Genomic DNA, 57,671 nt, shown 5'->3' with positions numbered 1-57,671 from the left:
TGTGTCATTCCGGTTATGTGCGCCGCACTGAAGATGCGCAGGATCGCCGGGCCAAGTGCCTGAGCCTGACCGACACCGGTCGTGAATTGGTGCAAGCCGTTGAAGTCGAGCTGGTGCGGTTGCGTCATGAGGTGCTGGAAGGCATCGACCAGAGTGATCTCGAGGCTGCGCTGCGGGTGCTGCGGGCGTTCGAAGGCGCCAACCATCCGTCGGTGATTCAGTCTTGAACGGTTTTTTTACCGGCGTTCCCTCGGCGCGAGACTGGTTTTATGGCGTGCGCACGTTTGCCGCGTCGATGATCGCGTTGTACATCGCCATGCTCATGCAGATGCCGCGTCCTTATTGGGCGATGGCCACGGTGTATATCGTCTCCAGCCCGTTTGTCGGGCCGACCAGTTCCAAGGCGTTGTACCGCGCCATCGGCACCTTCATGGGCGCGGCGGCGGCGGTGTTTTTTGTGCCGATGTTTGTGCAGAGCCCGTACGTGCTGGTGGTGATTATTGCGCTGTGGACCGGGACGCTGCTGTTTCTGTCCCTGCACCTGCGCACCGCCAACAGTTACGCGCTGATGCTCGCCGGTTACACCTTGCCGCTGATCGCTTTGCCGGTGCTGGATAACCCGTTGGCGGTGTGGGACATCGCCGAGGCGCGGACCGAAGAAATCTTCCTCGGCATCGCCGTCGCCGCCGTGGTGGGCGCGATGTTCTGGCCGCGACGGCTGGCGCCGGTGTTCAACGATTCGGTGAACAAATGGTTCGCCGATGCCTCGACCTACAGCCAACGGTTCCTCAGCCGCAACGTGCAACCGGAGGAAGTCAGCGCCTTGCGCTCGGCGATGGTTGCCACGTTCAACAGCCTCGAACTGATGATCGGCCAGTTGCCGCACGAAGGCGCGCGGCCGCAAACCGTGCGCAACACCAAGGAACTGCGCGGGCGGATGATCCATTTATTGCCGGTGATCGATGCCCTCGACGACGCGCTGTATGCGTTGGAGCGGCGCACCCCGGAGCTGGTCGACAAGTTCGCGCCGCTGCTGGCCGCGACCTCCGAATGGCTAGAGCACAAGGACGCCGATCTCGCTCGCTGGCAGGCCTTGAAAAATCAGATCGAAGCGCTGCAGCCGAGCGCCGAAGCGTTGGATGATCGCAAGCAATTGCTGTTCTCCAATGCGCTGTATCGCCTCGGCGAATGGGTCGATTTGTGGCAAGACTGCCGCAGCCTGCAATTCGCCATTCAGTGTGAAAGCCAGGACAGTTGGCGCGCGGTGTATCGGCACTGGCGACTCGGTCGCCTGACACCGTTTCTGGATCGTGGGCTGATGTTCTACTCGGCGATGTCCACGGTCAGCGCGATCATTGTCGCCTCGGTTCTGTGGATTCTGCTCGGCTGGACCGACGGCGGCAGCGCGGTGATTCTGGCGGCGGTGGCGTGCAGTTTTTTCGCCTCGATGGACGACCCGGCGCCGCAGATTTTTCGCTTCTTTTTCTGGACCGCAATGTCGGTGTTGTTCGCCAGTCTTTACCTGTTTTTGGTGCTGCCGAACCTGCACGATTTTCCGATGCTGGTGCTGGCGTTTTCCGTGCCATTTATCTGCATCGGCACGCTCACGGTCAAACCGCAGTTTTACCTCGGCATGCTGCTGACGCTGGTCAACACCTCGTCGTTCATCAGCATTCAGGGCGCCTACGACGCGGACTTCCTCAGCTTTGCCAACTCCAACCTGGCCGGGCCGATCGGTTTGTTGTTCGCGTTTGTCTGGACGCTGATCGCGCGGCCATTCGGCGCGGAACTGGCGGCCAAGCGCCTGACGCGTTTCAGCTGGCGCGACATCGTCAGCCTGACCGAACCGGCGACGTTGTCCGAACATCGCAAGTTGGGCGTGCAGATGCTCGACCGCTTGATGCAGCACTTGCCGCGTCTGGGCCTGATCGGCCAGGACACCGGTGTCGCGCTGCGTGAAGTGCGGGTGGCGCTGAACCTGCTCGACCTGCTCGCTTACACGCCACGCGTGGTCGGCGCGCCGCAGGTGTTGCTGCACCAAGTGGTGGCCGAGGTTGGCGGGTACTTCAAGGCGTGCCTCAAGGCTGGCGAGCGTTTGCCGGCGCCGAGTCCGCTGCTGATGACCCTTGATCGCACCCGCCGCGCGTTGAATACCGAATGCGATGAAGGCGCGCGCCTGCATTTGCTGCACGCCTTGAGCGGGCTGCGTCTGGCGCTGCTGCCAGGGGTTGAATTCGTCGGCTCCAGCGCACTCGAAGAACCGCTTCCGCATGGCATCGATGGAGCGCCTTTATGATCGGTGATCTGGATATCAGCGGGGTGTTCCTGCCCACGCTGCTGGTGCTGATGGGCATTACGTATGTGATTTACCTGCTGGTGCACGGGTTGCTCACGCGCCTGCACTTTTACCGTCTGGTCTGGCACCGGGCATTGTTCAACGTGGCTCTCTACGCTTTGCTGCTCGGCGCCGTGGACTCACTCAGTCGATACCTGATGACATGAAAAAACCTTTTTTGACCCTTGGCCGCGTGGTGTTGACGCTGCTGATCGTGACCTTCGCCGTTGTCGTGGTCTGGCGCATGGTGATGTATTACATGTTCGCGCCGTGGACCCGTGACGGGCACATTCGCGCCGACATCGTGCAGATCGCCCCGGACGTTTCCGGGCTGATCCAGCAGGTGCAAGTGCGCGACAACCAACTGGTGCAACGCGGCCAAGTGCTGTTCAGCATCGACCAGGATCGTTTCAAACTGGCCCTGCGCCAAGCGAAAGCGGCAGTCGCCGACCGTCAGGAAACCCTGGCCCAGGCGCAACGCGAAGCCAAGCGTAACCGTGGCCTCGGCAATCTGGTGCCGGGCGAGCAACTGGAAGAAAGCCAGTCGCGCGTTGCCCGCGCCGAAGTTGCGCTGATGGAAGCGCAAGTGGCGGTGGACAGCGCTCAGCTCAACCTCGATCGCTCGACCATTCGCAGCCCGGTCGACGGCTACATCAACGACCGGGCGCCGCGCGCGCAGGAATTCGTCACCGCCGGGCGGCCAGTGTTGTCGGTGGTCGACAGCAATTCCTTCCACATCGATGGCTATTTCGAAGAGACCAAACTCGACGGTATTCACGTCGGCATGGGCGTCGATATTCGCGTGATCGGCGACCGCGCGCGCCTGCGCGGCCACGTCGAAAGCATCGTCGCCGGCATCGAGGACCGCGACCGCAGCAGCGGCAGCAACCTGTTGCCGAACGTCAACCCGGCGTTCAGTTGGGTGCGGCTGGCGCAGCGGATTCCGGTGCGCATCGCTTTCGACGAAGTGCCGGCGGACTTCCGCATGATCGCCGGGCGCACTGCGACCGTTTCGATCATTGACGACACCACCGAGGAGCCGGCGAAATGAGCAAAGCCTCGGCTTTGGCGGTGGCCGGTTTAGGCCTGTTGCTGTCGGCGTGCCAGGTGGTCGGCCCGGATTACCAGTTACCCGACGACGCTGCCGTTCATCGTGAAGACCTGCAAGGCAACCTCGCGGCCAACGACAACGACGTGGTGTCGGCGCCAGTGCCGGGCGATTGGTGGCGCTTGTATCAGGACCCGCGCCTGGATCAACTGGTCCAGCAAGCCATGGCATCCAACACCGATTTACGCGTCGCAGCGGCCAACCTGTCACGGGCGCGGGCGCAGGTTGACGAGGCGCAAGCGGCGGGCGGCTGGAGCGGCGGCGTCAAGCTCGGCGCGCAGCGATTGCAGGAATCCGGTGAGGCGTTTTTGCTGGCCGACAAAGTGCCGGTGGCCAACGTTGGTGACATTGGCATTACCACTTCTTATCAGTTCGATTTGTTCGGCACTTTGCAGCGCGGGATCGAAGCGGCTCAGGCCAATGCCGATGCCACGCAAGCGGCGGCGGACACGGCGCGCGTCACCTTGGTCGCCGACGTGGTTCGGGCCTACACGCAAGTCTGCGCGGCCAACGAAGAACGCGAAATCGCCCAGCATTCCCTCGACCTGCAAGCGCAAAGCACCACTCTGACCCAACGCCTGCGCGACGCCGGGCGTGGCGATGAAACCCAGGTCACGCGCTCGCAAACCCAATTCAAATCGTTGCGCGCCGACATGCCGCGTTATGAAGCGCTGCGTCAGGCGGGCCTGTTCCGTCTGTCGATGTTGCTGGCCAAACCGCTGAATCAACTGCCGGCCGGCACTGACAGCTGCGCCGAGCTGCCGAAGATTGCGCAATTGTTGCCGGTCGGTGACGGCGCAACCTTGCTCAAGCGCCGCCCGGATGTGCGACAAGCGGAACGTCGCTTGGCCGCCGCGACCGCCGGCATCGGCATCGCCACTGGCGAGTTGTACCCGGACATCAGCATCGGCGCGTCCGTCGGCACCGTTGGTCTGCTGGAAAACCTCGGCAAACCTGCGGCCAATCGCTGGGGTTTCGGCCCGTTGCTGAACTGGACCGTGCCGTCCAACGGCTCGCGCGCGCGAATCCGCCAAGCCGAAGCTTCAACCCAGGGCGCGCTGGCGCACTTTGACGGCGTGGTGCTCAACGCGATTCGTGAAACGCAAACCGGGCTCGCGCAGTACACCGCGCTGCTGCAACGCCGCGATGCGCTGGCCGACGCCGAGCAATCCGCGCAACTGGCGGCGGACCAGACACACCGCTTCTTCCAGGCTGGCCGCGCGTCATTCCTCGCCGACCTGCAAGCGACCCGCACCTACACCGACGTCACCGCGCAACTGGCCGCCGCCAACACCCAGGTTGCGATGAGCCAGATCGATTTGTTCCTCGCCCTCGGCGGCGGTTGGGAAAGCGGACGAACGCAAGCGTCACAACCCGGCAAACCCTGAGGCCGTTGCTATGCTTTGACTTGATGAGATCGCGCGACGATTTCATCAAGCAAGGCTCGCGTTGGTCATGGGGACTCTAATAATGAAAAACCCTTATGCTCCCGGCTTCTGGTGCGCTATTGCGGCGTTGGTGCTGCTGTCGGCCACCTATTTCTACGGCATCATGCTCGCCCATCAGATCGACAAGGCGCTGGTGTTCCTCGACAGCGCAGCGGCGCTGATTGCGGTGATGTCCATCGTCGTGGTTGCCTGGTCCTCGGTGCAGGGCGCACGCATCAAGAAACGACACCTCGAACAAGGCAAGACCCGCGTGCTGATCTGGGACACCAAGGTTGCGCTGCGCCGGGTCGAAACGGTGTTCGACCGCTATTTCTGGGGCAGTTACTGGCAGCCGGGGCGCACGTTCCAGGAAGTCATGGGCGAACTCACCGGCACGCCGCTGGAAAAAAGCCTCGAAGCCTTGAAAACCCAATGCCTGGCGCTCGACAAGCAAGTCACCGAAGAAGGCTGGCACTGGCTGAACAATGCCCGTGAGCTCTGCGATGTCGCCAACGCCATGGCCCGCGAGCGCTATCAACTGGACTTCTGCGACCCGCGCGCGGAAGTCATGGGCGGGGCGGTGATCAATCGCGATTTCGAAGTGCTGGTCTATACGTGGACGGCGCGGCTGAAGAGCTTTGATCATCAGCTGGATGAGATTGAAGTGCAGTATTCCTGATTCTGTGTTCGCAGGTCTGACGCCTTCGCGGGCAAGCCTCGCTCCTACAGGGGATCGCATTCTCCTTGTAGGAGCGAGGCTTGCCCGCGAAGGCGTTTTCATGAGCGCCGAAACTCTCAACCCCGGTACAGGGTCCATAGACACTCTTTCACCTTTAAACATTGGGCCTTCGCGCCGCGCAAATGCTAATCTCCACCGCACTTTCAGCACAGTCGCGACCACAACCCGACATGGGTTCAGGGAAGACGACCACATTTCAACAACGGACATTGATCGGGTAATTCATGAATAAATCAGCAGGCGTGCTTCTTGGAATTGTCGTCGCCATCGGTGCCATCAGCGCCGGCGGGGCGTGGTACACCGGCACTAAACTGGAAGGCGTTCTGACTTCCTCCGTGGCGGACGCCAACAAGGAGCTGCAAACCGCGCTGGTAGGCTCCAACGGCAACGCGTCGCTGGAACTGGTGTCCGTGGAACGTGGCGTATTCAGCAGCACCGCGCATTACCGCCTCAAGGGCGAAGGCGAAATGTTCGGCCCGGCGCCGGTCGAATTGCTCTTCGTCGATCGCGTCGAACACGGCCCGCTGCCGTTCTCGCGCCTGGTTTCGCTGAAATGGCTGCCGGTGATGGCGACCAACCACTTCGAACTGGAAAAAACCCCGACCACCGAAAAATGGTTTGCGGCCGCCAACGGCCAGTCGCCGGTCAAAGGCGTGGTCAATATCGGTTACGACAAGTCCACCAACGGCAATTTCGAATTGCTGCCGCTGGAAGTGGCCCTGGATGACAAGTCGAGCCTGAAGTTTTCCGGCCTGAACATGGACGTCGATGCCAGCGCCGAGGCCAAGAAGGTCAAGGCCAACGGCTACATGGACAGCCTGAAGCTGACCACCGTGTCGGAAGATCAGGCACCGGTGCTGGTCGAGCTGAACGGCCTGACCCTGGCGAGCAATCTGGCCAAGAGCACCTACGGTTATTACACCGGCGAAAACACCATCGAGCTGACCAGCAGCAAAACCACGTTCGGCGCCAAGCAATCGGTGGTCGGCGTGAACAAGTTCGAGATGAAAAACCAGACTGAAGAATCCGGCACCAGCGCTTCCGGGCGTGCCGATTACAAGGTTGGCGAAATCACGTTCAACGGCAAAACCGTCGGTTCCGCGCAAATGGCCATGAGCCTGAAGAACCTTGATATCCCGGCGACCATGTCGTTGATGGAAATCTACCAGGACAAATTGCAGCCATACGAAAAGGCTGCCGCTGAAGCCGCTGCCGCCGGTCTGCCGGCGCCAGAGCTGAACCTGACTCCGGCCGAAGAAGCCCAGGTCAAGGCTGGCCTGGAAAAACTTCTGGCCGGTGGCCCGCAGTTCGCGCTGGAAAATCTGTCGTTCAAAAGCGAAAACGGCGAGAGCCGCGCCAACCTGGTGGTCGACCTGACCAAACCAGCCTCGATGGACCTGCCGCCAGATCAACTGGTGCGCCAGTTGCTCGCGCTGCTGGACCTCAACGTGCAGGTGTCCAAGCCAATGCTGGTTGACCTGCTGAGCCTGCAGGCCCAAGCGGATGGCCAGACCGACGCCAAGCTGATCGTCGATCAGGCCACTGCCACCAGCGACATGTTCAGCAGCATGGCGGTGGGCACGCAACTGGCGACGATTGACGGCACCAACGTGGTGACCAAACTGCATTACGCGAACAATCAGGTAGATTTCAACGGCCAGAAAATGACCGTTGAGCAGTTCGTCAGCTTCGTCATGAGCAAACTCGGCGGCGCTGGGCAAATCCAGTAAACCCAAGGGTTTCAACGCAAACGCCCGGCCTGAAGTGCCGGGCGTTTTGCTGTCCGGGGTTTGAGAATCCGCTGATCACGAGGAGCCGAATGTCACGAATCTGAACAAATATTGTGTTCTGAATAGCTGACCGCTTTCGCATGCAAGACTGCGCCCCGATACGCTGGCTGGGTCCTCCCGACCCAGCTTTCCATCACGAATGGGCAAAGGGGCATTGCGACCCGGCTGGCCATGTAAGGATGCTGACGAATGCCGCGTTTTGCAGGTCCCTTTATTCATCGTGGCTTACGCCCGTTGTTGCGCGTTGCGCTGTGCAGCCAATTGCTCTGGCCTGCGCTGGCGTTCGCCGACACGCCTTACGATCAGTCGGTGCGCGATGCGCGCGCGGGCAATTACGCGCCCGCGCTGACGCTGCTGCGTCAGGTGCCGCCGAGCCAGGCGACCGCCGGCCAGGTCAGCGATCACTTGCAGATCGCCAGTTGGGCCGGGCTCGACGCCGAAGTGGTGCAGGTCTATGAAACCCAGGGGCGCAACCTTGCGCTGCCGGTTCAGGCGTTGACCGCGACCGCGCGCGCGTATCGCAACCTCAAGCGCTGGGACGCCGCGACCGACGTCTACAACAAGGCGTTGGCGCTGGAACCGCAGAACACCGACCTGCAACTTGGCTTGGCCCTGACCCAGGCTGATGCCGGCAAACCCGACGCCTCGGTCACTCGCGCCAAAGCCCTGGTGGCAGCGAAACCGGACGACGCCACCCGACGCATGGCGTTGGCGTATGCCTTGACCCGCGCCGGCAATAATTACGACGCGCTGTTCGAATACGATCAGGCGTTCATCCGCGCCGGCAGCAAACCTGAAGTCGCCCGTGAATACCTCACCGCGCTGCAACGTGCGCGCCTGCCGGAACCGGCGCTGCGTCTAGCCAAGCAACGGCCGGGGCTGATCGATCCGGTGCAGACGCGTCGCCTCGAAGGTGATCTGGCCGCCGAGCGCGTGCGTCTGGCCGAACTGGCGACGCGCAACGAAAAAGACCGTTACGTGATCGCTGATCGCGCGCTCGCCGATTACGACAAATTGCTCGCCACGTGGAGCCCGGACCCAAGCGCCCGCGAGGACGTCACGCGCTGGCGCATCGACCGCATGGGCGCGCTCAAGGCCCGCGCGCGCAGCGCTGAAGTCATCAGCGAATATCAAAAACTGCAGGCCGAAGGCGTGAAGATTCCGACTTACGCCTTGCGTTGGGTGGCTTCGTCCTACCTCGACCAGCGTCAGCCGGAAATCGCCACCGACCTCTATCGCCAAGTGCTGGTAGCGCCGGATGCCGACGTCGGCAATCGCCTCGAAGACAGCACCGCGCTGTATTACGCGTTGCTCGAAAGCGACAACGCTGACGAGGCACGCAGCGTCGCCGAGAACCTGGCGAAATCGCAGAAACCGCGCGTCGAACTCAAGGGTTTGCCGGCCGGTAACCCCAACGATGAATGGATGGACGCGCAGCAACTCGCCGCGCAAGCCGGGACCTACGGCGCCGACCTGCCGACCGGTGAGCAGCGCTTGCAGACCTTGGTCGATCAGGCGCCGGGCAATACCGGTTTGCGTCTGGCGCAGGCTGACTTATCGCTGGCGCGCGGGTTGCCGCGCCGCGCCGAACTGCAGCTCAAGGAAACCGAGAGCATGGTGCCGCGCGACGTTGGCCTCGAAGTGGCGCAGGCGCACACCGCAATGGAATTGCAGGAATGGCGGCAGATGGACGTGCTCACCGACGACGTTGCCGCGCGTTACCCGGACAACCGTCAGGTCCAGCGTTTGCAGCGTCAGCGTGAAGTGCATGACATGGCCGAACTGCGCGTGCAGAGCTACGGCGGCAAGAGTTATGGCGGCAGCGACAGCAACGCCGGCGCGGTCACCGGGAGCAAGGATTTCGGGATCGAAAGCGTGCTGTACAGCCCGCCGATCGACGAAGACTGGCGCGTGTTCGCCGGTGCCGGTTACGCCACTGGCGATTTCCAGGAAGGCACCGGGCGCGATCGCACGCAACGCCTCGGCGTCGAGCGACGCACCCGCGACATGACCCTCGAAGCGGAAGTGTCCAATCACAATTACGGCTACGGCAACAAACAGGGCGCGCGCCTGGCGATTGCCCGCGACATCAACGATCACTGGCAGTACGGCGGCAGCCTCGCGTACCTCTCGGCCGACACACCGTTGCGCGCGCTCAACAGCGACATCAGCGCCAACGGTGGCAGCGCGTTCCTGCGCTGGCGCGCCAATGAAAGCCGCGAATGGCGACTCGCCGTCAGCCCTTCGCATTTCAGCGATGGCAACAACCGCGTTGAAGCCTTGCTGACCGGACGCGAAGGCGTCTACACCACGCCGAAGATGCAAGTCGACGTCGGCCTCGAAGTCGGCACCAGCCACAACTCGGCGTCCGAAGACGTGCCGTACTTCAACCCGAAATCGGACTTCAGCGTGCTGCCGACGGTCAACGTCAACCACGTGCTGTATCGCCGTTACGAAACCTCCTGGAGCCAGCAGTTCCAGGCCGGTGCGGGCACTTACAGCCAACGCGATCACGGCACCGCCGGCGTCGGCCTGGTGGGCTACGGCCAGCGCTACAGCTGGAATGACGTATTCGAGGTGGGCGGTCTGGTGACGGTCATCAACCGGCCTTATGACGGCGATCGCGAAACCGATCTGCGCCTGCTCGTCGACTTCACTTTCCGCTTCTAGAAGAGTTTGAAAATGCCTTTTATCTCGCGTTTCATCCTTTTGCTGGGAGCGTTGCTGATCAGCGCCTGCGCCCAGCAAGCCCCGGCGTTCACGCCGCCCTCCGAACGCCCGGTGCCGGTCAACGAAAAGCCGTGGCCGAAAAACCACGTGCTCGGCATCGCCTACCACGACGTCGAAGACCGTGACCCCGATCAAGCGGTGGTCGCGGTGCGCACCGAGCGAATGATCGAGCAACTGGCGTGGCTGCGCGAAAACAACTACAAACCGGTCACCGTCGACCAGATCATGGCCGCGCGCAACGGTGGCCCGGAACTGCCGCCGAAAGCCATCCTGTTGAGTTTCGACGACGGTTATTCGAGTTTCTACACCCGCGTCATGCCGGTGCTGCGCGCCTATAACTGGCACGCGTTGCTGGCGCCGGTCGGGTCCTGGATCGACACGCCGCTGAACCAACCGGTAGATTTCGCCGGCACCCCGCGCCAGCGCTCGGACTTCCTCACCTGGGATCAGGTGCGCGAGATCTCCCAATCCGGTCTGGTGGAAATCGCCGCGCACACCGACGCCAGCCACAAAGGCGTGTTGGCCAACCCGCAAGGCAACTTGCAACCGGCCGCTGCGACCCGTGGCTACGATCCGGCGAAAGGTCGCTACGAAAGCGAAGCCGAGTTCCAGGCGCGGATGCGTGCCGACGTCGCTGCCATCACCGAGAAAATCCGCAAGGTCACCGGTTACAAACCGCGTGTCTGGGTCTGGCCGTACGGCGCGGCGGACGGCAGCACGCTGCAAGTGGTCAACGAGCAAGGCTACCAAATGGCCCTGACGCTCGACGACGGTCTCGATTCCCTCGACAACCTGATGAGCGGCCCACGTTTTCTGGTGGCCTCGGACCCGGACAGCGAACGCTTCGCCAACAGCGTCGTCGGTGTGCAATCGACGTCGCCGATGCGCGTGGTGCACGTCGACCTGGATAACGTCTACGACCCGGACCCGGCGCAACAGGAAGTCAACCTCGGCAAACTGATCCAGCGCATGTCCGACATGGGCGCCAACACCGTGTTCCTGCAAGCCTTCGCCGACCCGAAGGGCGATGGCCTGGTGCACGCGTTGTACTTCCCCAACCGCCACTTGCCGGTGCGCGCCGACATCTTTGATCGGGTCGCCTGGCAGTTGCGCACTCGCGCTCACGTCAAAGTCTATGCGTGGATGCCGGTGCTGAGTTTCGGCCTCGATGCGAAGCTGCCGCGCGTGACCCGCTGGGACCCGAAAACCGGCGCCACTTCGGTCGACCCGGACCAGTACAAACGCCTGTCGCCGTACGACCCGAACGTGCGCCGGATTATCGGTGAAATCTACGAAGACGTGGCCCGCCTGACGTCGGTCGACGGCATTCTTTACCACGACGATGCGGTGATGTCGGACTTCGAAGACGCCGGCCCCGACGCGCTCAAGGTCTACGCCGCCAACGGCTTGCCGGGCTCGATTGCCGAGCTGCGCGATGACCCTGCGACGCTGCAACGCTGGACGCGTTTCAAGAGCCGTTACCTGATCGATTTCACTAACGAACTGACGGCCAAGGTCCGTGCCATTCGCGGCCCGCAGGTGCAAACCGCGCGCAATATCTTTGCCGAACCGATGCTCAATCCCGAGAGCGAAGCGTGGTTCGCGCAGAACCTCGACGACTTCCTCGGCACCTACGACTGGACGGCGCCGATGGCCATGCCGCTGATGGAAAAACAGACCTACGCGCAATCCGGGCCTTGGCTCGAAGCGCTGGTGGCGACGGTCAAGGCACGTCCCGGAGCGCTCGATCGCACGGTGTTCGAGTTGCAGGCCAAAGACTGGACCAAACAAACCGATTCCGACATCAAAGGCGCGCAACTCGCCGACTGGATGGGCCGCCTCAAGCGTCAGGGCGCCGTCAGTTTTGGTTACTACCCGGACAATTTCCTCGAGAACCAGCCGGACCTGAAAGCCGTGCGGCCCGCGCTCTCCAACAAGTGGAATCCATAACATGCTGGACAGACTGCTGGCCCTGCTGGTACTGGCGATCGTCCTCGGGATACCCCTGGGGCTGATCTTCCTGGTCACCGGCCAATTCCTGATGGACTTCGTGTTCTTTTATCCACTGTTCATGTCGGCGCTGTGGATCGCCGGTGGCCTGTATTTCTGGCTGCACTGGGAGCGTCACTGGCCATGGAAGGACGACACGCTGCCGCCGCCATTGGCCGGCGAGCCGCTGATCTCGATCCTGATCCCTTGCTACAACGAAGGTGACAACGCCGCCGACACCATCCACGCGGCGCTGGCCCAGCATTACCCGAACATCGAAGTGATCGCGATCAACGACGGTTCCAAGGACAACACCGCCGCCGTGCTCGACGCCTTGGCCGAACAAGACCCGCGTTTGCGCGTGCTGCACCTTGCGGAAAACCAGGGCAAAGCCGTGGCCCTGCGCATGGGTGCCATCGCCGCGCGCAGCGAATACCTGGTGTGCATCGACGGTGACGCGCTGCTGGCGCCGAACACCGCGGCGTATCTGGTCGCGCCAATGCTCGACAACGCGCGCCTCGGCGCCGTGACCGGCAACCCGCGCATTCGTACGCGTTCAACCTTGATCGGGCGGGTGCAGGTCGGCGAATTCTCCTCGATCATCGGTTTGATCAAGCGCACGCAACGGGTGTTCGGGCGGATCTTTACCGTGTCCGGGGTGATCGTCGCGTTCCGCCGTTCGGCGCTGCACCGTGTCGGTTACTGGAGCACCGACATGATCACCGAAGACATCGACATCAGCTGGAAGCTGCAACTGGACCACTGGAGCATCTTTTACGAGCCGCGCGCGTTGTGCTGGATTCTGATGCCGGAAACCCTCGGCGGCCTGTGGAAGCAGCGTCTGCGCTGGGCTCAGGGCGGCGCCGAAGTGTTGTTCAAGAACATCCGGGGCATCTGGCAATACCGCCACCGTTACCTGTGGCCGCTGCTGTTCGAATACTGCCTGTCCACCGGTTGGGCCTTCACGTTTCTGCTGTCGGTGGTGTTCTGGGTGGTCGGCAAATACGTCGAAATGCCGGAAGCCATCGCCGTGCATAACCTGTTGCCGCCAGCCTTCACCGGGTTGCTGCTGGCGCTGGTGTGCCTGATGCAATTTGCGGTGAGCATCCTGATCGACCGGCGTTATGAGAAAGGCCTGGGCAAGACGATGTTCTGGGTCATCTGGTATCCGCTGGTCTTCTGGTTCGTCAGCCTGCTGACGACGCTGGTGAGTTTCCCCAAGGTGCTGTTTGGTCAGCATCAAAAACGTGCGCGCTGGGTCAGTCCGGACCGGGGCATCAAACCGCTGGTTGATGAGGAAGAAGAGGTCATCAAATGAAAATCATCAGAACCCGACAGCGCCCGATCCTGCTGGTTATCGACGCATTGTTCACCGTGCTCGCGTGGGTCGGCCTGCTGTATATGCTGATCCGCGGATTGTGGCCGTTGATTGATACTCGCGGCGGCGCCTTGATCGAGCCGTCGGCGTTTGACGCGCTGGGCACCTTGCAGATTTATTTGTGGGTGGCGGTGGTCAACGCGCTGATCCTGGTGACCTGGGCGCGTTATCAGCATCGCAAAAGCAGGAGTTACGCCCAGCGCCGACTCGCCGCGCCGGTGGTCGATGACCACGGTTTGAGCAAGAGCTTCAAGATCACCGGCGATGGTCTGGCGCAATTGCGCGCACCGGGTTCGATGACGATTCACAACAATCAGGACGGCGACGTCAGCCATGTGGTCCCGCATTATTTGCCGCTGAATGCGCCGCTGCAGCGACCGTTGGTGATTCGATTGCCGGCCGAAGATGACGTGAGCGGGCGCCGCTGATTCATCGTTAGCGCGATCCGCTGTTGTGGGAGCAAGGCTTGTGTGGGAACAAGGCTTGCCCGCGATGGCGTCCGTGAGATCGCCATCGCCGGCAAGCCGTGCTCCCACAGGGTCAAAGTCGAGATCAACATCAAGGCCCGCGCGATCCGCTGTTGTGGGAGCAAGGCTTGCCCGCGAAGGCACCCGTGAGATCGCCATCGCCGGCAAGCCGTGCTCCCACAGGATCAAAGTCGAGATCAACATCAAGGCCCGCGCGATCCGCTGTTGTGGGAGCAAGGCTTGCCCGCGATGGCACCCGAGAGATCGCTATCGCGGGCAAGCCGTGCTCCCACAGGATCAAAGTCGAGGTCAACATCAGTGCCCGCGCGATCCGCTGTTGTGGGAGCAAGGCTTGCCCGCGAAGGCGCCCGTGAGATCGCTATCGCGGGCAAGCCGTGCTCCCACAGGATCAAAGTCGAGGTCAACATCAGTGCCCGCGCGATCCGCTGTTGTGGGAGCAAGGCTTGCCCGCGAAGGCGCCCGTGAGATCGCCATCGCGGGCAAGCCGTGCTCCCACAGGGTCAAGGCAAGTCGCGCAGCAGCGTCCAGGCCTCGTCCATCGGCAACGGCTGTTTCATCCGCTCCGCCAGCATCGCCATCGCGCGATCCTCTTCGCACGCCACTGCCGCCACCACCACGCCGTGCTTGCCAAACAGCCCGATAAACGGCGGATGGCAGGGATCACCCTTGAACTCGACTTCGTCCCAACTTTCGGCATGCCCGAGGTAGTGGTAATTCTTGCCGAAATGCCAGGTCCAGAAAAAAGGCACATCCAGATAATGCTCATCGCCGCCGAGCATGTTCGCCGCAGCGATCCGCGCCTGTTGCTGGGCCAATCGCCAATGCTCGATGCGCTGCGGCTGGCCGTTGAGCGGGAACGTCGCGATGTCGCCGACCGCCCACAAATCCTCGCTGACGCGCATGCCACCGTCGACTTTCAGTGATTGGTCCTGCTCTTTCGGCAAATCGGCAAACACCTGCGTCGCCGGGCTGACGCCTATCCCGACCAGCACCAGATCCGCCGGCAGACGCTGGCCATTATCGAGCAGCACCGCTTCAACCTTGTCCGTTCCGGCAATCGAGGCCGCCTCGCCATCGGTGTGAAACACCACGCCGTTGGCCACGTGGCGGGCGCGAATTGCCTTGCCGACGGTGTCGCCGAATTGCTTGGCGAACGGGATCGCGTGACGCGCCAGCACCGTCACTTCCAGCCCGTATTGGCGCAGGGCGCCCGCCGATTCCATGGCGATAAAACTGTCGCCAATCACCACCGCGCGCTGCCCGGGTTTGGCTGATTGGACAATCCGCTGCGCCTGATCTTTCGAGCGCAACAAGAACACCTGCGGCAGGTCGGCGCCGGGCACGTCCAGCGGTTTCGGAATGCCGCCAGTGGCGAGCAACGCGGCGTCGTAGTTCAGGGTTTGCCCATCCACCAAATGCACGGTTTTGTTCTGCGCGTCGAGGCTGGCGACTTCGCCGCGAACACGCTCGATGCGTTGTTCAAGATAGAAATCCTCTTCGCGCAACGGCGGGACCTGGTCGGGCGGCATTTCCCCGGCAAGCACAAACTTGCTCAACACCGTGCGGTCGTAACCGGCGTCAGGCTCGCGGTCGATCAGCTGAATCCGCCCGCCGAAGCCTTTCTCGCGCAAGGCACACGCCGCTGCAGTGCCGGCGGCGCCCGCGCCAATGATCACGAATACTCGCTCATCGTCGGCCGGCGGCGTGTGCGCGTCGATCAGCGGCTGATCGTCGACCCAGACCTCGTCCTCGCGAATTTCCAGTGGATAACGCTTGAGGCTGTCCAGCGCCGGCGGTTCGCACAACGCGCCGTCCTCGATACGAAAAGCCGCTTTGTGCCACGGACAAATCAGCCGGCCGTTACACAGCGCACCTTCGGCCAGCGGCGCCCCGGCGTGCGGGCATTCACCCTGGAAGGCGCGCAATTGCTCGCCGACCTGCAGCAGGACAATTTTGGTCTCGCCAATGCGCACTTCCAAGCCGCGGTTTTCCGGCACATCAGCGAAACGGGCGACGCGGTGCAGGGTCATGAGCGTGCTCCAGGCAGATGCTTCTTCCAACAGGTGTGTCTTTATGGAGTTTGCGGTGTATCCCGAGGTTCAGCCCAATTGCCACTGCCACCGCGCGAACGGTCCGGCTATAGTTCGCGAGCCGACGACGGCCCAACCCGCACAAGGTGCTCCGGTATGACCCGATTGACCTCTCTGAACCCTTGGCTGGCGGCCGTTGCAGTCGCCCTCTGCGTGCAAATGCCGGTGCAGGCCCAGGAACGTTTCACCCTGAATATCCCCGGCGTCACCGACGACCGTTTGTTCACTTCGGCTGCCGCCAGCGACGCTTCCGGTTGCGGCGGACATAACCAGTCGCCCGCGCTGAACTGGAACGCCGGCCCTGCCGGTACGCTGAGTTACGCGATCGTCATGCACGACCCGGACGGCGGCAAAGGTCAGGGCGTCGACCATTGGGTGCATTACGGCATCAAGCCGACCACGCATCAGATCCCGGCCGGGGTTGGCGCCAAATCCGCGCTCGAAGGCGTCGGCGGCACCAACAGCAAAGGCTCGACCCACTACGTCGGCCCTTGCCCACCGGTCGGCGACAGCGCGCACCATTACATCATTCAGTTGTACGCGCTGGACCTCGCCCCAGAGGCGTTGCCCGCCGGTTTGACGCGCACGCAGTTACTGGAAAAAATCAAAGGTCATGTACTGAAAAACAGCAGCGTGGTGCGCCGTTATCACCGCTGATCGCAGGTGTTGAGCCCGCGCGTTTCGTCCGAAACGCGCGGTTGCGATTGGCGTCATTCCCTGAAATCGAGCACTATCGTGCCACTTTCTGATCGGCCGACGGCACGACGAGTGCCGAGGCAGCGCCGTCCTTGCTTGACGACCCACCATGTTCACCGCTAATTACGCTTTTTGACCGACCGGCATCAGTTCGAGCCCGAGTGTCGGCAGGGATGGCCGAGTGCAGGCGTTTACCAAGAGGCATCACCTCGCTGGGCAAACGCAGTACCCAACGCACCAGGATTGAAGCGATTGAGCATGAACCCAACTAAAGATTCGACTTTTGCCTACCAGGCCGTCTACCGCTACCTCGTCGAACTGATCGAAGCTGCAAACCCCGAGGGCGAGCAAAAACTGCCGTCGCTGCGTCAGTTGGCGCAGCGCTTGAACGTGTCCGTGTCGACCACCAAATACGCCTATTCATTGCTCGAAGATCAGGGCCGAATCTACGCCCGGCCCAAACTCGGTTATTACACCAAGGCAATGCCCGCCGCGCTGCTCAACGAAGGTTCGCCGAACCTGCTCGACAATGTGTTCGCCAATGCCCGGCAGCCGGGCATGCTCGCCCTCAGCAGCGATGCGCCAGCGATGTTGCTGTCGCTGGAAAACCCGTTGCTGATGACCGAACGCGAATTGGCGCGCCAATACCCGCGCTCGCATGCACCGCTTTACCAGCCTTTTGGCGAGACTGAATTGCGCAGCGTTCTGGCCGATCGTTACACGCGCTCAACCCGCTGTTATTGGCGCGCCGAGCACGTGTACATCGGCTCGGACCTGCGTAGCGTGCTGGAATTGTCCCTCGAAGCGCTGAACCTGATCGGCACCGTGGCACTGGTGGAATCGCCGTGTTCGTGGGCGATTTTGCGGCAACTGCACGCGGCGAAAATCCGCGTGATCGAAGTGCCGCTGGGCGACGACGGACGCTTCGATCTGGCGCACGTCCAGGCGTTATTGCAGCGTGAGCCGATCAGCCTCGCGGTGTTGTCGTCGACGGTCAATATTCCGCACGGCAGCCTGATGCCGGCGGAGGACAAACAGACCATTTGCCGCTGGTTGGCGGAACGGCGCATCTGGCTGTTCGAGAATGACAGCTACGGCGAATTCAGCTTCGAGCCCAGCGCCACGCGCTATCGCGACTTCGCCGACCCGGAGCGTTTGCTGGTGTTTTCCACGTTCGACAAGATCATCGGTTCGGAAGCGCCTTACGGCTATGTGCTGAGCCGTTTTCAAGGACCGGAGCTGCACCGCTTGTTCCTCGACCGCGCTTTTCGTCTGTCGCCGATTCGGCAAAAGGCGATTGCCAAGCTATTCACCACGCGCCGTATCGACCAGCACACGCAGATGCTGCGCAGCATGTTGATCGACCGCATGCAGCGAATGAAAGCGCTGTTGCACGAGCACACCGAAGGCCAATTGCGCGTGGTGGCGCCACAGGGCGGCGCGGCGTTCTGGATCGAGTCCACGCGCCCGGTGAACATGCGCCGCGTCTTCGAGCGCCTGTTGGCCAAACGCATCGTCATCGCGCCCGGCGAGATCTTCAGTCAGCAAGGCGCGTGGCAGCATCATTTGCGCCTGAGCTACACCATCGACTGGAGCAAGGACATCGTCCACGCCCTGAAGATGCTCACCCAGGCTATTCAGGATGAAAGTTGAGCCCGGCGCTCAGTTGACGCCGTAACAGTGCTTGGGCTCGGGGAACGTGCCGTCGCGCACCTGGGCCGCGAACTCTTCGCACGCCTGGCTGATCAGCGCGCCGACATCGGCGTATTGCTTGACGAAGCGCGGCACGTGATCGCCGCCGAGCCCGAGCATGTCTTCGGTCACCAGCACTTGGCCGTCGCACGCCAGCGAAGCGCCGATGCCAATGGTGGGCATCGGCGAAAATTCCGTCACTTTGCGCGCCACCCCTTCGGCCACGCCTTCGAGCAGTAAGCTGAATGCGCCGGCCTGCAGGTGCGCGCGGGCGTCGGCCTCGATGGCCCGGGCCGTGGCGTCGTTCATGCCTTGGGCCTTGAAACCGCCCATGGCGTTGACGTATTGCGGCATCAGGCCGATATGCGCCATCACCGGGATGCCGCGCTGGACCAGAAACTCGACGGTCTCGGCGAGGACCGCGCCGCCCTCAAGTTTGATCGCATCGCAACCGGTACGCGCCAGCACTTGCGCGCAGTTGCGGTAGGCCTGCTGCGGCGACTCCTGATAACTGCCGAACGGCATGTCGGCAATCACGCAGGCCTGGCGCGTGCTGCTGACCACGGCGCGGGTATGCGCGATGATTTCGTCCAGGCTCATGTCGAGTGTCGACGACCGGCCGTAGCCGACCATCGCGGTTGAATCGCCGACCAGTATGAAGTCGACAAAGGGGTCCATCAGTTTCGCGATAGAGCTGGTATACGCGGTCAGGGAAACGATTTTCTGTTGCCCCTTCATAGCGACCAATTGGGGAACGGTCAGTCGTTTGGTTCGGGTATGCAGGCTCATGGCGCTCTTCCTTGTTACGCCCCGTTGGCGGGGCTGTGTGCAGTTGCAACCGAGGTTTCCACCAGTGGTTTCCGCCGACGATTGCAACCAACGATTACAACCAATCCTTTTCCCAGTCACGCCAGGCGTGATAGTCGGCGTCGATGCGGGCGCTCTGCGGGTGCAGCAGAAACACCGCGCCCGGTGAGCTGTTGAGGTCGATGGTCGGCGCAATCCTTGCCCCTTCCGCGCAGCGAAAACGCACGTTATGAAAACTCGGCAACGCTTCGAGGCGACGGCGCACGTGGCCCTGCGCAAACAAGCCAGGCTGGTGCGCAATCAGGTTCAGACCGCGCGCGTGTTGCAGCAATCGGTAGCGTTTGGGCCAGTCGGCCAGGCGCGCCGGGTCGAGATAACTGAGGCAGGTCAGCGCCACCTGATCGTTGCCGGTGGCCGCGTGCAGCGCCGGTGGGCAGGCCAGCCCGGACAGGCGCGCGCCGGTTTCGAGCAGGCGCGGGCCGTTGGCGGTGAGGATCAGCTCGGTGTGCGCCGGGCCGTGGACGATCCCCAGCGCATCGAGCACGCCTTGCACGTATTCAATCAGCTCGGGCAACTCGCGCGCCTCTGCCGGCAGCAGGTCTTCGCGGTCGTAGATTTTGCGGCCGTCGGCGGTGAAGGTCTTGGAGCACTTCCAGACGTCGGTGATCCAGTGCTGGCCGCCGTGGCTGACGCTGTTGATCACGTATTCGGCGCCGGTCAGGTATTCCTGCAACAGCACCGATTCGTTGTTGAGCATCATCAGGTTGGTCGCGCCGAGGATCGACTCGATGGCGTTCTGCAACTGGAGCGCATCGTGGCAAATGAACACGTTGTCGGAGCCGGCGCTGTCCAGTGGTTTGGCCACCACGCTGGCGCCGCCCCGTGCCTTGAACCACGCCAGCGCCCGTGCCATCGAGTGCGTGCGCAGTTGCGCGGCGACCGGCAGGCCAGCCTCGGCGACGCGTTCGGCCATCAACGACTTGTCGCGGCGCGCGGCGGAGGTGGCGGGGTCGTTGCCCGGCAAACCCAGGCGCGCGGCGAGCAAATCCGCCAGTTCGACGCCGAATTCACTGCCGGTCAACACCGCCGCCGGGTGCTGCGCGGCGAGTTTTCGCAGCAACGGTTCGAGGCCTTCTTCGGCGACGCTGTAATCCTCGGCAAACAGGTTTTTCGGGCAACTGGCGGCGAACGCGGCGGGCATGTCCGCGCGCGAGCGCACGTGCAACAAACGGCGCTGCCCGGCGAGCGAGTGAGCGAGCAGGGCGCCGGTCGAATAGGCGTCCACCAGAATCAACGGTGCGTCGCTGTTATCAATGCAAGGGTTGGTCATAACGGTTCACCGTGTAATGCAACATCTGAAACAGTTCGGAGGAGCTTATGCCCGGGCCATTCGCCGACCAACCGCTGGCGCGCGGCAGCGGCAGGCCGCCGATATTGCCCCAGCGCAACGCCCCTTTTTCGTCGATGCGCGTGGTGGCGCGGCCAGGGTTGTCGGGGTGCAGGCAGTAGGGAATGTCCAGCAAGCCACGGGCGAACGCCTGGATCAGCGCGACGCCGATGTCGGCGTGCAGGTTGAGCACGGTTTCGATCAGGCGCCGGGCTTCGAAGACGATTTCCTCGTAATACATGGCGCTCGCCGGATCAATCGGCGTGAGCTCACCGGCGGCGACGTCGGCGGTCATGCGCAAGGCATCGAGGTTGTCGTCAACCGAAGGAATTTGCCGTGATTCGGCGACGGTCTTGACGATCAGCCGCTCGCAACCGGCGGCGCGGGTCAGGCGCGCACTGTCGCAAATCAGCCGACGAGCGCCGTGCGCCGTGGTCGGGAATACGCCCATGTAGGAATACACCACGACATGCCAGTGAGCGCCGGCGAGATACTCCCCAGCCAATTCGCGCAACGCTTGCAGCGCGCCGAAATCCTGGGCCATCGAGGTGCCTTGGGCGTAGCTCAGCGACACCCCGCGCACGCCGTGCTGACGGAAAAACAGCGCTTCGAGCAAGGTCATGGCGATCAGCATCGACGGCGGGCACAACTGCCCCAACAGGCAGCCGCCGAAACTCTCGATATGCGGGTGCTCGGTGGCGGCGGCCAGCACCTGGCAACTCTGCGCCCAGGCACTGACCGCCTCGGCCAGCGGCAAACGGCTGTAAGGCATGCAATACGACACCGGCCCGCCTTCCGTTGCGTCCAGACCCAACGCCGCCAAGCGCTGAAAGACGTTCCGCGGTTTGGCCGTACCGTGGCGGATCTGAATCGGAAACTGCGCGCCGTACACGCCATCAAGCATGCCGCGCACGGCTTCGATCGGGTGGCTGATGATCGGAAAGCCGTTCATCGGGCTCGAACTGTTGAGGCATTGCAGCGCGCTTTGGTAGTCGCCGACGCGCGTGTAGCTGTCGAGGGTGATGGTGCCGATGGCCGCGCAGGGCAGGGCGGCAACCCGCTCCAGCCCTGCGCGCATTTGCGTCAGCGCGCCGAAACCCATGCGCGGTTGCACCACCAGTTCGTCGCGGGCGCGGGCGCGCTCGATGAATTGTTGAAAATGGCCGCCCTGGAAAGCACTCATGCCTTCAGCGTCCCGAAACCAGTTCGACCACAGTTTCGCCGGTCGCCGGGTCATAACGGCTGATGCGGCCCTTGTGCGGATCACCGGCGCGAACCCGTGCGATCAACGTCGCGTCGCTGTCGAAATCGATGCGCTGGTGCGCGTACAAACTGCGCAACGCCGGCAACGGCAGGCCGCTGACTTGAGTCAGCCACTGGCTCAGCGCCGCGTCCTCGCGCTCACCGCCGAGCAACTGATGCAAGGCGTCGAGTTCAGGCAAACGCTGCGGGTGGCAGAGCCCGAGGAAACTTGAGAGCTCGCGACCGCTGTCAACGAATGGTGCGAATTGCATGCACACCAGTTGTGCTTCATCGAGCCCGAAGGCCTGCTCGGCAAAAGTCGTCGCGAGCGTGCGCCGTGCCTGCATGCCCTCGGCATCGGCGTACGCGGCCATCGCCAAGTCGATCAGGCGCTGCGGCATTTCTTTCTTGCGCATCAGCGCTTGCGCCAGTTCCAGGTATTCAGCGATGCCCTGGTTGTAGCTGCGACCCTGCACGTATTGCGCCTTGAGGCCGCGAAAGTGCGCCATCAACATCGGGTTGGCGCAGTCCGATTCGGTGAAGCTGAACGCCAGTTCTTCGAAGCGGAAATCGAGGAATTCGGTGATCAGTTCCCAATGATCCTCAACCTTGTAGCTGACCAGATCGTAGATGCTGATAAACGCCGGATCCGCCTGGTCATCACCGCAAGCCACACGGCGCTCGTCACGCTGGTAGTCAAAACCTTCGCCGAATAGTTCGACGAAATACACCTGCGCCACGCCATCCAGCGCTTGCAGCAAACCGCGAAAACCCTGACGCCGGCATTCATCGACGTTCAGCCCCAAACGCTGGGCCAAACGCATGATCCAGGTGAAATAGTGCTTTTGTTCCTTGCGCGAATCGCCCGTGACCACCGCGTTGACGCCGCCCTGCCACCACGCGGCCCGGCCGTAGAAATCCGCCACCGCGAGGTTGCAGCTGTTGCAGAAGGTCGGCCGGCCATCGCCAGCGGTGCGGTGGCCGTTCATCAAAACGTCGAAGCGGTTCATGGTCTGGACGTCGTCCGGGAACGGCAAATGCCGCTCGAACGGGCGGATCTGCCGGTGATCGACCACGAGCATTTCCACCCGTGGATCGTCGAACAGATGCAGCGCGCGGTAGACCCGGTCAATGTTGGCCATCACCGCATCCGGCACGCCGGCATGGCGCATGTTGGCGATGCGCAACTGGAACGTGCGGCCATGCAGCACCGACAAATGCAATTGCGCGGCGCGGAGCATGGCGACGGTGTAGGAACTGTCTTTGCCGCCGCCGTAAGCGACCATCAATTTGTAGCGGGTCAGCCCGTCGAGGCCACCGGCGGCGTCGGTCAGCCGCTCACCCAGCGTGGCGACTGCGCGGCGTTCATCGGCGCAGAAATAGCGATTGAGCTGACCGAGCAACGACTCGTCGTTGAAGGGCTGCGGCGTGGTGGAGTTCATAGCGTTTCGGCCTGGAATTGGAAGGTCTGGGTGGCGTGGCGGATATCGTTTTCAGTGGCAACTTCGCTGCCGCCGACAAAAATGAAGCGGCCGCTGTGCAGCGCGTCATAGCTGCCGCCGGCCTCAAGAATCTGCCCCGGCTCGGGCAACAATTCGCGCCAGAGGTTGGGTAACTCGGCGCGCAATGAATCGGCGCGCAGCACCCGGCACGGCAAGCGCGCCGGTTTCGGAATCACCAGCCAGCCGCCGCTCGGGTCGTGGCTGACAGCCGGCAACGGCACTTGCTCGCCGGCCAGACGTCGCAGCCAGTGCTCGTACAAGTTGACGCCGAAGACTTTGTTGATCAGGTGAGGCACTTCGCTGCCACCGACCCGCGCGCCGATTTCGAGGAACACCAGCGAGTCGTCCGGCTCGACGAATATCTCCAGATGAAACGCGGTGCAGCGCAGGTTCAGCGCTTGCAGGATCTGTTTGCTGAACGCTTCGATGCGCGTGCGCAGCGCCGATTTCTGCACAATCACCGAGCCCAGCGGCTGGGCCTTGGCGAAGTCCAGGCAGCTGTTGATGTAACGCGAAACCACCTGGAACGGCACGCTGCCGTCGACGTCGGCAAAACCGTCGATGTGATACGTCTGGCCGTGCATGAAACCTTCGATTTCATAGCGCGACAGCTCGATGTTATTCAACAGATTGCGCAGCGCCGGCTCGTCCTCAACCTTCTCGACGCCCATGCTGGCGGCGCCGTCCACGGGTTTGACGATCAGCGGAAAACCGATCTCGCGAGCGAAGTGCAGAGCCTGCTCGACGGACTGGCAACGGGCAAAGGGCGGCACGCGCAGGCCTTTGGCCTGGAGGATTTCCTTCATGCGCGCCTTGTCGCGGTACACCGCCACTTCGTCCGGGCCGTGCCCCGGAATGTTCAGGGTCTGGCGCACGCGGGCGGCGATTTCCAGGGTGAATTCCGACAGCGCGATCAGTTGATCGACCGGGCCGACCCGCGCGATGACTTCTTCCACCGCCGCGAGCAATTGCTCGTATTGATTGACGTCGCCGACCTGCACTTGATGGGCAATTTGCTGCGCCGGGGCAAGCACGCCTTCGGCACCCGGCGCATCGACCACGTAGCTGATCTGGTGCTGCTGATGGTCGAAGAAATCTTCGTAGCGCGTCAGTTCATTGTCCCAGCGGCGCTCGTCACGAAAGCGCGGCCAGCGGTTGACGATAACGATGTGCATCGTAGTGATCCTTTGAATGAGAGAAACAGGCGTGGCCGGGCTCAGCCCCAGGACGGCACGCTGTTGGCAGGCGCGTGTTCGGCGTCGTGCTGGCTGTGCAACGTGCCCAGGTAAGCGCTGAACGCTTGAATGGCATCGGCGCCGACGAATACTTGCTGGTAACCGGCGTCGATCAGGGGTTGCCGGACCGCGAGGGTTTCGTCCTCGGAGGTGGTCAATTTGCCGCCGATCACGCAGGGCAGGTGCGGGTGCAATCGGCGCACCTGGCGGATCAGTTCCAGCCCCTGGGAATAGCCGTGGCCATTGACGCTGCTGACCACCAGCAATTGCGTGCGCCGCTGTTGCAGCGCGGCCAGCACGGCGTCTACCGGCGTGCAACTGCCGAGGTTTTTCACGCTGAAACCGTGTTCGGCCAGCCACAGTTGCAGGTACACCAGGTTCCACATGTGCGAGTCGGATTCGACGGTGGCGATCAGGCAGTGCGGCAAGGTTTTCATTGGGAAGCCTCCATGGCGAGTGACGGACCATCCAGGGCAAGACGAAAACGCCGAGTGGTAAGAATGAACAGCAGCGTGCCGGGCACCGTCAGCACCAGCGCGAGCACCAGAATCAGCACTTGCACGCCGTAGACGTGGCCGACAGTGGCGGTGAGCAGGCCGCCGAGCGGGTACGAAAGCAGGTTGACCAGATAGAACGGGCCCATGACTTTGCCCAAATGCGCAGTGCCGATTGCCTTGATTCGCTGCGTGCGGTTGAACACGTTGAACAATGCGCAACCGCCCATCGCCAGGAGAAAACTCAAGGCATACAGCAGCACGCCACCGGCCACGCCCATGCAGATCAAACCCAGGCACAACAGGGCAAAACCCAGTGCGCCGAGGCGATAGATCGACATCCGCGCCAGCAGCCTTGGTACCAGCACAAAATTCAGCAGACCTAGGGCGCCAGCGCCGGCATTCATCAGCCCGAACACGCCGTCGGCAGCGCTGAAAACACCGCTGATGACAAACGCGTTGGCGCTGAGCACCGCGGCAAACGCGAGGTTGATGGTGAAGTTGAGCGCGGCCAGGGAAACCACCGGTGGGTTGCCGAGCAGCAGGCGCCAGCCGAGGGCCAGATCCTTGAAAATGCTGGTCGGGTGGTTGGCGGTTCGCGCGGTCGGCAAGCCTTTCCAGAACATCGATGCGGCGAACAACGCCACCGCCGCCAGACCGAGCAACCAGCGTTTGTCGGCGTACATGGCCAACCCGGCGGCCAGCGCGGGACCGAGTGCCATGGCCAGCAGCTCCATGTTTTGCACCAGCGACTGGCAGTGCGCCAGACGCTGCGGTCCGGCGATCAGCGGCACGCTTTTCTCAACCGCCATGCGCACCGGCGCCATCAGCACCGACAGGACAATGCCATTGCCGATCAGCGCCCAGACCATCCATTGCGGCTGATACCAGCAAACCCCCAACGTCAGCGCCAGGCTCAAGGCGCGCGCGGTGTTGGCGCTGCGAAACAGCAGGCGACCGCCGAAGCGATCAGCCAGCAGCCCGGCAAACGGATAAGCGATCAGCGCCGGCAGCCACTCCAGCGCAAACGCGACGCCGGAGTAGCGCACGTTGCCGGTCAGTTGATAGATCATCAGCGGCACGGCGAACAGCACCGTTTGCTCGGCCAGCAGCGCGCACAGCAGCCCGGCGCCGAACCAGCGGACGGCGCTGTGTCGTGCGTCGAGGCCGGTTTCACGCATGATCGCGATCCCACACGGTTTCCAGTTCGCGCAGGTAAGGCAGCACGTACGTGCAGAAGCGGCGCATCTCGTCGCGGGTCGGCCAACCGGAGAAAATGAATTCGCTGACGCCGACTTTTTTGTACTCGAACAGGTATTCGGCGACTTCCTGATAGCTGCCGACCACGCACAACGCCGGACCGCCACGGTACGCCACAGCGCCGGACCAGAGCATCGGCGACAGCCAGTCGTGTTCAGCCTTGTCGGCCAGGCGGAACGAAGTTTTCACCGCTTCCGAGTCGCAACGCCCGACGAATTGGCGAACCCATTCGCGGTGCTGTTCGTCCGGGTTTTCCATCATGCTTTCGACGGCGGCCAAGGCTTCGGCGCGGGTTTCGCGGGCGAGCACGTGCATGCGAATCCCCACTGAGCAGCCCGATTCCAGCACGGTGCGGCTGGCCTCGGCGATGCCTTGCGGGGTGTCGCCATACCGCAGCCAGCAATCGCTGTGTTTCATCGCAATTTGTTGGGCGATGTCGGACGCGCCGCTGAGGTAGATGCGCGGGCGCTCGGCGTCCTTGAAAGGCAAGCCGAGCTGGGCTTTTTCGATGCGGTAATGCTTGCCGTGGTAGGTCAGCGGTGATTCACCGCTCCAGAACCGATGCAGGATGTCGAGGAATTCGCCGGTGCGCTCGTAGCGCCCGTCGTGCGCCACGAAGTCGCCGTAATACGCCTGTTCGTCCGGTGAAATCCCGGCCACCAGATTCAGTGAAATGCGCTTGTCGGACATCCACGACACGGTGTTGACGATTTGCGTGAACAGGGTCGGCGGCACCAGGCCGGGACGGTACGCGAGGATGAACTTGACCCGTTCGGTCTCGCGAACCAGCGCGCCGATCATCGGCAGCGGATCGGGCATGTGGTAGCTGATCCCCATCAGCAACGAGTCGATTCCCAGCTCGTCGGCCTCTTGGGCAAAATCGACGATGCCGGCAAAATCGAGCGCGCCGGTGTCGTATTTTTCCGAAGCCTTTTGCTGGCCGCTGTCGAGCGGCGAACACCAGTGAATACGCAGTGCAGGCATTGTGTTTCTCCATGGCAACGCCAGCCGCCGCGACCAGCGGGGCAGGCGTTGCGAGACAGGTCCTTGGTCAGAACAGGAAGCTGGTGCCAACGGTGCGATCGAACAGCGCGACGTCGCGGATGCGTCGCTTGCCGCAGATGAACTTGAGCAGGCGTTCGATCCCCAGACCGCCGCCGGCGCTCGGGTGCAGCAAGCCGCGCCGCGCGACTTCCAGGTAATTGGCGAACGGTTGCAGGTCCATCGACAGCTCGTTCATGCGGTAGACGATCTGCTCGTATTCGAACTCGCGCTCCGCACCGGACAGCGCCTCGCCGTAGCCATCCGGGTAAATCAGGTCATAGTTGTTGTACGCGCCGCGCTTGCCCGGGGTTTCCCGGTCATAGAATTCGCGACGGTAGTTGGTGACGAAAAACGGCGTTTGCGCGCTGGCCGACATGATCTTTTCGAAGTCGTCGCCGTGTTCGGCGCGCAACTCGTCGGAGCTGTAGATCGGGAACGCGCTGGTGAAGTGCGGCAGTTGGCGGTTGAGCTGCGCGAGCTCGGCGGCGCAATGCTGATTGACCTCGCTGAACACGTGCTTGATCAGGCCTTCGATCAGCGCCATGACCTGATGCATGTCGCCGTCGCGAATCTCGAAATCGAACTGCGAGAACTCCAGCAAGTGGTTCTCGGAGTCCTTGATTTCGGCCTTTTCCAGGCGAATGTTCGGCGCGACGATGAAGATCTTGTCGTGGCCCTTGGCGGTCAGTGCCAACTGTTTATGGAAGATCATGCTCGCGGTCAGTTTCAGGCGCCGCTCTTCGTACTGGATCTCGGCGGGATACACCGCGTGGTTCAGCGGATCAGTGATCGGCGACATCAGAATCGGCATCAGCTGTTTGAAGTCACGATCCAGCAAATAATGCTGCAAAGCCTGTAGGACGCGGCCCCGGATGATGGCGATGGATTCTGTATCAGGATGATCAAAATCGGCGAAGTTACGTGCTATTTCTTCCATGATTGGCCAAATATTCAGGGAGTTGGGAGGCCCTGATTATTGTTTAAACCGAGGAAAACTCAATGTACAGATTCCAGCTAAAAAGCAACACAGAGGCACAGGCCGGTTGTCCGCACAGGCTTTTGTGTAGACCATATCGCGCTGCTGAAATTGATCCGACGACGCACCCGTGAACCGGCTTGAGCGATTGCTGAAATTGCCGGGCGTCGTCCTCTATAGACTGTTCAGAGTTTGCCCATGACTGCCCTTACTGATTCGCGAGCCCATCAGTTTTCCAAGGCTGACTACAAGACCCTAGGGCTTGCGGCCCTCGGCGGCGCGCTGGAAATCTACGACTTCATCATTTTCGTGTTTTTTGCGCTGACCCTCAGCCAACTGTTTTTCCCGCCGGAAATGCCCGAATGGCTGCGCTTGCTGCAAAGCTTCGGCATCTTCGTCACCGGTTACCTGGCGCGTCCGCTGGGCGGCATCCTGATGGCGCACTTCGCCGATCAGTTGGGCCGCAAACGCGTGTTCAGCCTGAGCATTCTGATGATGGCGCTGCCGTGCCTGTTGATCGGCATCATGCCGACCTACGAACAGATCGGTTATTTCGCACCGTTGCTGCTGCTGTTGCTGCGGGTGCTGCAAGGCGCGGCGGTCGGCGGCGAAGTGCCGAGCGCGTGGGTGTTCGTCGCCGAGCACGCGCCTGCCGGCCACCGTGGTTATGCGCTGGGGTTTTTGCAGGCCGGGCTGACGTTTGGTTATCTGCTCGGCGCGTTGACCGCGACCCTGTTGGCGCAAGTGTTCACCGCCGCCGAGATCCTCGATTACGCCTGGCGCCTGCCGTTTCTGCTGGGCGGCGTGTTTGGCGTGATCGGCGTCTGGTTGCGCCGCTGGCTCAGTGAAACACCGGTGTTCATGGCCCTGCAGGCTCGTCGCGAGGCGGACGCCGAGTTGCCGTTGCGCACGGTGTTGCGCGAGCACCGGCACATGCTGCTGCCGGCGATGATCCTCACTTGCGTGCTGACGTCTGCGGTGGTGGTGCTGGTGGTGATCACCCCGACGGTCATGCAAAAAAGCTTCGGCATGAGCCCCAGCCATACCTTCGCGCTGAGCAGCCTGGGCATCGTTTTCCTCAACATCGGCTGCGTGCTGGCCGGGCTGATCGTCGACCGTATCGGCGCCTGGCGCACGGTCATGCTCTACAGCGTGCTGTTGCCGATCGGCATCGCCCTGCTTTATGCCTGCCTGATCAGCGGCGGTGCGTGGCTGGGCCTGGCGTATGCGCTGGCCGGCTTGAGCTGCGGGGTGGTCGGCGCGGTGCCGTCGGTGATGGTCAGCCTGTTTCCGGCGCACATCCGCGTGTCGGGCATTTCCTTTACCTACAATATTGCCTACGCGCTGTGGGCGAGCACCACGCCGTTGCTGTTGATCGCGCTGATGCCGTGGAGCCCGTGGGTGTGCGTGGCGTATTGCATGGTGATGGGCGCGGTCGGCGTCGCGTGCGCCGGGTTCTTTGGCGGACGGCAATCTGCCGATAACGGCCAGGCGTTGCTGGCGGAGCGCTAAGGCAAGTACGTCGCAGAAGCGCAAAAAAAGTTTGGCAAGGATGGCTATTCGATGAGCGATTTACAGGATTTGTCCGCCGCGCAACTGTTGGCGATGTATGCCAGCCGCACGTTGTCGCCGCTGGAATATTTCGACCACTTGCTGGCGCACATTGAGCGTTGGGAGCCGAGTATCGCGGCGCTTTATGCGTTTGATCCGCAGCGCGTACTTGAGCAGGCGCGCGCATCCAGCGAGCGCTGGAGCAAAGGCGCGCCAAACGGAGCGCTGGACGGCGTGCCGGTGACACTCAAGGAATTGATCGCCACCGCTGGCGATTGCATTCCTCAGGGCAGCGCCGCCACCGCGCTGGTCGCGGCAACCGCAGATGCGCCGCCCGCCGCGCGCTTGCGTGAGGCCGGGGCGATTATCCTCGGCAAAACCACAGTGCCGGACTTCGGCATGCTGTCGTCAGGGCTTTCGAGTTTTCACGGGATTACCCGCAATCCTTGGGATCTTGAGCAAAACCCCGGCGGTTCGAGTGCCGGTGCAGCCGCCGCCGCAGCCGCCGGTTACGGTCCGCTGCACGTCGGCACGGACATCGGCGGTTCGGTCCGACTGCCGGCAGGCTGGTGCGGTTTGGTCGGATTCAAACCGAGCCTTGGGCGAATCCCCATCGACCCGTATTACACCGGCCGCTGCGCCGGGCCGATGACCCGCACCGTCGAAGATTGCGCGTTGATGATGCGTTATCTGGCGCAGGCCGATTCGCGCGACGCCACCAGCCTGCCGCCGCAGGCACTGGACTGGAGCCTGGCAACGCCATCGTTCAAAGGCTTGAAAATCGGCTTGATGCTCGACCCCGGCTGCGGCCTTCAGCCCGAAGCGCAGGTGTGCGACGCCGTGCGCAACGCCGCGCAGTTGTTCGCGGAAAACGGCGCCGAGGTGCGTTTGATCGGGCCGTTGATGGATCGTCAACTGCTCGACGGTCTCGACGATTTCTGGCGCGCTCGGCAGTTGTCACAACTGCAAACCCTGAGCGCGGCGCAACGGGAACGGGTCTTGCCGTACATCGAAGACTGGGCGGCGCCGGCAGCGACGATGAGCGCGGTGCAAGCGGTCGAAGGCTTCAACCAAACCTTCGAAATCCGCCGCCGCTGCGCACGGTTGTTCGGCGATCTGGACCTGGTGCTGTCACCGACCAATCAGGTCAGCAGCTTCCCCGCGCACTGGCCGTCGCCGAGCAACGATCCGCGTCAGCCGTTCGAACACATCGTGTTCACCTTGCCGTGGAACATGGGCGAGCAACCAGCGTTGTCGATCAATTGCGGATTCACCGACCAAGGCATGCCGATCGGCCTGCAAATGATCGCGCCGCGCTTCGCCGATCAATGGTTGCTGCAATGCGCCAAGGCTTACGAAGACTGGCGCGGGCCGATCAAGCACTGGCCGACCGCGCCGTCCCGCTGATCGCTGCTTGGCTGATTCCTCACAAGCTGATCCCTTCTGAATCGCGACCGCTCGAACGCCAGGTGCGTGAGCGGCGCGGGATTTCTTTACAGGCGTTTTTTCATGCACGCACATTTCTTTCGCACGTTGCCCCTGCTGCTGGCCGTCGTTCAGCCCGGCTGGGCCGCTGAACCGGTGGCACCTCAGGATCAGGCGCCGGGCTTTATCGACGGCAGCCATCTGGGCCTGAACCTGCGTCACTATTATTCCAATCAGCACACGCAGCGCAGCACGCATCTGGTGATCAAAAAACACGGCGTCGCCCAACCGACACGCGAACGCGACACGTGGGTGCAAACCGGCATGCTCAATTACAGCTCCGGTTACACCCAAGGCCTGGTCGGATTTGGCGTCGATGCCTCGCTGTTCAGCGCCGTGACCCTCGAGCGCGGCCACGGCGCGGTGGCCAACGGCGGGGACCGCGTGCTGGTCGACAGCGATGGCGACGCCGTGCCGAGCTGGAGCCGCTTGGGCGTCGGCGATCTGCGGTTGCGGGTGTCGAGCACCGAATTGAAGGCCGGGCGGATGCTCACCGAGAATCCGGTCCTGCGCTACAAAGACAACCGCGCCTTGCCCTCGACGTTTCAGGGCATCGCGCTGAACAGCAACGAACTCGACTGGCTGGCGCTGCAGGCAGGCAGCTTCGAGCGCGTCATCCCGCGCACCGGCACCGGCAGCGAACGGCTGACCACCACGTTCGGCAACCGCGCCTACAGCGGCTCGCGCATCAGTTATTTGGGCGCCACCGCGAAGTCACCCTACGGCCTGACAGTGAGCGCGTACGGCTCGCGATTCGAAGACATGTGGCAGCAATATTATCTGGGCGCGACTCACCTGGCAGGCGACCGCGCGCACTTGGCGCTGAAGACCAGCCTCAACTATTACCGCACCCGCGATCAGGGCGAACAGCACCTGGGTTTCATCGACAACGACGCCTACAGCCTCGCCGTCACTGCGTCCCACGGCGCGCATGGCTTGACCGCCGCGTGGCAGCAGGTGTTCGGCGACGAATACTTCGACTATGTCTGGGAATCCACCGGCAATTACATGGCCAACTCGCTGTACTCCGACTACAACGGCCCGAACGAAAAATCCTGGCAACTGCGCTACGACCTCGACTTCGCCGCGTATGGCATCCCGGGACTGACCGCCAGCCTCTGGCACGCCAAGGGCTGGGGCATCGACGGCAGCCATTACAACGGCGACCGCGACGGCCGCAACACCGGCTACAACGTGCGCGGGCTGGACGGCGCCAAACACAACGAAAACGGTCTGATGCTGGCTTACGTGGTGCAATCCGGCGCGCTGAAAAACGCGGTGCTGCGCAGCATCGTTTACAACCATCGAGAGAGTGGCGGGCAGATTGACGGCAGCTATGACGAGTTTCGCCTGGTGGCGAATGTGCCGTTCACGCTGTTTTAGCTCGCGTCGCCTGTGGCCGGCGCTGAAATTCTTTTTCAGCGCTTTAACCCGAACCGGTCGGGCGCTCCGTCTCAGAGGATGAATGGATCAATTTCCTCCTGAGGTCAGCCCACCATGTCCCTCCCTCTGCACTTCCTGCGCCCGGCCACCCACGGTTTCGCCATCGGTTTGCTGCTGGCCGTTGCCGGTTGCGGTGTTTCTTCCAAACCTGATTCGGCGGTCGTTGCGCCGCCGTCACCGTCACCGGCGCAGGCTGAGTCGAAAACTCAACCGGCGGTGCAGCATGAGGCGGTGATGGCGGATGCCAGCGTGGCCAAACGCAGCGTGCGCGCGGCGCCGATGGCGATGTATGCGCCCGAGCCTGCTGCGCCGGGCTATCGCGATGAGCAACGCGAGCAATATCAAGCGCTGGCCGACAACCCGATTCACAGCGTCGCCGAAACCCCGGTGTCGACCTTCAGCGCCGACGTCGATACCGGCGCCTACGCCAACGTGCGCCGCTTGCTCAATCAGGGACGCCTGCCGCCCGACGGCGCGGTGCGCCTGGAGGAAATGGTCAATTACTTTCCCTACGATTACGCCCTGCCCACCGATGGCTCGCCGTTCGGGGTGACCACCGAACTGGCGCCGTCGCCGTGGAACCCGCACACGCGTTTGCTGCGCATCGGCATCAAGGCTTCGGACCGCGCGGTCGCCGAACTGGCGCCGGCCAACCTGGTGTTTCTGGTCGATGTGTCCGGTTCGATGGACCGCCGCGAAGGTTTGCCGATGGTCAAAAGCACGCTGAAATTGCTCGTCGATCAACTGCGCGAACAAGATCGGGTGTCGCTAGTGGTATATGCCGGCGAATCGCGCGTTGTCCTCGAACCGACTTCCGGACGCGACAAAGCGAAAATTCGTACAGCCATCGACCAATTAACCGCCGGTGGCTCAACCGCTGGCGCGTCAGGCATCGAGCTCGCGTATCAGATGGCGCAACAGGCCTTTATCCCCAAAGGCATCAACCGCATCCTGCTGGCCACTGACGGCGACTTCAACGTCGGCATCAGCGACTTCGACAGCCTCAAGCAAATGGCTGTGGATAAACGCAAAACTGGTGTTTCCCTGACCACCCTGGGTTTTGGTGTGGATAACTACAATGAACACCTGATGGAACAACTGGCCGATGCCGGCGACGGCAATTACGCCTACATCGACAACCTGCGTGAAGCGCGCAAAGTGCTGGTGGACCAGCTTGGTTCGACCCTCGACGTGGTGGCAAAAAACGTCAAGCTGCAAGTCGAGTTCAACCCGGCGCAGGTCAGCGAATATCGCCTGTTGGGCTATGAAAACCGCGCGTTGAAGCGTGAGGATTTTAGTAACGACAAGGTCGATGCCGGTGAAATTGGTGCAGGGCATACGGTGACGGCGTTGTATGAAATTGTTCCTGCGGGCGAGAAAGGGTGGTTGGAGCCGCTGCGTTATGGCAATTCTGTAGCCGCTGTTGCCGGGAAACCCGAGGAAATGGCCATGTTGCGCGTGCGATATCAATTGCCAGAAGGTGGGAAAAGTCGCTTGATCGAGCGGCCGATTACCTCTAGCTCAGCGCCCGCCAGTGATGACCTGCGATTCGCGGCGGCCGTGGCGGCGTTTTCCCAGCAACTGAAGGACGGCCGCTACACCGGCGATTTCAGCCTTAAAGACACCGAGGCCCTGGCCCGTGGCGCTCGTGGCGATGATCGCTTTGGCCTGCGCGCCGAGTTTGTGCAATTGGTCGAGTTGGCGCGGAGCCTGCGCACGTCCACGGCGTCGGCTGCATCCGCCAATGCCAATGCCAACGCCAACCGCATCGAGTGAAAGGAACCTCAGCGAAATGACCGCTCCTGAATTGAGCACTTCCGCCAGCAGCGACGAATCGCTGCTGGCGCGTTATCGCGGCGGTGACGGCCCGGCGTTCGAAACCTTGTACGCCCGCCATCGCCAAGGGCTCTATCGATTCCTCCTCGGCCTCAGCGGCAAAGCCGAACTGGCCGAAGAGGTTTACCAGGACACTTGGCTGAGCTTGATCCGCAGCACCAGTCAGCCACAAGGCCGGGCGAACTTTCGTACATGGCTTTACCAGATTGCCCGCAATCGACTGATCGATCACTGGCGCAAACATGGCATCCACAACCCTTTGCACGACAGCTACGACGAACAGGCCCACGCCGTGATCGACACCGCCACCGACCCCGAACAACTGCTGAGCCTGAGCCGCGACACACAGCGCCTCGAAACCGCCCTGCAAACCCTGCCCGCCGACCAGCGCGAAGTGTTCCTGCTGCGCGCCCATGGCGACCTCGACCTGCCGCAAATCGCCACCCTCACCGAAACACCGCTGGAAACCGTCAAAAGCCGCTTGCGCTACGCCCAGCAAAAACTGCGTCGGCTGCTGGCCGAGGAGGTACTGACATGACTGACGCCCGCTCCCCTAAAGATGATCCCGTGATCGAGCATTTTCGCCAACAAACGACTGGTGAACCGCCGGCACATCTGGATGCCTTCATCCTTGCTACCGCCCATCGCGAAGTCCCGCCACAGAAGCAAAGTCTGTGGCAACGCTGGGTCCAGGCCTGCCAGAAACCCCGTTGGCAAGTGGCGTTTGCCAGCCTCGTCGGCGTGGCGTTGATGGTCACATTGGTGCAGCGCACGCCGGAGCAAGAACTGCAGTACGACGCCGCTCCCGCACCGAAAACCTCGTCGTTTTCGGCCAGGAAAGAGGCTCCAGCGCCCGTCGCACGCTCCCTCGCCGCGCCGGCCCCCGCTGCGCCAATGGCCGAACTCGCCGCGCCTGCGCAAAGTGAATCGCTCAGTGCGCCCATGGCTGACGAGGCCAAAGTCAGCAAACGTGCGACTGCGCCGCTGAAGCCGCTCGACGAGCAACTCCGTGAAGTGATTCGCCTGCAAAACGCGGGTCAAACCCAGGCTGCCGATGAGCTGTTGAAGACATTGCACCAGCGTTTCCCGGACGAAAACCTCACCGCCAAACTCAAAGCCCTGAAGAAAAACTGAGGCCCGGCCCCTCCAGCCATTTGGCATCAAGCCCCGAAAGCGCGCACTATCGGGGCATAGCCGATGCGTTGGAGGAAGCCGTGGCGAAAAAAATCGATCGCATCGCCCAAATGCTCAACTGCCCGAAGAAAGGGGAAGAGTTGAGGCGGGGGATAATTGAGAGTCGCAAGGAGTTTCTGCTGAATAAGCAGGAAGGAAGCGTTCCCGAGGAAGAGGCCGTTGAGGAAGAGGTGTTGGAGGAGGGGGACGAGGACGATGAGGAATATGACGAGTTTGATTGGACGACTGAATGATAAAAAAACCGCTTAGGCGGTTTTTTATCAGGTTCGGGGAATCCACGGTTGGCAAGTCAGGGCTTTTTGAGCATCGTTGCGTCGCTTTCCGGAAAGGGATTCGGTCAACGACTTCGGCCGACTATTCCGCTTGGTTGACATAGTCACTGTGGTTTCTCTACCATTGGCCGGCGACTTAGTCGTGTACCGCAGGGTGGTTACAGGGATCCGAAAGGATCGCACCCCGTTACTGGGAAACCAGTTCGCCGAGCGCGACGCGAGAACGACCTGCCCCGTCGAAATCCATGTGTTTTCGACGGCTGAGAATCCCTCCTCGAGAGGGATTCGCCGTTTCTGGGCTGTCGGTTTTTTATTTTGCATGCCGGTTCCGGACTTCTTTCGGACACTGGCCCTTCGGCTTTGCTTGAGTGTCTGCAGCCACCTTGAAAATGCTGAATCCCTTCTTTTTGACCCGCACTCCAGGCGAACCTTCCCCCAATCGTACAAAGAACGCGCTGGTCACATGGATTCGCAATACGCGGTTTTCCCGGAAGATGGCCATGCAGATCTTGAACGGCTCAATCTCGCCGCTGGCGTTGTTCATCACATCCAGTGTGAAAAAACTTTCGCCTTGCGTCAGATAGACCGTAGCGCTGGCGAGTTTTTCCAGAAAACCCCGCAGTTTCTTAGAGGCTTCGTAGCGCTCAAGGCAAATAAACTGACTTTCACGGCCGTCTGCGTACATCAGTGGAATATTGTGCTCGGTGTTGTCTTTAGTGAAACAGTGCAAGCCATAGGTGACGACGAAGCGGATTGCTTCCCTGGCTTCATCCTTCCGGAAAGTGACTTCGTGGCTGTCTAAATGGCCCAAGTCATACGATATCCCGTCATGGCCGAAAGGTTTCCAATGTTGGATGGAGTCCACGTGGAATGCTGGCAAGCTCGTTCCTCGAGCAAGTAATAGCCGGCGATGTTAACTGAATAAAGCCACACCGAATGCGGCTCTCGGCGCTGCACTGTGTTACGAATTGCTTATTAACGAGCACCCACAAAAAAGCCCCAGTCCCTAACGGCCTGAGGCTTTCTCGTTTCTTCTATATGGTGCCCAGGCGTCGTTTGAACTGGCGGGCCAGAGTGCTGCGTTTGCTGGGCTTTTGTGGTTGGGTACCGGTTAGGCATACACGTGGGCATACACGCCGAACGCTTCTGGGGAGTATTTTCTTTGTATCGGCACCTAGTAAAGCGCCACCGGATGGTTGGCGCTAGGCTGTGATCAAGTGCGTATATTCATTTTTTTGTTCGACCTTCTGCCGCCAGTGATGCGAGGGCCAGGGTAATGAACCCTGAATTTTCATCCAGGGTGTCCAGTGCCCCTCGAATGTTCTGGGCTACTTCTGTAGATCCCCGCTGCTCAACCCAGTTCGACAGCTCCTCAATAGCAGCCCCTAATGCCAGCTGGTTCTCATTCATGCGCTTTAGCAGTGATGCGAGTAGCGAGGTATCTTCCATGAGCGTTCTCCAGGTGCAGAGTCATTCGACTGATATGTTTTGAGTCTTTTTTTGCGATTGTGAGTCTAGGTGTATGTAGACAAAAAATCGGTATGAGGGGGCTAGCGTGCGTTCCGCAAAAAACTGCTCCCCTCAGTCGCCAGAGCGTTGCTTTACTACCTTGCCAAGACGGTTATCCTCTTCTGCCAAGCAAGTCATCATTTCAACCCACGTTTTTTATGGAGCTGGGGATTAGCAAGGAGCCCAAATGAAAGTTATTGATATTGTTCACAATTATCCAGATGGATTCGGTGGGTTAGATTGCGGTCTTTGTCGAGTGAGGTCTTTCGTGACAGGCTCGGGCACTATCGTACTGCTTACCGAACTGGATCGAAAAAACGACGGCATGTCAGTCAGCAATGCGGTCGAGCGGATCATCCCGTCTCTTCAAAACTTGGGCATTGTCTTGGGGGACGCGATTTACATTGACCACTCTGAACGTAAAGACCCCCTTGATGATAGGTTTGAAGTTGTGAGCCTTAGCTCCCTACGGGGCGCGCGGTGGAAGCCCATAAGTAGACCAGAAGTTTTGGAACTGTTGGGATGCACACCGGAGGAGCTAAACGAACGAAGCGAGCAGAACTATCGGATAATTTATCGAGCGGACCAACTGCGCTTTTCACGTGATCCGTTCAAAGATTCTCCCTGGCAGCAAAGTCAGTCGGTCATCAAGCGACGCCTCGAAATAGCAGAGGCGATGGTTTCCAAGGCGGAGATTGAAGAGCTAATTGAAACCGGGGCGGGAGAGCGAGAAATCCAACGTCTTCTAAAGCGAGACCTCTCTATTTTTGGTGAGGCATATGCCAAACCCGATGATGAGTACATTTGCTTCGCAGAGTTTCCAGTCGGTGATGGGCACGTGGACTTCGTTGTTTTTACGGGTCGATCTCGTATGGAGGTGATCCTGATAGAAGTGAAGGGTGCGAATTTCAATCTGCTAAATGCTGATCACTACAAGGCATTCAATCACAAAGTAAACCAAGCTGCGGCTCAGGTCAGGGACCGAATCAGCCATATCTACAAAAGCGGCTGTTCTTTTAGGGACCATGTCCATTCTCTTAGGGCGCAGGCTGAGAGGGGCGAGCAGGTCCACGGCGCATTTGTTGGGCCTTACGGAAGGCTTCAGGTCGATCCTCAGAAAGAAATCAACATTCGAACAGTCCTCATAGGTGGTAGGACTGTCGATGATCGTTTGGAGAGCGATAAGAGGTACGCTTATGAACGTGAGATGGTGCCCCCGATTCGAGTTGAGTCTTGGGACACCTGGGTACGCAGGCTCCAGCGACCCTGATTGAAAAAGCACCTCCTCCAGCTTCCGAAAGTCGCCGGGGACCCTGAGGTATTTACTGTTACACGGGGCATGAAACCCGCGTGACTGAGTTAGTGGGAGACTTCCAAAGTTACTGAAATTTCAGTCATTGAAATTGAAAGAATTCGGTTGAAAAAGGGTCATCATTACCGCATCGGTAATGATGACCCTTTGTGTTGCTGATTACGCACACGCCGAGCTGTCAACCGAGTCAACCTGTAAACCAATGTAGAAAAATCAGCCACTACCAAGATCGCGCGGGTTCTTTGCCCCGTGTCATTCAGAAATGCTCAGGGTCCCCGGCGACCGTCCAACATCTTGTGCAATTGCACTGGTGAACTGTGCGTTCACCCGGTTCACCTGTTCACTAAGCTGGGCACCTGTCCGCTAACAAAGTCCGGCGGGTTTCCGACCCCGTACCCACCAAACATCCCCAGGGTCCCAGGCGATGTCGGTGCCCCGGTCGATGTATCTCCCGTTCGTTGTTGGGAGACAGCATGCTCGCAAGCGTCCTGGCCTTCGGTGACTCAGCGCTCGAATTCTGCATTAGTCGATACGAAGCCAGTATTGTTTTCGCTGGCGGCTCAGTCACCAATGGGGTGTGGGGCTCGAAAAGGCGTGTTACAGGTGTTACAGGTGTTGCACATGACATTAACATATTGATTTTATTGGATTTATTTGGTGTTACACGCTGTTCATTTATCACGTGCATTGGGTGTTACAAACCCATTAGGTGTTACGGCAGTGTTTACAAATTTGGGTCAACCATAGACCGCAATCTGGGCCAAAAAGCAGTCATTTCGAATGTGTCTATCAAGTTCAGGGCCGGTCGCTACCAGGATCGTTTTTGAGTGCTACGCTGTCAGCTGCGTGGAAGCATGGCTGCCTCTCATTGATCGCCAATGGAGGCGGCTTTCATGAAAGGCTATCAGGAAGATCGCATGCACATCGAACGTCTAGGTCTGGAGAACTTTCGTTGTTTCGGCCCTCAGCAAGTCCACGTTGTCCTAGGACCTAGCCTCGTAGCGTTTGTCGGCGATAACGGTACTGGCAAGACTGCGGTGATGCAGGCCTTACAGCGGATGTTTGGCGTGACGTCAGAGCAGCGGCGGTTGCGCAAGCAAGACTTCCACATCCCCCGCAATGAGGATGAACGGGCTTTGGCTCGCACGCTTGTGATTGAAGCCATCGTTGCATTCCCCGAATTAGATGGCGATGCGGATAACGCTGCAGTGCCAGCGTTCTTCAAGAACATGGCTGCCGAGGAAAATGGCAATCTCAAGGTCCGTCTGAGACTGCAGGCAACATGGACAGATGATGGAACCCTGGACGGTGCGATCGAAGAGTCCTATTGCGCTGTACAGACGTTCGGTAACTTCGAAGACAGTGACCTTCATCAACTTCGTGGCTCTGATCGTTCGCGTATCCAACTCATCTACATTCCAGCGACGCGGGACGGTGCCTCTCAGGTAACCTCCTTTATCCGCGGTCGACTCTGGCGCGCAATCAGTTGGTCGCCGCAGGTTAAGGACTCATTAACCGATGCAGGCACTGCCGTGAATCAGGCGTTCTCAGCTGAGGCGGCCGTAGACAGTATCTGTTCCGCAGTGACTCGGCGATGGCGACAGCTTCATTCTGCTGGCACCGATACCACGCCGTTCTTCCGCCCCGTCGACACCCGTTGGCAGGAATTTATTCGTCGGGTTGAGGTGGTGTTCCATCCCGCCGAAGATGGGCAAGACCGGGCACTTGAGGATCTCAGCGACGGTCAGCGCTCGTTGTTCCATATGGCCATGGTTTCAGCCACGCTGGATATTGAGGCGCGGCTTGCGGGTGACAATGCACCGCCGGGCTTCGCTGGTGCCGGTGTAGCGTTGCCAGCGCTGACTATCGTTGCCCTTGAGGAGCCGGAGAATAATCTGGCTCCGTTTTATCTATCTCGCATCATCAAACAGGTGGAAGAAGTAGCCGCAGGGTTGAATGCCCAAGCGATAGTCTCCAGCCACTCGCCCAGCATCCTCGCTCGGGTGGAGCCATCTAGTGTGCGGCACTTCCAGTTGAACCAGGGAAGCCGCTGCACCGAAGTTCGCCAGATAAGTATGCCAATCGGGGACGAAGAGGCTTCTAAGTTCGTTCGAGAGGCTGTGCGGGCCTACCCTGAATTGTACTTTGCGCGCTACGTGATACTTGGCGAGGGTGCCACTGAAGAAGTAGTGATACCCCTTTTGGCTAAAGCGATGGACTTCCCCATCGATAGATCATTCGTTGCTGTGGTGCCCTTGGGTGGGCGCCACGTGAATCACCTATGGAAATTACTTGGTAACCTCCAAGTACCCTACGCGACTTTACTGGATCTGGATTGGGGACGAAGCGGTGGAGGTTTTGGACGTATTAGGACTGCTTGCGAGCAGTTACTGAACATCGGGTATTCGCCACAGCAGGTCTTTGCAGAAATTCTACGAGAGGGAGGCCCAGAACAAAATCTGGCAGAGATTTCCGCTACTGAGGCTTCTGATATTGGCGCCCTACGCCGATGGACACAGTGGCTAGAACGCTTTCACGTATTTTTTTCAGACCCGCTCGACTTGGATTACACCATGCTCAAAGCCTATCCAATAGCGTATCGGGCTCTCGAGCCTGGGATGCGTGGGCCGGCTGGGGCAGGGGAGCCTCGAGAGGCGGTCCTAGGCGCAGAAGGCTCTCCAGCGTTCTACGGTGCTGAAGAAGACAATGATCTGCGGTGGTATCGGTATCTCTTCTTGGGGCGTGGAAAACCCAGCACTCATGTGAGGGTTTTGAGCCAAGTCACACCCGCTGATTTGGTGGCTGCGGTACCCGAGCCTTTACAGCGATTGTTGGCGAGGGTTCGCGCAGCCTTAGATCAGGCTGAGCAGCAATGAGCTGGAGACCCCTGACGCCTGAAGTATGGCTACCTCGCGGTATACCCAACCTGGAACCCAATGCTTGGATCGCCCTGCGCCGCACGGAGTCCACCTCTGTGGTCGCAGGTCCTGGCGCTGGAAAGTCGGAATTTTTAGCGCAGCGCGCGGCTTACCTATTGGAGACGGGGCTGTGCAAAGCACCGCAGCAGATTCTTGCTATCTCGTTCAAGACGGATGCGGCAGCCAATCTCGCTGCTCGTGTTCGCAAGCGCTGTCCTCCTGAGCTGGCCGGGCGCTTCATCTCCCTTACGTTTGATGCGTTCACCAAAAGTCTTGTCGATCGTTTCCAAGCTGCGATTCCGGAGCATTGGCGTCCTACACGCCCCTATGAAATAGGTTTCCCCTCTCGGCGAATAGTGCAAGAAGAGTTGAACCGCATTCGATTTACGGCTCCAGCGGAATGGCAACCCAGAATTGCGCAGCTTTCTGCTGAGCGATTTGAGGCAGAAGCGATAGGTGGCAGTCGTCTGACAGTGGACGCACTCCTGCAGCCGACCACAGCCGAGCAGCTAGCTGCCTATCAGTGGCTGCGACAACAGTTGTACGGCACTAATGTGTCCAGACTCTCGTTCGTGACGTTGAATCGGTTGGCTGAGTTGATTATTCGAGCGAATCCTAAGATTGCGCGTGCGCTGCGTATGACCTACCCCTACGTGTTTGTGGACGAGTTCCAAGATACATCGTTCGCTCAATACGATTTCCTACTCTCCACTTTTGGCCAAGCAGGGACCGTCGTGACTGCGGTAGGAGATCATAAGCAGCGAATCATGGGCTGGGCCGGCGCACGTCAGGATGCCTTTGAACAATTTGAGGCGGATTTTGGGGCGCAACGGGTCAACCTGCTTTTCAACTTCAGATCATCACCGGAGCTAGTGCGTGTTCAGCATTTCGTGGCGCAGGCCCTGGATCCGCAGTCGCCACAAATCCAGTCTCAAGCTGTGGGCCAGTTGGATAGGGATGTGGTTCAGGTGTGGAGTTCTCGCTCAACGGTGGTTGAAGGGCGACAGCTTGCCCGGTGGATAGCAGCGGATTTGGTTACCCGCCAGAAGCAACCAAGAGACTATGTACTCCTAGTGCGTCAGCGCGCTGATCAGTTTGAGGAAGAACTGCAGCCAATATTTACAGCCGCTGGGTTGAATATCCGTAACGAGAACAAAGCGATTGGCCGAACCAATGTTCAGGATTTAATGGTCGATGAGGCCGCTACAATAGCTTTGGCAGCGTTACGATTAGCCAGCGGAGAGCGTAGCGCTGCAGCTTGGTCGACCTTGTCCTCGGCCCTTTATGCTGTTCGCGGAGTCGACGAAGATGACGAGATACAACGGTATCGAACTGACCAGGACATTCAGGGCTTCTTGGCCGCACTCGGGCAAGAGGTCCGTGTTCAAATGCCCACGGCTGAGTTTGCAGCTGAAATAGCACGACGGATTTTTACTTTCTTGGACGTTAATGCCATGGCGGCTGCTTATGCTGCATACACACGAAACGATCTACTCGAAATTATGACTGAAGCGTTTTCACTGCACCTGCAGCAATCAGCCTATGAGGCTACGACCTGGTCAGCCTGTATTGATCGGTTTTTAGGTACGCACGACATCTCGATGATGACCGTTCACAAGAGCAAGGGGCTCGAGTACGACACCGTATTCTTCGTCGGCCTTGACGATCAATCATGGTGGAGTCATACGCCGCGCAACCCGGAAGGCATAGCTACATTCTTCGTTGCGCTGTCGAGAGCTAAGCAGCGAGCAATCTTCCTTTTCTGCTCGGGCAGAGGTAGACGTGATCGGGTTTCCGAGCTGTATCAGCTACTGACCGACGCTGGAGTGGAAGAAATCGAGATTCGTTGAACGTTGAGCGGGCCGATGTCTTTCGGCCAGATGCTGTCGTGCTAGCATCAAGCAAACCAGCCGGAGTACAGGGAAAGACCGCAAATGAGCATGGTAGAGTGGATACGTCGCGACAAGAATAAAAGCCTTGTGGTTTTTGTACATGGCCTGACAGGAGGAATGGGCACATGGGCATATGACGAGCACGTTTCCTTCCCTTCCCTTTTGTTAGTAGATCCACGTATCGATGGCTTTGACATCGCGTGTTTTAACTATTTCACCACATTCACGAATATATATGGCACGTCCAAGTCGATTATGGGGCGATTGTTCGGATCGCTTAAATCTTTTAGGAAAAATCTTCCGATTGAAGAAATCGGAGAGCTTCTTAAGACAGAGTTCTCAGTAAATTTTTCTAAATATAAGAAAATTATAATAATTGCCCACAGTATGGGTGGGTTGATCTCCAAGTATTGCATTCTCCAACAGATTGAACACGACGGACGGACTCCTGTTACTGGTTTTATATCCCTGGCTGTTCCTCACCAAGGAGCCAAAGCAGCAAGTATTGCAAGTTTGATTTCTAGTAATGCTCATGTCGGTGATCTTAAAGTTCTAGGTGAAGCTATTGATAAGTTAAACCGGTCGTGGAGTCAGTCGACCGTTACTCCGGAGGTCAAGTATATCTACGGAGCGCACGATATAATCGTTGAAAAAAATAGCGCCATTCCTACGGACACCCTAAAAGCGAACGCGGTGGCAGTGAATGAAGATCATGTTGGGATATGCAAACCCAAAGACAGCGAGCAGACTGTTTATACCGCTGTAGTAAATTTTATCGAAGAACTCGCGATAAAACACTCGGGGCAGTTAGAGAAAAAAGAGTTTATTGACAATCAGCAGTATGATGATCAGTTCTTTGTACTTAAATTAATGCTCGCGGAGGTGGCCGAGGTATTGACCGGCAGCGCCAAGGAGTATTTTTTCAATGCCGAAGAGGCGAGAAAAATATTTTCTAGTGATCATGATCGTGAGTTACTTCAGAAACTCTATGAGGACATCAGAACTCTTTATAGACTCGAGTACGAATATCACATAGCTAATGGCACTAGCACCACTCAGCTAGTGCAGTCTGTGCATAAGAAGATATTTGACGCGCAAGATGGATATCTTAAAACAACTCTTTCCCAATTGAATGACAGCCACAAAATGGGAATGATTCACCAGTTGGCCAACAAGTCGGATACAAGAGTCGTTTGGTCCGAGGCTACTACCCTGGAAGCATTAAAAAATTTGCATACAGAGGCGGTGGAAAAGGTAAATCACCATGATCAGTAGCCTTCCATATCTGCCAATTGATGAGGAGTTTGATCTAAACACCGCAATTTTAGCCCTGCTTTTGTTGAATATGGCTCAGAATGGTCGTGGTAATTTAGTTCTGGACTTTGAAAAGATACAAATTTTCCTTTATTTGATAAAAAATCCATCAAAAATCAGCAAAATATTGCGACTTGCTGACAAGCCAGGTACTCCTCTAGATAAAAGACTAACCTACACGATAGAGAGCCTGTCTAGTAATGTAGATATACTTTTTGATCGACGCAAGGCCAAGTTGCTGATAAAGCGTCTTGCTGCTCTAGGATTTCTAAGGTGTGAGGGAGATGCCAAGAGCAACAGCATTAGATATGCGTTGTCCGATATGGGAAATAACTTTGCTTGCTCGCTCTCTGGCGAAGCGGCAAACAAGAATTATTTTTGCTCTTTAATTGAAATTATATCCAAGCTAGGGCCTTTACAATCTCAGCCCACTACAAAACTCAATGCTTGGTTGAACACGCTACTCAAAGGGAATTGATTATGCATCCTTATCTGAACATTGATTTTTTGCATTTGGTCGGGCACCGCAAAAACTACAGCATCCAATTTTCCCCAGGTGTCAATATAATCTATGGGGATTCTGATACAGGAAAGTCTAGTATCCTGGAATTTGTTAACTATCTTCTTGGTGCCTCATCCATTGTAATGGCAGATGAAATATCATCCTCCATCACATACGCCGCGCTAGAAGTCAGGCTAAATGGCATCGAATACACGATAAAGAGAGATGTATTTAAGCCGACTGCGTTAGTAGAGGTTTATCGCTGTATTTTTTCAGAGTGCGCGAATAACTATCCTAAAAAATACGCACCTAAATTTGGTTCTACGGAGGGTCCAGACGGATATCTCTCTGATTTTTTTATGGGGGCATTAGGACTTCCAAAAATCAGTGTTAAAGTATCACCCTCTAAAGCTGACTCAAATTTGAAGCGGTTGAGCTTTCGAGATCTATATAAATTTTCATATCTTGACCAAGATGAGGTTGGCAGCAAAAATTTGCTGGACTCGGCGAACTGGAATCTCTTTTCGACCAATAAAGAAGTATTTAAATATATTTTCAATGTTCTAGATAGCAGTATTTCAGAGTTAGAGCAGGAGATCTCTAAGCAATCTCAAGAGGCCCGTCGTTATAAAAATAAGTATGAGTCGGTCTCTGAATTTTTGCGAGAGACTGATTATGAGAGTCAGTCCTCAATCGATGATTCTCTAACATCTCTTGATGAAACTATTATTGAGCTAGAAAGGGAGTTGGGCGAGACTAATACAAGAATGGTTTCCAGTTCTAGTCAGTACGAGTCTTATAAAGCCGCTTTCAACATGCTTTCGCTCAATGAAAAAGGGCTGTCTCAAGAGTTAACAAATTTAAGAGCTCAGCTAGATCGCTATGTACGTTTAAAAAATGATTACGACAACGATATAGGAAAAGTTGAGGCAGCTCTCTCCGCAAATCAGAAGATAGGGGAAATTACAAAGGTTTCACAGCCATGCCCTATATGCGATACTCCAATTGAAGACATTGCTGAAATTAAACCCTTTGTTTCCAGCGGAATTTCTCCGCTTTTGAACGAGTTTGACTCGCTAAAGAAGAAAAGAAAGGGCATCCAATCGCTTATTTCTGAGCTTTCCGAAAAGCAACGCGAGGCGAACGCTGCCTACTTTGCTGTTCATGAGGATCTTAACAAGGCTCGTGAGTTGTTAGATACTGAAAGTGAAAGCATGATCACTCCTTACCTAACCCAAAGAGATGCACTGGTTAAAGAGTTATCGGCAAGGCGGCAGTCTAGAAGTCAACTGGTTGTTAATCTTAAAATAAGAAATTCTCAAAAAAGCATTCATGATCAGTACGAGCAATGTAATGCTGTGGTTGTTAGTTTGGAAGAGCGGCTAGAGGAACTGAAGAAGTCAGCGCCAAGCTTAGTGAATGTACTGTCTGATCTTTCTGATAATCTCAATAAATTTCTCAAGAAGGTTAATATTAAAAATCGGCGAGGAATATCTGTAAGTTCAAAGAATTTCTTGCCGGTAATCCGTGATCGCGAATACATGACAATTACTTCCGGTGGCCTACGCACTATATCTTCAATTGGGCTATTCCTAGCGATTCTAGAGTACGCCATTGATAATGAAGTTAATTATCCTGCAATTCTGCTTATTGACACTGTAGGGAAATACCTCGGAAAGACCTCCAAAGCAAAGCATCAGGATGATACTGATACTGCAGCTGACGCAGATGAAGGAATTTCAGATCCGGATAAATACAAAAATATGTACGAATATATGTTTGAGCTGGCAGGGCGTGCAGAAAAGAAGGGCATAAACTGCCAGATAATATTGGTCGATAATGACGTGCCTGAGTTCTTTGTTTCAAATTATAAGCCTTACATTGTTGCTCACTATAGCTCGGCGGGCGACAACGATCTGCCGAAGGGCCTGATTGATGACTATGACGAACGCTAAGTACTGTTTGTCTGTTCAGTTATTTAAGAGTTGTCCCACTCACTAGTTGGCGAGCGGCTCAGTAGGGGAGCGTCTGGTCTTACCTGGAAGCTGCCAGCCAAACTTTAATGCAACGGAAGCTTCGCGAGCTTCCGTTTATCCTCATCACCGTTTTTTCAGCTTATGCTCGATTAGTCCAATTTCTGCCCTCATTGCAGTGATGGTGAGCTTTTGCGTAGTTGTGATTTTGCCGGTTTGGGTATCCACGAGCTTGACCAGGGCGGTTAGGTAGGCTTTTCTCGCTTTAAGCGCTTCGGATATGGATGAGCTGTTTTGTGTCGTTGCGTTCATGGCTTCGATCCTTGGAGTGAATTAAACAGCCCGCGATTGCAGGCTGTTTCGGGGTAATCAGCAGTTACATCGAGAGCAGATCGCGCGTGCGATGCTGGCGGCCACGGTCCGCCAGTTCGCTCGTAAACGCTCCATGAACCCCACACTCAAAGTCACCACCTGATCCCAGACGCGGTGCGCCATATTTCTATACCTGTGGCACATAAATAGCTCACCTACCATTTTGCTGGCATAAAAATGCCAATGTTTAGCTATTTTGGTGGCACAAAAATGTCAAAGTTTGGTTATTTCAATGGCACAAAAATGCCAAGACCAGGTATTTCAGGTGGCACAAAAGATGCGCGCTATTTCTGTGGTATTTAAATGCCATTTCAATGCCACGGAAATGCAGAAGCACGCCCTATCTGTGCTCATGTGAGCCATTTTGGACCTGTACCGGGGGTAGGATTATTTTTGTACCGGGGGTAGGATTTTATATTTTTACAGGGCTTTGGAGGCCCAAAAAACGTACCGAGTCTATTACGTGCTGGGTGGATTTGGCGGTACACCAAAGGATGTCGAGGCTTCCCTAGCATACGATTCGATCCACTCACCCCACGTTTAGGGTTCAGGTTTAACGTGATATCTCTGGCGAGCAGTTCCACGGCAACAGTGCCTCATAGTCTGCCACCGACTGCGCATGTGGTAACTGCTCCAGTACGTGGCGTAGCCACGTATAAGGCTCTTGGCCGTTGACCTTGGCGGTCTCCACTAGGCTGTAGATCTGAGCACTGGCAGTAGCGCCTTTGGCCGTGTCGCTGAACAGCCACGCCTTGCGACCGATAACAAACGGCTTTATCGCGCGTTCCGCCGCATTGTTGTCGATCGGTAAAAACCCGGCCTCCACGTAACGCTCCAGCCGGCTCCAATTGTTGGCAAGATAGTTAACCGCCTTGCCCAGCACACTTTGCGGCGTCACTTGGGACTGAGTTTTATCCAGCCAGCTTTTCAACTGGGCTAGGATCGGCAGGCTCTTTTCCTGTCTGCCGATAAATCGTTGCTCGTCACTGACGCCCTTTAGTTCACGCTCGATGCCGTACAGCTTGTTGATCATCGTCAGGGCGATATCGGCACGTCCCGCCTTGCCCTTGGGCTGTACCTTTTGAGCATCGACAAACTTGCGCCGCACATGGGCCATGCACGCCAGACGTTCCACTCCGGGCTGTAATGCCAAGGCGTTGTAACCCGCGTAATCATCGGTCATGACGTAGCCACGATAACTTTCCAACAGGCGCAACGGCACTTCCTGCGCACGGCTGGAGGTGTAGTCAAACAGCACGACTTTTCGAGCCGGCGGCCCGCTGGCTTGCACCCACATCCAGGATTGGCTGGTTGGGTCTCGATCCGGTTCTTTAAGTACCTGGACGCGGGTTTCATCACAGTGGACGACAGGGCTTTCCAGCAACCGATCCCGCATCAGATTTAATAACGGTTGCAAGTGCTCGCCGCACTGGATGACCCAGCGCGCCAACGTTTGGCGAGGGATGTCCACACCATGACGGGCAAGTACGGTTTCAAATCGGTGGAGCGGCAGGCCGTCGACGTATTTAGTGGTCAACAACATCGCCAAGACACTCGGACTGGCCATGCTCTTTTCGATCAACTGAGCCGGTTTGTCAGCAGTGACCGGCGCCGCTTCACAACCACGACACCCGTAGACTTTGCGGATGTGTTTGATCACGCGGATTTGCATCGGCACGATATCCAGCTGCTCGCTAGTTTCTTCGCTGACGACATGCTTGCGGCAACCACAGGCACACGTCAGTTCGTGCTCGGGAAGTTCGTGGATGACTTCGATGCGCGGCAGATCAGCAGACAGAGGCTTGCGCTTGCCACGACGTGAAGTCGGAGCAACAACTTCTTCGTCAGCGTCGCCGATTGAAGGCATCGGCTCGCTTTCGGGCTCGTTGAACAACGCCAGTTGAGGGGTATTGGGTTCAACGGTCTGCTCGGATTTGCGACCGAACAAACGGTCGCGCAGCAGCTTGATCTGTTCTTTCAGATCGACGATATGAGTCTGGTATGCCTCAGCCGTTACCTGCTGACGACTGAGTGCCTCAAGCAACATTTGCTTGAGCAGAACAGGGTCGTCAGGGAGGTCTTCGGGCATCAAATTCATGCCCGGATTATACCCGTCAGGCGACGAATCTTGGCGTTAAAACCTTGTGTGGACGGTTGCGCCAGAGATCAAATCCATCCAGTAGCCAGTTCAGTTCTTGGACGGTCAGCACGATAGCCTCGTCCACCTCTTCGGGTGAAGTCTTAAAACGCTCGGACTCCAGGCGCTTGAGCCAAAGGCAGAAGCCGTTACGCTCCCAGTACAACACTTTGACCCGATTACGGTGGCGATTCAGAAAAACAAAGAGCACGGGGTCAAACACCGCGACCTTGATATCCAGTTCGACTAGCGCAGCTAGGCCATCAATGGACTTTCGAAAATCTACCGGCTTTGGGTAGAGGTACACTTTTTCAACGCTGGCATTGGGACGCATCATGGTGATGGACTCCTGATGGAAATCGGGAGGACAGCATCAGCCGTCAGCTATCCGCTTGGAATGTGGGGTTCATGGAGCGGATACGTTCGCTCCACCTCCAACTGCCGAAGTTTTCACCCTGCTCGGGGATGTCGAGCTTTATTAAGGATACCGGGTCGCGGCCTATCAGCCGAGCTGCGGCGTACAGCTTGCCTCCCACATCTAGCAGCGCTTGGGCGGCTTCATTCCATGCTTCCTCCAGGGCGTTGTGGGCCAGCCGCAAGGCTGTGTCCTCAATTTTTTGGTGTTCTACCTGAGCCTCGCTGATGTGTCGGTCTACGATGGCCAGCTCTTGCTCCAAGGCGGTGATGATCAGGAGCTGGCGGCGATGTTGTTCAGTGGCGGTAGTAAGGTTTTTCGCGGCTTTCTGAGCGTCGGTGCTAGCTGCTTTTTCGCCCTCGACGTCGCCCCACGCGACGGCCTGTGCGTAAGCGGTAGCCGCCTGAGTTTCAGCATGCCGTGCGTTGGTAATCTCTTCCTGTGCTTGCTGACGAATTTCCTCCAGGCGAGTGCTCAGGCTTTTCCGTTTATCGTTAAGCTCCAGCTCATCCGCCATCCAGTTCGCCATGTCGGTAATGTAGCCTTCCATCAGGCTTTCTCGGTTGGCCAGCTTCTCCAGGCGGTCCAGCGTTTGGTCGAGTTGGAAGATCTGATGATCGATCGAATCGATCTTGATTTGGCGACTGCTGATTTCATGCCTGACGGCGCTCTCTCGGCCGTTGTTAATAACGTCCTCGCTGTGAAGCGCTGACTCAAAAGGTGGTATTTCCTTTTTGAGCGCCTCCATTTCGATGACTTTATTGGCGCGTGCGTCTTTCAGTTGTTCAATTCGGTTCATGAGTTTTGTCCTGATGATTTAATTGGGGTTCGCAGTGGCTGGCGAGGCCGATTAAGCCGGCTCTACCTCAGTCAGCAGGTTCACCGTCAGGCGGCCTGTGCCTCGCTTTCATCCGTCCCCGGTATCGTCTTCACCACATAGCAACGCTGAGTGCCCAGACCGGGCAATCGGACGGCGCAGGAGGCTTTGCCGTCCGGCCCGGGCTCAAGAACACCTCGGCGTATCAGCTCCTTGTTCACGGCGTTGATGTTCATGCCCTTGAACACCTCGGAGCGCCAAGCCTCCGGCAACACGTAGTAGGTGTTGGTGGTGTGCAACGCGTCACCGAGGCCATGCTCCAGCGTCTTGCGAAAACCCAGCCGGTCAATGGTGCGTGGACCGTGCTCATCAATCTTCGCGGCGGCCGACTCCCAGCGGGTGAAACGGCTTTCACCGAAGCGCTCGATGACCTGACGCAACCGCGCCAAGATCGCGTCCCCTTCCAAGTTGCCAGCACCGCCGCGCTCATTCATCCAGGCACTGAGGCACACCCGGGCTGCGGTGGTGGCGGTGCCATCGGGCCAGCCGGTAATTCCCATCGCGGTGGCCAGTTCGCCGGCTGCTGCGGCCAGACCGAAACGGGCCGCCGCACGATGCGCCTGACCGCTGGCCGAGGCAGGTAGCGCCTTGGCGATGAACCCCTCCAAGGTGTGGCGCAGGATCGCCGACCAACCATGTCGCTTGCCGGGCTCACAGAGGGCCGACAGGAAGGCTGTGAGCGGTGTGCCGTAGTACTTGGCCACCCGTGCCTTGAGTGCATCGGAGAGGGCGGCGGCGTCATCAAAGCCGTTCAGTACGTCGAACATGCCCAGGCCCTTGCTGGCATCCGCTGGTACGGCAAGCATGCGCACTTCCATACCGGCTTTCAGTTCCTTGTTGGCTTCCGCCATGTGCTGCGCCAAGGTCTTCTCGCCAGTCGAGAGAAACAGCAAACGCCACTCCTGCACCTGGCGGGCGGCTTGGCCGCGATCATTGGCGCGAGCCTTACCGGTGCCGTTGCCGAGCATGTACACCGTTTCGCCAATGATGCGCGGGTCACACATGCCGATTTCATCCAGCACCAGGAGCCCGTCTGAGTGCGCGGCGGCGATGGATTCCAAGGCGTTATCGGTCGAGCGCCAGGAGCGCACCAGACGCGGCCCACCATAGATCGAGGCGGCCACTTGCAGGTGCGTGGTCTTGCCGCCCGAGCTGTCTCCGTAGAGATGAAAGCCGCCCGACTCATGGCCGAGCATGTGCAACAGCGGACCGGCAAACGCCACGCTGGCCACAAACGCCAAGCGGTGATTGCCGATGCACAAGGCGCCGATCTGCTCTTGCCACTGTTCCAGGGTGCCGGCTTCGCTGATGGGCGGAAGCTGCGCGCCGGCCTCATAGAAGTGCAGGTGTTCGGTGTGCAAGCCGACCTGTTGTTCGGGCAGCAAGAAGGCGCTGTCATGCCAGCCCAAACGGGTGACCAAGCGTGCGCGCTGGGCGCTGTCGAAGCCGCCGAGGTAACTCTGCAGGTCGTTGCGGGCATTGCGGCCGGAGCGACTGCCGGCCAGACGCAAACCCATGTCCACCAGTGGACCCAGCACGTCCTTGCCGAAGTCGCCGGTCATGGTCCGTGCCGGAATATTCCAGCGCTTTTTTGCCCCGTCGGGATCGTCGAACTCGACCAGCAAACCCCAGTTATGCCCCTGCGCATCTCGGGTGCGCGCCAGGATCTCCAGCGGCGAACACACCGGGCGTGCCTCGCCATCGTCACCGGAATAAAACACGCCTTCGGGCGTCAGGCGAAAGCCGCCGGGCAACAGATCGTTTTTGGGTTTCGCGGTACGTTTGGTCGTTGGCTTGGTCTTGGCTTCGGATGGCTCGGTTGGTGCTTTCTCCGGCTCGACGCCAAACAACTCACCGCTGCGGTCCAGCTCGGCGAAGTGCGCCGCCGTCCAGCCTTTGGCCTGCGCATCGGCCGCGTCGTCACCGTCATCCCATTGACCACCCTTGGCGAAGGTTGGTTGGTCATTCTTGAATGTGGCCTTACGTTTGAAGACGTCGAGGGCGATCATGCGCACCGACGCGGCGCCGATCTTTTGCAGATGCATCGCGACGGCGCACATGCAGCTTTTGCCGCTGGCGTCGTTGTCTGGCCACAACACCACCGTCCGACCTTTGAGCGGTGTGAGGTCGGCTTTGTGCCAGGAGTTCGAACCATTCGGCCAGCTCGTGGCCACGTAGCTGGGCAGCAGCTCCGCTGCGGCGTCGGCGGCCTTTTCGCCTTCGCACAGGATGACCGGAACCTCTGCGCGTTGCTCCAGTTCATCCAGGCGCAACAAAGGACGCGGTTCAGGCAAGCCTTGCCAACGCCATTGCTGCGTTTGACCATCGGCACGTTGGCACCAGGTCAAGGGGGCAAACACCTTACGCGGTTTGCCGTCTTCATCCGGGCCCAAGTCGAAGCGATAGAGCACCATGACTGGCTGGCCCTGAGCGTCGCGGTAAATCCAGACTTTAGATGGCGTACCGTGTTGCCGGTGTTTGGCTGGGCACTTGCTCATGGCCTCGGCAGGGATCGGCTGTATGGCGAGCCATTCCGGTATTTTGCTTTTGCTAGGGCTCGGTTTCGATTGAGGCGCGCCAGCGGTAACGCGCAGCAGATCCGCCAACTTGTTGCAGGCCTCGACGTCGGTGCCGCCGCCGAGATAGTGCACCAGATCGATCAGGTCGCCGCCTTTGTCTCCAGTGGCAAAATCCGCCCAGGTGCCTTTGCTCAAGTTGACCTTCAGCGAGCCGGCGCGCTTGTCTGTGCGGGTTGGATTCGGTGCGGTGTATTCCTTGCCGCCGTCGACGCGTTTACCGTTGGGCAGCCAATGGGAAAGTACCCGGTCGATCTCTTTCAGAGAAGCCGCTTTCACGTCGGCGAAGCTGGGGCGTTGCGCCTTATTAGTCATGGCCAGCCTCCATTCGCAGGAGGGCGCTGGTCACATCGTCGATCACTGCCTTACCCATTTCACTGAGGTAATGAGCGGCCATCGCGCACTGTTCCGTGTTGTCGCCGTGGGTGGCCAGGAGCGTCATGCGATTCGCGCAGTTCAGCAGGTCGGAAGCGTATTCAAGCGCGTCGGATACCGGGACGCCGGCACTGAGCCGAAACAGCGTCTGATGGGGCTGCCCGCACTGCGCGAACGTGGTCGCGCCTGGGGTGGTGACGTTGGTCTGAGGGCTCATTGCGCACCCCCGGTTTTAACCCGAGGTGTCGACGTCGCATCACCGTGCAGAGTCAGGGTTTTGATCAGGCCCAGGGTGCCGCGCACGTCCCAAATAACGGCCGCCAAGATGTGATTGGCCAGACGCGGTCTGTCGCTGGCGCTTTCGAAGTGGTCCTCGAGCAGGATCAGTACCGAGTCGGCGCGGTTAATGGCACAGGTGATAGCGTCAATCGGAATGCCGGCCTCAGCATCTTTGCAGACGTCGAGCAGATCTTCGGGTAAGGAGAAACTCAAGGCTTGGTTCATTGGGCACCGCCTGCGGCTTCGAGAGCGCGGGCTTTGGCCATATGGGCATTGTAGCGAGTGAGGCGTGTAGCAAGGCTGGAGTTGGCGTGTAAAGCGGCGAGAGCCATTGCACGATGGGCCGCGGCGAGATTTTTGGACGGATTGAGGCCGTTCATGGGTGAAGCTCCTATATCTAAATTGGGAGCCGTCACCTCCTGCCGCCAAGCAGGAAAGGGTGACGGATTGCACAAGGTTGGCGGACCGGGGATATAGGAACCCGGCACTCCCGAAGGAGTCCCTGCGCAACCCGCCATAACACGGGAATGCGGGCACAAAAAAAGCGCCTGCAATCGTAATGGGGGCGCTGTTGCGCCTATATCTGTCTGGGCCGCCAAGCCCGGTCACTGAATTTGCAGCGACCGCCAGAGAGTAACGTCCCATTTTCGAAAGTGCAACCGTGCGGAAACCTTGCGCATTTTTTCGATGCGTCATAAATTGTGCGGGCATGTAGATTTACCTCAACGCCTCCGGATCGCTCCCGGGGGCGTTTTCATTTCAGGTGTGAACTTCCCAGTGCAGAGAAAGCAGGGGCAGGAAGTCACCGTCAATCATTGAGCGAGCATTTTCGTAGGCTGCTACTTGCTGGCCTTCGTCGACAATTACAGCGCTGAATTTCTCGGTATGCATCGCTAGGGCGCACCAGGTTCCATCAGGCCACTTCAACACTCCCACTACGCGATTAAGGCGTTCGTGTTTGGTTCGGTAGCGCTCGAGTCGTTGCATGTACGATGCCGATAGACCGATCTCGCGAAGGACTGAAAACGGCTTCAATACCGCCTTATGAGCAATGTGTCTTCTCATGCTGCTGCCTCGTTGCGAGCGGCGATACGCGCTCGGGTCCAACTCAAAACCTCAGACAAAACCCAGGCGACTGGAGCACCACGGGCATTGCTGTCAGTGAGCTTTACGGACTGCGGGAATCCGCTTTCGGGCTGACTCATGAGTTTGTAAACGGTAGCGCGACCGATACCTGTGATGGCCATTACCAGGTGGATTCGGATGAGTGTGGCGGCGGGATCGAAGCGTCCTAACTCTGAATCGCTAACTCTCATTGGTGAGGTCGTAGGCGGCACAAATTCTCGAGTCGAATCGGCATTGGTTACTGAAAGTGCAAGCGCCGTAACGGTGCATTTCTGCTTGGTTTCAACCATTACGCATGTCCTCGCGCTAACTTGGGGGTAGCGGAGCACACACGACTTTCGAGCCAGGTGGCGACATCTTGAGGGCGGTAACGCACTCGAGATCCGGTCTTTAGGTAAGGGAGAGAGTTGGTGCGAGAACTGCGCCAAGCGGCAAGCGTTCGGCTGGACAAGCCAAGTGCAGTGGCAACTTGATCGGTGGTCAGTAGTTCAGATGTGATCGTGGTATCAGATGTAACTGAAGCGTTGAGAAGCGTCATAGCGCGTTTCCTGTAGTAGTTCTTACAGGCCCAAGCTATATAAACGCTTTTGCATTTATTGGAAGTTCGATTTTCTGTGGCTTTACCCTTCTCCTGCGCTTTTTTTGGGGGTGAGTCGTGCACGTTCGCAGCACAGTTTTAATGTTCACTATAAATGTCCAACCATGTCCTACTGGTTTTTCATACAGTTTAAAAATGAAAAGTCAGAGATGGCGGCTGCGTACCATCCGACGAACGGTAGCCCCGGGCCCCTGATCCGTAATCAGGAGCAGCGACGCGAATTCCGCCGGATTACACGTAACGGAGCAGCCAGCAGGAAGCTGAGGAGGATTTAAGGCGTTACACCTCTTTGCCGCGTAACACCGGGTGGATGGATAGGATGTGCGGCGTGTTACGCGAAAATTAGCCAATAAATTCAATGGTTTGGCGGTTATGTAACACCCGTAACACCCGTAACACCAATTTTCATGGCTGCTGGGATTGCACATTCATACCGCCTTGCCAAATTGACCCTGAACAATGTTGGCGTGCTCCAATTCATCAAGGTGGTCTGCATACCACTGCATCATGACTTTGCGCTGAGGTAAGTACACCGCCTTGTTGTACACACCTGCTATTCCCTCTTTTACATGAGAGAGCTGAGCCTCAATGTGGTTTTCGTCGAATCCCTGTTCATTAAGGATCGTGCTAGCAATGTGACGGAAACCATGGCCAGTTTGCCGGCCCGCATATCCCAGCCTGCGCAGCGCCATCAGAAAGACGGTATTGCTACGCGGGATGGTTCGATCTTTTCTCCCAGGGAAGAGAAGTGGGTATGCGCCTGTCAGCGTGCGCAGCTCCGTTATCGATTCAATGGCCTGCCGAGATAGAGGCACTACATGCTCGCGCCGACGCTTCATTCTCTCGGCTGGAATCGTCCAGAGCTTTTTGTTGAGGTCGATCTCTGACCATCGTGCTTCTCGAATCTCACTCGGGCGTGCCGCTAATAAGGCCAGCAATCGGAGGCCTAGACGGACATCCTTCGCGTGAGGGTAAGAGTTGATGGCACGAAGTAATGCAGGCAGCTCTTCTATTGATACGTGTGCATAATTTTCAGCACTGCGTGTCTGTAGAAATTTATTGAGTCCTTCAAGGGGGTTGTGGATCGCTCGGCCTGTCACGCGTGCCAAGTCGTAGATCTCTTTGCAGAAGGCCCGAACTCTGCCCATTTGCTCAATGATCCCTTTCTGCTCCATGCCGCGCAGAAACTCCATCCATTCAAGAGGAAGTATTTCTGTGTAGATGCGTTTACCGAAAACGGGGAACACGTGAAGCTCCAGGGCACCAAGAACTCGACGGGACGTGCCCGCTTCCCAGCTTGAGCGCCT

At 58.8% G+C, this 57,671-nt stretch carries 50 protein-coding genes (2 of these 50 only partly in view); 26 read left to right on the top strand and 24 right to left on the bottom strand.

Annotation, left to right across the window (positions count from 1 at the left end):
- The 11 genes from BLU01_RS11980 to pgaD form a co-directional block, all read left to right on the top strand.
- Positions 1 to 227 carry the 3' portion of a MarR family winged helix-turn-helix transcriptional regulator gene (locus BLU01_RS11980; protein WP_092275275.1) on the top strand. 202 nt of this gene lie to the left of the window's left edge, so only the last 227 of its 429 coding nucleotides appear in the window; the start codon falls outside the window, past its left edge; its stop codon occupies positions 225 to 227.
- Complete coding sequence (locus tag BLU01_RS11975) at positions 224 to 2,296, top strand: FUSC family protein (protein WP_092275272.1); 2,073 nt, start codon at positions 224 to 226, stop codon at positions 2,294 to 2,296. Before BLU01_RS11980 ends, BLU01_RS11975 begins: the two co-directional genes overlap by 4 nt.
- Positions 2,293 to 2,502, top strand: coding sequence for a DUF1656 domain-containing protein (locus BLU01_RS11970; RefSeq protein ID WP_008034684.1), 210 nt, complete (start codon positions 2,293 to 2,295; stop codon positions 2,500 to 2,502). The genes BLU01_RS11975 and BLU01_RS11970 overlap by 4 nt, the downstream gene beginning before the upstream one ends.
- Positions 2,499 to 3,386, top strand: coding sequence for an efflux RND transporter periplasmic adaptor subunit (locus tag BLU01_RS11965; protein WP_092275268.1), 888 nt, complete (start codon positions 2,499 to 2,501; stop codon positions 3,384 to 3,386). The genes BLU01_RS11970 and BLU01_RS11965 overlap by 4 nt, the downstream gene beginning before the upstream one ends.
- Entirely contained in the window at positions 3,383 to 4,831 is a 1,449-nt protein-coding gene (locus tag BLU01_RS11960) for an efflux transporter outer membrane subunit (RefSeq protein WP_092275264.1), read from the top strand. The genes BLU01_RS11965 and BLU01_RS11960 overlap by 4 nt, the downstream gene beginning before the upstream one ends.
- An 82-nt stretch (positions 4,832 to 4,913) precedes the next feature.
- A complete protein-coding gene (locus BLU01_RS11955; protein ID WP_092275262.1) occupies positions 4,914 to 5,549 on the top strand; it encodes an NADH:ubiquinone oxidoreductase subunit N in 636 nt (211 codons plus the stop codon).
- Positions 5,550 to 5,833: 284 nt separating this feature from the next.
- On the top strand, positions 5,834 to 7,339 hold the full coding sequence (locus BLU01_RS11950; RefSeq protein WP_092275259.1) for a YdgA family protein: 1,506 nt from the start codon (positions 5,834 to 5,836) through the stop codon (positions 7,337 to 7,339).
- Between the two features lie 249 nt (positions 7,340 to 7,588).
- Positions 7,589 to 10,069, top strand: coding sequence for a poly-beta-1,6 N-acetyl-D-glucosamine export porin PgaA (pgaA, locus tag BLU01_RS11945; protein WP_092275256.1), 2,481 nt, complete (start codon positions 7,589 to 7,591; stop codon positions 10,067 to 10,069).
- Positions 10,070 to 10,081: 12 nt separating this feature from the next.
- Entirely contained in the window at positions 10,082 to 12,079 is a 1,998-nt protein-coding gene (gene pgaB / locus BLU01_RS11940; RefSeq protein ID WP_092275253.1) for a poly-beta-1,6-N-acetyl-D-glucosamine N-deacetylase PgaB, read from the top strand.
- Position 12,080: 1 nt separating this feature from the next.
- Entirely contained in the window at positions 12,081 to 13,436 is a 1,356-nt protein-coding gene (gene pgaC, locus BLU01_RS11935; protein WP_092275250.1) for a poly-beta-1,6-N-acetyl-D-glucosamine synthase, read from the top strand.
- Positions 13,433 to 13,924, top strand: coding sequence for a poly-beta-1,6-N-acetyl-D-glucosamine biosynthesis protein PgaD (gene pgaD, locus BLU01_RS11930; protein WP_092275247.1), 492 nt, complete (start codon positions 13,433 to 13,435; stop codon positions 13,922 to 13,924). The genes pgaC and pgaD overlap by 4 nt, the downstream gene beginning before the upstream one ends.
- Positions 13,925 to 14,484: 560 nt before the next feature.
- On the opposite strand, the gene BLU01_RS11925 is transcribed toward pgaD, so the two are convergent.
- The gene (locus BLU01_RS11925; RefSeq protein ID WP_092275244.1) at positions 14,485 to 16,014 is read right to left on the bottom strand and encodes an apoptosis inducing factor family protein; all 1,530 of its coding nucleotides are present in this window, start codon (positions 16,012 to 16,014) and stop codon (positions 14,485 to 14,487) included.
- 156 nt (positions 16,015 to 16,170) lie between these two features.
- On the opposite strand from BLU01_RS11925, the gene BLU01_RS11920 reads away from it, so the two are divergent.
- Together BLU01_RS11920 and BLU01_RS11915 are read left to right on the top strand one after the other, a co-directional pair.
- Entirely contained in the window at positions 16,171 to 16,731 is a 561-nt protein-coding gene (locus BLU01_RS11920; protein WP_092275241.1) for a YbhB/YbcL family Raf kinase inhibitor-like protein, read from the top strand.
- Positions 16,732 to 17,028: 297 nt separating this feature from the next.
- Positions 17,029 to 18,423 carry an aminotransferase-like domain-containing protein gene (locus BLU01_RS11915; protein ID WP_092275238.1) on the top strand — a complete coding sequence of 465 codons (1,395 nt, stop codon included), beginning with the start codon at positions 17,029 to 17,031 and terminating at the stop codon, positions 18,421 to 18,423.
- 9 nt (positions 18,424 to 18,432) lie between these two features.
- Here the strand turns inward: BLU01_RS11915 and panB are convergent, their stop codons facing one another.
- From panB to BLU01_RS11870, 9 genes are all read right to left on the bottom strand, one after another.
- Positions 18,433 to 19,251: a 3-methyl-2-oxobutanoate hydroxymethyltransferase gene (gene panB / locus BLU01_RS11910; protein ID WP_092275235.1), complete on the bottom strand. Its 819-nt coding sequence runs from the start codon at positions 19,249 to 19,251 to the stop codon at positions 18,433 to 18,435.
- Between the two features lie 94 nt (positions 19,252 to 19,345).
- Entirely contained in the window at positions 19,346 to 20,599 is a 1,254-nt protein-coding gene (locus tag BLU01_RS11905; RefSeq protein ID WP_092275232.1) for an ATP-grasp domain-containing protein, read from the bottom strand.
- Positions 20,580 to 21,839 carry a methylaspartate mutase gene (locus tag BLU01_RS11900; protein ID WP_092275229.1) on the bottom strand — a complete coding sequence of 420 codons (1,260 nt, stop codon included), beginning with the start codon at positions 21,837 to 21,839 and terminating at the stop codon, positions 20,580 to 20,582. Before BLU01_RS11900 ends, BLU01_RS11905 begins: the two co-directional genes overlap by 20 nt.
- Positions 21,840 to 21,843: 4 nt before the next feature.
- The gene (locus tag BLU01_RS11895; RefSeq protein WP_092275226.1) at positions 21,844 to 23,340 is read right to left on the bottom strand and encodes a hypothetical protein; all 1,497 of its coding nucleotides are present in this window, start codon (positions 23,338 to 23,340) and stop codon (positions 21,844 to 21,846) included.
- Positions 23,337 to 24,575 carry an ATP-grasp domain-containing protein gene (locus tag BLU01_RS11890; RefSeq protein ID WP_092275223.1) on the bottom strand — a complete coding sequence of 413 codons (1,239 nt, stop codon included), beginning with the start codon at positions 24,573 to 24,575 and terminating at the stop codon, positions 23,337 to 23,339. The genes BLU01_RS11895 and BLU01_RS11890 overlap by 4 nt, the downstream gene beginning before the upstream one ends.
- 41 nt (positions 24,576 to 24,616) lie before the next feature.
- Positions 24,617 to 25,072 (bottom strand): cobalamin B12-binding domain-containing protein, encoded by a 456-nt coding sequence (locus BLU01_RS11885; protein ID WP_092275220.1) that lies wholly within the window; start codon positions 25,070 to 25,072, stop codon positions 24,617 to 24,619.
- Complete coding sequence (locus BLU01_RS11880) at positions 25,069 to 26,310, bottom strand: MFS transporter (protein ID WP_092275217.1); 1,242 nt, start codon at positions 26,308 to 26,310, stop codon at positions 25,069 to 25,071. The genes BLU01_RS11885 and BLU01_RS11880 overlap by 4 nt, the downstream gene beginning before the upstream one ends.
- Positions 26,303 to 27,373, bottom strand: a complete 1,071-nt coding sequence (locus tag BLU01_RS11875; RefSeq protein ID WP_092275214.1) for an LLM class flavin-dependent oxidoreductase — start codon at positions 27,371 to 27,373, stop codon at positions 26,303 to 26,305. The genes BLU01_RS11880 and BLU01_RS11875 overlap by 8 nt, the downstream gene beginning before the upstream one ends.
- 67 nt (positions 27,374 to 27,440) lie before the next feature.
- The gene (locus BLU01_RS11870; RefSeq protein WP_092275211.1) at positions 27,441 to 28,370 is read right to left on the bottom strand and encodes an asparagine synthetase A; all 930 of its coding nucleotides are present in this window, start codon (positions 28,368 to 28,370) and stop codon (positions 27,441 to 27,443) included.
- A gap of 237 nt (positions 28,371 to 28,607) precedes the next feature.
- Here BLU01_RS11870 and BLU01_RS11865 point away from each other — a divergent pair, with 237 nt between their 5' ends.
- The 7 genes from BLU01_RS11865 to BLU01_RS11835 all read left to right on the top strand — a co-directional run bounded on the left by BLU01_RS11865 (position 28,608) and on the right by BLU01_RS11835 (position 36,151).
- The gene (locus BLU01_RS11865) at positions 28,608 to 29,921 is read left to right on the top strand and encodes an MFS transporter (RefSeq protein WP_092275208.1); all 1,314 of its coding nucleotides are present in this window, start codon (positions 28,608 to 28,610) and stop codon (positions 29,919 to 29,921) included.
- Between the two features lie 51 nt (positions 29,922 to 29,972).
- Entirely contained in the window at positions 29,973 to 31,367 is a 1,395-nt protein-coding gene (locus BLU01_RS11860) for an amidase (RefSeq protein ID WP_092275205.1), read from the top strand.
- A 102-nt stretch (positions 31,368 to 31,469) separates the two neighbouring features.
- Positions 31,470 to 32,828, top strand: a complete 1,359-nt coding sequence (locus BLU01_RS11855) for an OprD family outer membrane porin (RefSeq protein WP_092275202.1) — start codon at positions 31,470 to 31,472, stop codon at positions 32,826 to 32,828.
- A 114-nt stretch (positions 32,829 to 32,942) separates the two neighbouring features.
- Positions 32,943 to 34,664, top strand: a complete 1,722-nt coding sequence (locus BLU01_RS11850) for a vWA domain-containing protein (protein ID WP_092275199.1) — start codon at positions 32,943 to 32,945, stop codon at positions 34,662 to 34,664.
- Between the two features lie 16 nt (positions 34,665 to 34,680).
- Positions 34,681 to 35,262 carry an RNA polymerase sigma factor gene (locus BLU01_RS11845; protein WP_092275196.1) on the top strand — a complete coding sequence of 194 codons (582 nt, stop codon included), beginning with the start codon at positions 34,681 to 34,683 and terminating at the stop codon, positions 35,260 to 35,262.
- Positions 35,259 to 35,858, top strand: coding sequence for a hypothetical protein (locus BLU01_RS11840; RefSeq protein ID WP_092275194.1), 600 nt, complete (start codon positions 35,259 to 35,261; stop codon positions 35,856 to 35,858). Before BLU01_RS11845 ends, BLU01_RS11840 begins: the two co-directional genes overlap by 4 nt.
- Before the next feature lie 20 nt (positions 35,859 to 35,878).
- Positions 35,879 to 36,151 (top strand): hypothetical protein, encoded by a 273-nt coding sequence (locus BLU01_RS11835; protein ID WP_092275191.1) that lies wholly within the window; start codon positions 35,879 to 35,881, stop codon positions 36,149 to 36,151.
- Positions 36,152 to 36,500: 349 nt separating this feature from the next.
- On the opposite strand, the gene BLU01_RS11830 is transcribed toward BLU01_RS11835, so the two are convergent.
- Both BLU01_RS11830 and BLU01_RS11825 read right to left on the bottom strand, forming a co-directional pair.
- Positions 36,501 to 37,070 carry a hypothetical protein gene (locus BLU01_RS11830; protein ID WP_092275188.1) on the bottom strand — a complete coding sequence of 190 codons (570 nt, stop codon included), beginning with the start codon at positions 37,068 to 37,070 and terminating at the stop codon, positions 36,501 to 36,503.
- A gap of 347 nt (positions 37,071 to 37,417) precedes the next feature.
- Positions 37,418 to 37,639, bottom strand: a complete 222-nt coding sequence (locus tag BLU01_RS11825) for a hypothetical protein (protein ID WP_092275185.1) — start codon at positions 37,637 to 37,639, stop codon at positions 37,418 to 37,420.
- 247 nt (positions 37,640 to 37,886) lie between these two features.
- Between BLU01_RS11825 and BLU01_RS11820 the strand changes: the two genes are divergently transcribed.
- From BLU01_RS11820 to BLU01_RS11795, 6 genes are all read left to right on the top strand, one after another.
- The gene (locus tag BLU01_RS11820; RefSeq protein WP_092275182.1) at positions 37,887 to 38,969 is read left to right on the top strand and encodes a Shedu immune nuclease family protein; all 1,083 of its coding nucleotides are present in this window, start codon (positions 37,887 to 37,889) and stop codon (positions 38,967 to 38,969) included.
- A 935-nt stretch (positions 38,970 to 39,904) separates the two neighbouring features.
- Positions 39,905 to 41,887, top strand: coding sequence for an ATP-dependent nuclease (locus BLU01_RS11815; RefSeq protein ID WP_197675583.1), 1,983 nt, complete (start codon positions 39,905 to 39,907; stop codon positions 41,885 to 41,887).
- Positions 41,884 to 43,779 carry a UvrD-helicase domain-containing protein gene (locus BLU01_RS11810; protein WP_092275179.1) on the top strand — a complete coding sequence of 632 codons (1,896 nt, stop codon included), beginning with the start codon at positions 41,884 to 41,886 and terminating at the stop codon, positions 43,777 to 43,779. Before BLU01_RS11815 ends, BLU01_RS11810 begins: the two co-directional genes overlap by 4 nt.
- Positions 43,780 to 43,863: 84 nt before the next feature.
- Positions 43,864 to 45,096 (top strand): ABC-three component system protein, encoded by a 1,233-nt coding sequence (locus BLU01_RS11805; RefSeq protein WP_092275176.1) that lies wholly within the window; start codon positions 43,864 to 43,866, stop codon positions 45,094 to 45,096.
- On the top strand, positions 45,086 to 45,613 hold the full coding sequence (locus BLU01_RS11800; RefSeq protein WP_092275173.1) for an ABC-three component system middle component 4: 528 nt from the start codon (positions 45,086 to 45,088) through the stop codon (positions 45,611 to 45,613). Before BLU01_RS11805 ends, BLU01_RS11800 begins: the two co-directional genes overlap by 11 nt.
- 2 nt (positions 45,614 to 45,615) lie before the next feature.
- The gene (locus BLU01_RS11795) at positions 45,616 to 47,592 is read left to right on the top strand and encodes an AAA family ATPase (RefSeq protein WP_092275170.1); all 1,977 of its coding nucleotides are present in this window, start codon (positions 45,616 to 45,618) and stop codon (positions 47,590 to 47,592) included.
- A 144-nt stretch (positions 47,593 to 47,736) separates the two neighbouring features.
- Here the strand turns inward: BLU01_RS11795 and BLU01_RS11790 are convergent, their stop codons facing one another.
- The 12 genes from BLU01_RS11790 to BLU01_RS11740 all read right to left on the bottom strand — a co-directional run.
- Positions 47,737 to 47,922, bottom strand: a complete 186-nt coding sequence (locus BLU01_RS11790) for a hypothetical protein (protein ID WP_092275168.1) — start codon at positions 47,920 to 47,922, stop codon at positions 47,737 to 47,739.
- A 613-nt stretch (positions 47,923 to 48,535) separates the two neighbouring features.
- Positions 48,536 to 50,080, bottom strand: coding sequence for an IS66 family transposase (gene tnpC, locus BLU01_RS11785; RefSeq protein ID WP_092271806.1), 1,545 nt, complete (start codon positions 50,078 to 50,080; stop codon positions 48,536 to 48,538).
- A 16-nt stretch (positions 50,081 to 50,096) separates the two neighbouring features.
- A complete protein-coding gene (gene tnpB / locus BLU01_RS11780) occupies positions 50,097 to 50,456 on the bottom strand; it encodes an IS66 family insertion sequence element accessory protein TnpB (RefSeq protein ID WP_231987099.1) in 360 nt (119 codons plus the stop codon).
- Between the two features lie 43 nt (positions 50,457 to 50,499).
- On the bottom strand, positions 50,500 to 51,333 hold the full coding sequence (locus BLU01_RS11775; RefSeq protein WP_092275165.1) for a chromosome segregation protein SMC: 834 nt from the start codon (positions 51,331 to 51,333) through the stop codon (positions 50,500 to 50,502).
- An 86-nt stretch (positions 51,334 to 51,419) separates the two neighbouring features.
- Entirely contained in the window at positions 51,420 to 54,302 is a 2,883-nt protein-coding gene (locus BLU01_RS11770; RefSeq protein WP_092275162.1) for a DUF927 domain-containing protein, read from the bottom strand.
- A complete protein-coding gene (locus BLU01_RS11765) occupies positions 54,295 to 54,579 on the bottom strand; it encodes a DUF3077 domain-containing protein (RefSeq protein ID WP_092275159.1) in 285 nt (94 codons plus the stop codon). The genes BLU01_RS11770 and BLU01_RS11765 overlap by 8 nt, the downstream gene beginning before the upstream one ends.
- Positions 54,576 to 54,866 carry a hypothetical protein gene (locus BLU01_RS11760; RefSeq protein ID WP_092275156.1) on the bottom strand — a complete coding sequence of 97 codons (291 nt, stop codon included), beginning with the start codon at positions 54,864 to 54,866 and terminating at the stop codon, positions 54,576 to 54,578. Before BLU01_RS11760 ends, BLU01_RS11765 begins: the two co-directional genes overlap by 4 nt.
- Positions 54,863 to 55,021 carry a hypothetical protein gene (locus BLU01_RS27765; protein WP_167370426.1) on the bottom strand — a complete coding sequence of 53 codons (159 nt, stop codon included), beginning with the start codon at positions 55,019 to 55,021 and terminating at the stop codon, positions 54,863 to 54,865. The genes BLU01_RS11760 and BLU01_RS27765 overlap by 4 nt, the downstream gene beginning before the upstream one ends.
- A 379-nt stretch (positions 55,022 to 55,400) precedes the next feature.
- On the bottom strand, positions 55,401 to 55,706 hold the full coding sequence (locus BLU01_RS11755) for a hypothetical protein (protein ID WP_092275153.1): 306 nt from the start codon (positions 55,704 to 55,706) through the stop codon (positions 55,401 to 55,403).
- The gene (locus tag BLU01_RS11750) at positions 55,703 to 55,957 is read right to left on the bottom strand and encodes a helix-turn-helix transcriptional regulator (RefSeq protein ID WP_092281582.1); all 255 of its coding nucleotides are present in this window, start codon (positions 55,955 to 55,957) and stop codon (positions 55,703 to 55,705) included. The genes BLU01_RS11755 and BLU01_RS11750 overlap by 4 nt, the downstream gene beginning before the upstream one ends.
- A 98-nt stretch (positions 55,958 to 56,055) precedes the next feature.
- Positions 56,056 to 56,304, bottom strand: a complete 249-nt coding sequence (locus BLU01_RS11745) for a helix-turn-helix domain-containing protein (protein ID WP_092275151.1) — start codon at positions 56,302 to 56,304, stop codon at positions 56,056 to 56,058.
- Between the two features lie 488 nt (positions 56,305 to 56,792).
- Positions 56,793 to 57,671: the 3' portion of a tyrosine-type recombinase/integrase gene (locus BLU01_RS11740; RefSeq protein ID WP_092275148.1), read on the bottom strand. The gene runs 357 nt beyond the window's last position; only the last 879 of its 1,236 coding nucleotides appear in the window; its start codon lies beyond the right edge, outside the window; the stop codon is at positions 56,793 to 56,795.

The sequence above is a fragment of the Pseudomonas prosekii genome, from assembly GCF_900105155.1.
Classification (GTDB): Bacteria; Pseudomonadota; Gammaproteobacteria; order Pseudomonadales; family Pseudomonadaceae; genus Aquipseudomonas; species Aquipseudomonas prosekii.
This window is presented reverse-complemented; position numbering and strand designations above follow the sequence as displayed.

Excerpts from the sequence above, each read along its gene's own strand:
- BLU01_RS11760 (WP_092275156.1), bottom strand. The coding sequence starts at position 54,866 with ATGAACCAAGCCTTGAGTTTCTCCTTACCCGAAGATCTGCTCGACGTC.
- BLU01_RS11765 (WP_092275159.1), bottom strand. The coding sequence starts at position 54,579 with ATGAGCCCTCAGACCAACGTCACCACCCCAGGCGCGACCACGTTCGCG.
- BLU01_RS27765 (WP_167370426.1), bottom strand. The coding sequence starts at position 55,021 with ATGAACGGCCTCAATCCGTCCAAAAATCTCGCCGCGGCCCATCGTGCA.
- BLU01_RS11890 (WP_092275223.1), bottom strand. The coding sequence starts at position 24,575 with ATGCACATCGTTATCGTCAACCGCTGGCCGCGCTTTCGTGACGAGCGC.
- BLU01_RS11865 (WP_092275208.1), top strand. The coding sequence starts at position 28,608 with ATGACTGCCCTTACTGATTCGCGAGCCCATCAGTTTTCCAAGGCTGAC.
- BLU01_RS11905 (WP_092275232.1), bottom strand. The coding sequence starts at position 20,599 with ATGACCAACCCTTGCATTGATAACAGCGACGCACCGTTGATTCTGGTG.
- BLU01_RS11860 (WP_092275205.1), top strand. The coding sequence starts at position 29,973 with ATGAGCGATTTACAGGATTTGTCCGCCGCGCAACTGTTGGCGATGTAT.
- BLU01_RS11775 (WP_092275165.1), bottom strand. The coding sequence starts at position 51,333 with ATGAACCGAATTGAACAACTGAAAGACGCACGCGCCAATAAAGTCATC.
- BLU01_RS11795 (WP_092275170.1), top strand. The coding sequence starts at position 45,616 with ATGCATCCTTATCTGAACATTGATTTTTTGCATTTGGTCGGGCACCGC.
- pgaD (WP_092275247.1), top strand. The coding sequence starts at position 13,433 with ATGAAAATCATCAGAACCCGACAGCGCCCGATCCTGCTGGTTATCGAC.
- BLU01_RS11770 (WP_092275162.1), bottom strand. The coding sequence starts at position 54,302 with ATGACTAATAAGGCGCAACGCCCCAGCTTCGCCGACGTGAAAGCGGCT.
- tnpC (WP_092271806.1), bottom strand. The coding sequence starts at position 50,080 with ATGAATTTGATGCCCGAAGACCTCCCTGACGACCCTGTTCTGCTCAAG.
- BLU01_RS11900 (WP_092275229.1), bottom strand. The coding sequence starts at position 21,839 with ATGAGTGCTTTCCAGGGCGGCCATTTTCAACAATTCATCGAGCGCGCC.
- pgaC (WP_092275250.1), top strand. The coding sequence starts at position 12,081 with ATGCTGGACAGACTGCTGGCCCTGCTGGTACTGGCGATCGTCCTCGGG.
- BLU01_RS11970 (WP_008034684.1), top strand. The coding sequence starts at position 2,293 with ATGATCGGTGATCTGGATATCAGCGGGGTGTTCCTGCCCACGCTGCTG.
- BLU01_RS11845 (WP_092275196.1), top strand. The coding sequence starts at position 34,681 with ATGACCGCTCCTGAATTGAGCACTTCCGCCAGCAGCGACGAATCGCTG.
- BLU01_RS11825 (WP_092275185.1), bottom strand. The coding sequence starts at position 37,639 with ATGGAAGATACCTCGCTACTCGCATCACTGCTAAAGCGCATGAATGAG.
- BLU01_RS11895 (WP_092275226.1), bottom strand. The coding sequence starts at position 23,340 with ATGAACTCCACCACGCCGCAGCCCTTCAACGACGAGTCGTTGCTCGGT.
- BLU01_RS11925 (WP_092275244.1), bottom strand. The coding sequence starts at position 16,014 with ATGACCCTGCACCGCGTCGCCCGTTTCGCTGATGTGCCGGAAAACCGC.
- BLU01_RS11885 (WP_092275220.1), bottom strand. The coding sequence starts at position 25,072 with ATGAAAACCTTGCCGCACTGCCTGATCGCCACCGTCGAATCCGACTCG.
- BLU01_RS11875 (WP_092275214.1), bottom strand. The coding sequence starts at position 27,373 with ATGCCTGCACTGCGTATTCACTGGTGTTCGCCGCTCGACAGCGGCCAG.
- BLU01_RS11745 (WP_092275151.1), bottom strand. The coding sequence starts at position 56,304 with ATGACGCTTCTCAACGCTTCAGTTACATCTGATACCACGATCACATCT.
- BLU01_RS11850 (WP_092275199.1), top strand. The coding sequence starts at position 32,943 with ATGTCCCTCCCTCTGCACTTCCTGCGCCCGGCCACCCACGGTTTCGCC.
- BLU01_RS11800 (WP_092275173.1), top strand. The coding sequence starts at position 45,086 with ATGATCAGTAGCCTTCCATATCTGCCAATTGATGAGGAGTTTGATCTA.
- BLU01_RS11950 (WP_092275259.1), top strand. The coding sequence starts at position 5,834 with ATGAATAAATCAGCAGGCGTGCTTCTTGGAATTGTCGTCGCCATCGGT.
- BLU01_RS11960 (WP_092275264.1), top strand. The coding sequence starts at position 3,383 with ATGAGCAAAGCCTCGGCTTTGGCGGTGGCCGGTTTAGGCCTGTTGCTG.
- BLU01_RS11815 (WP_197675583.1), top strand. The coding sequence starts at position 39,905 with ATGAAAGGCTATCAGGAAGATCGCATGCACATCGAACGTCTAGGTCTG.
- BLU01_RS11790 (WP_092275168.1), bottom strand. The coding sequence starts at position 47,922 with ATGAACGCAACGACACAAAACAGCTCATCCATATCCGAAGCGCTTAAA.
- BLU01_RS11955 (WP_092275262.1), top strand. The coding sequence starts at position 4,914 with ATGAAAAACCCTTATGCTCCCGGCTTCTGGTGCGCTATTGCGGCGTTG.
- BLU01_RS11915 (WP_092275238.1), top strand. The coding sequence starts at position 17,029 with ATGAACCCAACTAAAGATTCGACTTTTGCCTACCAGGCCGTCTACCGC.
- BLU01_RS11920 (WP_092275241.1), top strand. The coding sequence starts at position 16,171 with ATGACCCGATTGACCTCTCTGAACCCTTGGCTGGCGGCCGTTGCAGTC.
- panB (WP_092275235.1), bottom strand. The coding sequence starts at position 19,251 with ATGAGCCTGCATACCCGAACCAAACGACTGACCGTTCCCCAATTGGTC.
- BLU01_RS11750 (WP_092281582.1), bottom strand. The coding sequence starts at position 55,957 with ATGAGAGTTAGCGATTCAGAGTTAGGACGCTTCGATCCCGCCGCCACA.
- pgaB (WP_092275253.1), top strand. The coding sequence starts at position 10,082 with ATGCCTTTTATCTCGCGTTTCATCCTTTTGCTGGGAGCGTTGCTGATC.
- tnpB (WP_231987099.1), bottom strand. The coding sequence starts at position 50,456 with ATGATGCGTCCCAATGCCAGCGTTGAAAAAGTGTACCTCTACCCAAAG.
- BLU01_RS11755 (WP_092275153.1), bottom strand. The coding sequence starts at position 55,706 with ATGAGAAGACACATTGCTCATAAGGCGGTATTGAAGCCGTTTTCAGTC.
- BLU01_RS11880 (WP_092275217.1), bottom strand. The coding sequence starts at position 26,310 with ATGCGTGAAACCGGCCTCGACGCACGACACAGCGCCGTCCGCTGGTTC.
- pgaA (WP_092275256.1), top strand. The coding sequence starts at position 7,589 with ATGCCGCGTTTTGCAGGTCCCTTTATTCATCGTGGCTTACGCCCGTTG.
- BLU01_RS11870 (WP_092275211.1), bottom strand. The coding sequence starts at position 28,370 with ATGGAAGAAATAGCACGTAACTTCGCCGATTTTGATCATCCTGATACA.
- BLU01_RS11805 (WP_092275176.1), top strand. The coding sequence starts at position 43,864 with ATGAGCATGGTAGAGTGGATACGTCGCGACAAGAATAAAAGCCTTGTG.
- BLU01_RS11855 (WP_092275202.1), top strand. The coding sequence starts at position 31,470 with ATGCACGCACATTTCTTTCGCACGTTGCCCCTGCTGCTGGCCGTCGTT.
- BLU01_RS11810 (WP_092275179.1), top strand. The coding sequence starts at position 41,884 with ATGAGCTGGAGACCCCTGACGCCTGAAGTATGGCTACCTCGCGGTATA.
- BLU01_RS11820 (WP_092275182.1), top strand. The coding sequence starts at position 37,887 with ATGAAAGTTATTGATATTGTTCACAATTATCCAGATGGATTCGGTGGG.
- BLU01_RS11840 (WP_092275194.1), top strand. The coding sequence starts at position 35,259 with ATGACTGACGCCCGCTCCCCTAAAGATGATCCCGTGATCGAGCATTTT.
- BLU01_RS11965 (WP_092275268.1), top strand. The coding sequence starts at position 2,499 with ATGAAAAAACCTTTTTTGACCCTTGGCCGCGTGGTGTTGACGCTGCTG.